Source organism: Mesorhizobium sp. B2-8-3, assembly GCF_006440815.1.
Lineage (GTDB): Bacteria > Pseudomonadota > Alphaproteobacteria > Rhizobiales > Rhizobiaceae > Mesorhizobium.
This window is the reverse complement of record NZ_VFTW01000001.1, coordinates 55,305-110,821: the sequence shown is the minus strand read 5'-3', so window position 1 is coordinate 110,821 and position 55,517 is coordinate 55,305. Positions and strand designations below refer to the sequence as shown.

Genomic DNA, 55,517 nt, shown 5'->3' with positions numbered 1-55,517 from the left:
ACGACGACGCGCACATCCAGCCTGCCGAGAGCCGCGCGGACATTGCCAAGTCGCGGCGCCAGCCAAAGCGAGGCGAAGGACGGATCGGCCGCGACGGTGAACGTATCGGCGCGGCGCTCGAAACGCAGCCGCCGCAGCCCGGACGCCAGTGCGTCGAAGCCGCGGTCGATGTCGGGCAGCGCCGCTTCGGCGATGCGCGTGAGCGCGATGCCGTTGCCCTCGCGTCTGACCAGCTTGACGCCAAGCCGATCCTCCAACTGCCGCAACTGATGGCCGACGGCGCCCGGCGTGACACCGAGCTCGTCGGCGGCGCGCGTGAGACTGCCGGTGCGCGCGGCGGCGGCCAGCGCCCGCAAAGCCGACAAAGGGAGGTCGCGAAGGAACGTCATGGATTGAGTTTACCTCAAAACCTGCGAAAACAAACTCGTTTGCTATGTGGGCTACCGCCGACCTAGCGTTGAAGCTAGCTCAACTTAGGATGCCAAGTCATGCTCGATATGCAAACGCAGTCCATTCCCGTTAATCAGGCTTTTGCGCCGCCCTGCTCGTTCCGATCGATGCGCAACGAGGGAGCACGCATCGCGGTCGAATTCGACGACGGTAGCGCCGGCCGGCTGTCGATGCGCTGGCTGAGGCTTGCCTGCGAATGCGAGATATGCGGCGACACCGCTTCCGGAAAGCGCTGGCTGACGCCCGCCGACGTTCCCGCCGATATCCGGGCAACGTCGGTCGAAATCTCGTCCGACGGGACGATGGACGTGGTCTGGCAGGACGGCCATACCTCCCGTTTCGCGGCTGGCTTTCTGGCTGTCTATGCCGGACGGGTCGGCGATTTCGGCGGGCCACGCTTCCATCCGGAACTGTGGAACAGCGATCTATCGAGGCGGCTCGGTCGCTTTGCCTTCGATGCGGTGGTCGAGGACGACGAGGCGCTTTTCCGCTCGCTGCGCGCCTTACGCGACCACGGCATCGCCATGCTGACCGGCGTTCCGGCCGAGCCCGAGGCGACGCTGCGTGTCGCCGGCCGCTACGGGCCCGTGCGCGAGACCAGCTACGGCAAGGTTTTCGACCTCGTCTCACGACCTGACGCGCGGGTAGCCGGAGAGACGGCGCGGGCGCAGATCCCGCACACGGACGAGCCGTTCCGCTATTCGCCGCCGGGCTTCATCTTCTTCCATGCCATCAGGACCGGCGCCGGCAGCGGCGGCACATCGCTGATGGTCGACGGTTTTCAGGTCGCCGAACAGATGCGCACGAACACGCCTCATTTGTTCGACCTGCTGACCCGGCATGGAGTGACATTCCATCGCGAGCACGCCGGCGACGTGTTCTTCAGCGCCGAGGCGCATGTCATCAGCCTAGACGCGACCGGCGCCGTCACCGGCATGCGCTTCAACGATCGCTGCCTGGCACCACAGGCCGGCGCCGTCGACGAGATCGATGGGCTGATCGAGGCGCTTGCCGAGCTGACGCGGCTGATCTGCGATCCGGCGAACCAGTTCCGGCATCAGCTGCAGCCAGGCGAGGTGCTGGTCTTCGACAATCAGCGGGTCCTGCACGGGCGCACCGAATTCGATCCGACATTGGCGGTCCGCCACCTCAGAAGCAGCAACCTCGACCGTGACGGCGTCCACAGCGCGTTCCGCACGCTGGCCCGTCGCTTCGCGCCGCAAGAGGCACAGGCGGTGCTTTACCAGGGGGCAATTTTCTGACGATAGCCAGGGGGACGGCGTCGACCTCGAAGGTTCGGTTCCTCGCCCCCGCCAGAGGCGGGGGAGAGGTGTCCGCGAAGCGGACGGAGAGGGGGTTTCGTAAGGCGGAAGCCCTTCTCTTCAAAGCGCCTTCGCCGCCCGGACCGGCGCCCCCTCTCCGTCTCGGCTTCGCCGAGCCACCTCTCCCCATTTCATGGGGGCGAGGAACCTAAAACCGCGGGCTTCAATTGAACCACAGCGCAAAGGTCAAAAAACCGGCACCGCCGAATTCGCGCTGGATCTGGTCGAAATCGTCACCGGCGAGGATCCTCCCGCTTTCGAGATAAGGCGCGATGCCGGGGCCGGTGATCGAGAGCACGAGGTCGAAAGGTTTCGGCTCGTCGAAGAAGCGCTTCATGTTGATGCCCCTGCCGGTGACGCGGAAATGCGGCAGCAGCACGCGGCCTTCGAGAAGGTCCTCGGCCATGGTCAGCGCGGCGAGCCAGGCGGTCACCTGCTGCTCGCCGACCTCGAGGCCGGTCAGCGGATTGACGCCTTTCTGCTGCGGTCCAGGCAGCCATTCGCGGTCATTGTCGGTCTCGGCCAGGATCGCTTTCCAGTCCTCGCGCGACAGCCGGATCATCTCCAGCAAATGGCGGCGCGCGGCCCGCCGGCGCTCCGGCTCGACCACCGGCCAGTTGACGAGGTGCACCAGCGAGACGAAGTCGGCGAAGCGCCATTCCGAGGCAAAGATGTTGCCGCTCATGCCGCCATCCGGCGGTACCAGCGCATCCTGCAAGGGCAGTTTCGCGCGCGGGAACAGCATGTGGAAGGAGCCGTCGAACATGCCCTTGAAGTCATGCGCCAGCCAGAAATCGGCCTGCGCCATCAGGAACTCGGCATAGCCTTGCAGCCAGAAGGCGTCGGCGCGGTCGAAGCGGAAGGTGAGCGAGGGTGCTGCATCGCTGGTGTCGATGCTGCCACGGGCAAGCGCGGCCATGATGGCGGCGATGCTTTCGTCGGGCGCGAGCTTGCCATCTTCGTTGAGGTCGATGCCGACGCGGGTGAGGTCGACGACCATGCCGATATCGGCATCGGCCGGCACCGAGCCCAGCGTTGCAGCGGATTTTTCCAGCCGGTCACGGAAGGCGACAAGGATGGCGCGGAATTCTTCATAGGCCAGCGGTTGCGGGTTGGGATTGTCCGGCACGGGCAATTGCATCAGCGGCAGCATGAAGGATTTCGGGCTCTCGAAACCGTGGCGATGCAGGCCGGTGGCGAGGAGTTCCAGGGCGGTGAAGAATTCGCCGGCGCCCGCGGCATAGGCCGCTGCCGGGTCCCTGGCCGCTGTCGCCTCCAGCGTCGACAGCGCCGCGTTGCGGTCGGCAACGCTCTTCGCCTCAAACATGGACTTGGCCGCGTCCGGCATCTCCGCCCACGCGAAGGATGCCGGCAGGAATGCAAACAAGGCTGCTGCAAGGATCGCTCTACGCATCGTCATTGCCCTCCACTCATACCGCGAGCATACACGTATTTGGCTCGAGGCGTTCTCCGGTCCTCCAGATCAGCGGGTCCGTTTTCGCAATGGCGCCCGGCTTCAACCGGCCCGTCAGACAGTCTACACAGGGCGAAACTGGACCTGCCCGTGTCGAATTATCCGCTTTCCTACAAACTGTCGTGGCTGCCGCGCCTGCTGCGACCGTCGCTTGCCGGCGACCGGGACGGTTTCGCGGCGCCGGCGGCGACGCTGATCGATCCGCAGCCAACGCGGAAGGTGCGGCTGGCGTTCGTCGGCGACATTTCGGCAGTCGCCAATCGCGATGCGCCGGAATGCGATCCGGCGATCGCCGCGCTGCTTTCATCTGCCGACCTCGTGGTCGGCAATTGCGAAAGCCCGATCGTCGAACGCCCACGCGCCGCGATCGGCACGTGGCTCGGCACGCATCATGCGATGCGCGAGCGCTTCCTGGCCGATGCGCTTGCAACCGCCGGCATCGCGCGCGACAGGCTCGTGCTGTCCCTGGCTAACAATCATGTGCTCGACCAGGGGATTGCCGGTTTCGAGGAAACGCTCGCGGCGCTGAACCGGCTCGGGATCCGGACCATCGGCACGGTTGCGGGCGGACCGGTCCAGCGTCATGCGGCCGGATCGCTGACGATCGGCTTTGCGGCCTTCACGCTGTGGCGCAACACGGATGCCGCGCCGTTCGAGGAACGCATCTCGATGCGCAGCGATCCCGCCGAATGGCCGCGCAACGCTTCCGGCATCGACTTGCTTTGCGCGGTGCCGCACTGGGACTGGGAGTTCCGGCATTTTCCACGGCCGGCGACGCGGGCGTTGGCGAGGCGACTGGCGGATCGCGGCGCCCAGCTGATCGCCGGGCATCACGCGCATGTTTTGCAGCCCATCGAGCGCATCGGCGACAGCTTCGTCGCCTATGGGCTCGGCGATTTTCTCGGCACTGCCTTTGCCAGACTGCCATGGCCGGCACGCGTCGGCTCGATATTCGTTGTCGATGTCAGCGCCGATCCGGCCACGCGCGGCGCCATCGTCGCCTACAAGATGCACTTCTTCATGCGACTGCGGGCAGGCAGCCATGAGCGGCTGGTGTCGGTGGAGGGGCTCGACGGGGCGCTCAAGCCGCGGGTAACGGCCCGGCTGACGACGATTTTCGCAGCCTCGCGGAACTAGAGCAGTTCTTCGTTTCACGGAAACGACGAACTGCCCTAGCTATTTGTTTTGATGCAATTCCGGACGGAAAAACCGTTTCACACTTTTCCTGGAATTGCTCTGGCCGCCGATCGCCGCGAGCGCAGGCGACTTTCACGCAAAAGCCGCTATCATGGCCGCATATCAGCGGCGGCCGGGGGGGTGGCCATGGAAGCAGTGGATTTCATGCCGAGCGAAGCGGTGATCGCAGGCATCAGGCGCGGCATCGAGGACTATGAGGCGAAACGGGCGTCGGCCCAAAAACAAGTCCGCTGGCGGGTCCCCGTGTTCGTCGGCCTGGCCGTCGTCTTCGTCGCGCTCATTGCCTGGCTGTTCAACGCCGCCGCCGATCCTCACGAACAGTGGCTCTCCACGCCGCATGTCTTTCTCTATCTTGGCGGCATGGCCGCGGCGGTGGTGCTCTATTTCCAGGCGCTGCGGCCGGCGACCCGGCTGCAGCAATCCTTCCGCGACACGCTGCTGCCGATGATCTTCGGCTTCGTGCGCGACGTGCGCTACCAGCACGGAACGCGGCCGAACTCCTTCGACAGGATGCCGCGCGAAACCGTCGGCGCTTTCAACCGCCAGAGCTTCGACGACGTCATTTCCGGGCGCTATGAGGATTTTCCCTTCGAGCTCTACGAGGCCAAGCTCTGGGAAGGCTCCGGCAAAAGCGAGACGATCGCCTTCAAGGGCGTCATCGTCGCCTTCGAGACCATCGAGCCGTTCCCGGGAACGCTGGTTGCCGCGCGCAAGGCCGGCAAGGTGGCGCATTTCTTCCGCGGCATGTTCGCCAGCAAGATGCAGGAGCTGTCCTCCGGCGTCGAAGACCTCGACGCCGCCTATGAATTCCGCACCGACAATGTCGAGGCGGCGCGGCCGCTGGTCACCGGCCGGATGGCGCGGGCGCTGACCTGGCTGCGCGAGACATGGCCCTACGACCAGGCGCGGGTGGCGCTCGGCGGCAGCGACGGCTTTCTGTTGATGCCGCGGTCGAAGAACTTCTTCGAGCTTCCGGATATCTCGCAGCCGATCGACTACAGCATTCATGTCGCGCCGATGATCACCGATCTCGGCGCCATGCTGGCGACGGCGGCGCTGGTGCGCAAGATCGGCGCGAAGGACGAAGCGGCCGGATAGGGTTCAGCAATCGAAGCCGTATGCAGAACGCATGTAATCCGCCTCTTCCTTCGACATCTTCTTGAGCATCACGCAGACGGTGAAGCTGCCGACCTGGCGGCCGTTCCTGGTGTAGCCCCAGTCGGAGATGTCGTCCCTGGTGAATTCGATGTTCTGGCCGAGGACGACGTTGCGGACGATTTCCGGCTCGTTCGCCAATATCCCGACGAAGCCGTTGGCCGTCCGCTTGAAGGGAATGACCCAGAAATGCTCCGTCGCATTGCCGTCGACGATCATCACCTTCAGCTTGAACCTGTCGGTTCCCGGCGGCTGAGCGTCGGCCAAGGCCAGGAAATCATCCAGGCTGGATCGCGCCTTTGCGATCGCCGCCGCCATCTCGGCGTCGTCCGAGGCGATCATCATGGCCTTGTCGTCGCCTTCCGCCCAGGCATGCAAAGGAGCGAGCGCCAGCAGCAGGCATAGCGCGATACGAACGGCAATTGTCATGACACCCCCCAACCCCAGTCAGGCCACTATCTTCCTGTAATATGTCGGCATTATCAATCGAACTGCGGTTCGCCGCCAAGCTATTGAAGCCATGGGCGGACGCCTGCCATTGCGGCAATCATCCGTGGTTTTTGCGAAGTGGCCCACGCAGATCGTCAGCCGGGTATGATAAGCGGGACCCGGCTGCCGAAGAAATCGAATACGTTGAACGGAACTGCGCGGAGAGGGCAGGATATGCGACCGAGATTTGCGGCAGCGGCGTTCGCTGCGATCGTGCTTTGCGCAGGGCCTGCCCGTGCCGACGACCCGAAGGCATTCAAGCTGACCATCGACGGCGTGAGCGTCGATATCGATCCGGGCGAGGATGTCGACGTGACCTTGCCCGGCGGCAGGACCAGCAAGGTGCGGATCGATCACAATGATTTCGCGACCTTCTCCGGCGGCGCATTCTCCTTCGTCCATTCGAGCAGCAATTCGGTCACCAAGACCGATCTCGGCGACGGCATCGCCCAGTATCTCATGGCTTCGGCGCTCGGCACCCTCGTCGTGGTGCAGAAATACGACAGGATGAACCCGGTTTCCCTCAACCAGCTGATGCTGCAGGAGATGACCAAGGAAACGGTCCAGGCGGGTGGGCAGCTGACGCAGCAGCCGACGAGCCGCAAGCTTGCCGACGGCAAGGAGTTGACGGGCCTCAAGGCCACCGTCAAGACGCGCACAGACAGTGCGGATTTCGAGATCGTCGGCTTCGGCACCGCCGATCGGGGACTGCTCTTCATCACGCGCATCGGCGATCAGGACAATGCGACCGAACAACCGCTGATCGACAAGTTCTGGGAGACCCTGAAGATCAAGCTGTAAGGTGTGCCGATATTCAGGTGAGGCCGGCCTGCCCTGAATCTCAACACGCCTTGGACTGGCTTATAGACCCGTCAGGCCGGCCAGCCAGTTCGCCGAGCGCTTCGCCGCGTCCACCGTTGCGCCAGCGGCGCGGCTGAGATCGGTCTTGACCACGGCATAGCCGGCCTTGGTGCGGTAAAGCACGGCGCGGCCGCCATCGACCGACCTATCGAAGGCGACGGGCTTTGCCGATTCCGTTTCGCTGGCGGTCACCGTTGCGCCGACCGGGGCGCTCGGGCGATGGTCGAGCTCGGGCGGCAGCGGGGCGATGGTTTCGACGACGCGGTTCCTGGGCTTCAGATCCGGCCTGGAGGCTTTCGCGGCAAGCTCGGAGGAAGAGGCCGAGCCCTTGACGCGGCAGATGCCTGAAACCAGCGGATAGTTGAAATTGCGCTGGTGCAGCATCTGGCTCTTCATCGCCGCCTCGCAGTCGGCGATCGTCGTCCATTTGGCCGGCGTCTCGCCGATATATTCGCACAGCTTGGCGTCGCAGTCGCAGCCGACGATGGTCATGGCGACAAGGGCGGTCTTGATCACGGTCTTGTCCCTTCGAAATTGCCTCCCCAACCGCTTGCATCAATCCGCGCCGAACAAGGCGGGATTTGGCCGCCATTGTGAAATGTGGATGACGGGACGTTTCCGAAGGTTGCTCAGTCGGCGACTGTGGCCGAAATGCCTCAGTCGTCGGCGTAGACATGTTCCAATTCGGCACCGGCCTTGGCCAGAGCGGGCAGGACCAAATGCAGCTTGCGCACGGCGACGGTCAGCGCCGTGCGGCGCGTGTCGGGCGATACAGGTATCGGCTGGCTGAACAGGATGCGCGAGCCGTCGGGGGCGGTGATTTCCGCGCCCGAGGTCGCCGTGATCATGATCTCGTCCTTGCCGCCGATCTCGACGAAGGAGATTCCCTTGTCGATCAGGCGCGGGACCATCCCGGTAAAGGCTTGCGAGCGGCTGGTGACGAAGATGGTGCCGTCGCCGCCGAGATCGCGCTCGAGAAGCGTATCCGGCTCGTTGCGCGCCGCCTCGCCGACCGGGCCCTTGGCCCAGACATGGACGTCGGGCGGGCTTGGATCGCCGGCGGCGGCCAACGCCGATTTGCCGAGATCGGCGCACCATTGCTTGACCGTGTCGGCCAGGCCGAAGGCGAGCTTGCGTTCGCTGGTGCGGATGGAGTCGTCGCCGGTTGCCGGTTCGACGGCAAACAGGCCAGCGCGCTTTTCGGCATAAGGAAACGCGTACCAGGGCGCCCTGTCGAGAAAGCCGGCGTAATCGGCGGCGACCCTGGCCTGGTAGATGTCGGCCGCGACGCGCTTGCCGGCGGTCGCCTCGGTCGCTCGGCCAACCGTGTTCTCGTAGGCCCACTGGATGGCGTGGTCGACCGTCAGGCCGGTGCCGATGAGCGTCGGCGCGACGTAATCGAGGATGTCGATGCCGCGAGCCGACGTCACACGGATAATCGTTGCATAGTCCTGCCAGTAATGGCCGACATAGGCCCAATAGGGAAAGCCGCTCGGCTGATCCTTTTCGACAAAGGTGGCGTAGTCGTGCGCGGCATGGACGGTCGCCCATTTCAGGTAAGCCAGCCGGGTCGACGGCGCGGGCGACTGATAGCCCGGCTCCGCACAAAGCGCAAAACAGGTTACCGGCGCCGGCGATCTCCGCCGGCAGCACTCGCCCGCTGGCGAGGCATCGCGCCAAACTGCCTGGAAAGCCATTCCCAAAAAGACAGTTGGCGCTGGGATTTCTCCCAGCGCCTCCCTGTCAGATCAGGAACCGGTTAAGGCAGCAACTCCTGTAAAGTCGTCGCGCCAGGCCAGCCTTGATTTTGACGGTCCTGCCAGTCGCCACCCGAGGGCAGCTCCCGTTCCAGACCACGCCGATCTCCACCCTTGCGGGCTTCGCCCAGCGTGCCATCGAAGGTTTTTACCGGCCTTCATGGCAGCATCGGTCCGCCGTCGGCGTTGGCACGCTTTCCGCGGCACCCGTAGGTCTCGGCATCCGTCCCTCCAACAGGCAAGCCTGCTCTCGTTCTGGGCCGTACGGGCCTCAGGAAATCCGCCTTGCGCTTTTGCCTTTCGGCTGGGGCGTTCAGTGGCCGCCTGAGATGGGTTGAATGTACGCCGGGTAAGGGGTCTGGGGAATGCCGGCGTGCCTGTGGATAGCGGGATTATCGGGGACCAATGGCAAAAGCTTCGGAATCTGCCGGCCGAACCCCTTAGACAGCCTGCCCCGCTTTTTTAGCGACCTTGGGTGTTCGAGCCTTGCTCCGCCGCCCGGTCCGCGTTTCAATGTCGGCAAAAGAGTTTGGGCCGGCAAAAGACTTTGGGCGCCAGCGCGGACTCCGCCGCGCATTTTGCGCGGCGTGCCTCGGGGGAGGTCGGCTTGAAGGTCGGGGTAGTACTCAATCCGATTGCCGGAGGCGGCAGGCTCAAGCGGCATTGGGCGGAGGCGGCGGCGTCGCTCAAGACGAATTTCGGCGGTTTCGACCTGCGCGAGACGCAAGCCTGCGGCGACGCCGAGCGGCTGGCGATCGACCTCGCCGCCGGCGGATGCGACCTGGTGATCGCGGCCGGCGGCGACGGCACCGCCAGCGAGGTGGCCGACGGGCTGCTGCAGGCACGGCAGGAGAGCGGCCGCGAAAGCGCGCTTGGGCTTCTGCCCTGTGGCACCGGCATCGACTTCGCGCGCGGGCTTGGCCTGCCGCGCGGCATAGGCGCCTCGGTCAAGCAAATCGCCGATGCCGAGGGCCGCAAGATCGACGCCGGCCGCATCTGCTACATCGACGACCACGGCGCGCTGGCCAGCCGCCACTTCATCAATATCGCCAGCCTTGGCCTGTCCGGCGCGACGGATCGCGCCATCAATGCCGACAAGCGCAAGGGCAGAGTGTCGGCCAAGGCGCTGTTCTTCTGGCGCACGGTGCTGGAGTTCGTCCGCTACCGCTTCCAGGACGTCCGGATCACCATCGACGACGGCGAGCCGGTCGAGGCGCGCATGGCGCTGGTGGCGGTGGCCAACGGCAAATTCTTCGGCGGCGGCATGATGATCGCGCCGGACGCCGAGCTCGCCGACGGCCAGTTCGACATCGTTATCTTGCGGGCCGCCGGCAAGCTCGGCTTGATCCGCGACCTTCGCCTGCTCTATGGCGGCCGCCATCGCAACCATCCGGCAATCACCATCCTGCGTGGCCGCAAGGTGCTGGTCGAGCCGCTCGGCGATGTCGAGAAGAACGGCGCGCTGGTCGACATAGACGGCGAGTCCCCGGGCCGGATTCCGGCGACCTTCGAGATCCTGCCCGGCGCGCTGACGCTGCGAGGTTGAATCAACTGGCTGAGAGCTTGATTCCGCTGGCACGGCCAGATGTTTGAAATAGCTGGCTAAATTTTTGCCGGATTACAGTTCGAGCTTGGCAGGGAAGCCCGGTGCGCGCAGCTCCGTCCCCATCGCATCCTCCAGAAGCTTGACGATCTGGGTCGACCAGGCATCGCCGCCATAGGCGCGCTTGCCCTCCTCGAAGATCGCGTTGACGTGCGATGCCAGATCGAGCGGCGCGCCGAAATCCCTGCCCATGGCCAGCGCGAAGCCGAGGTCCTTCAGCGCCAGGTCCATGGTGAAGCCGATGTCGTAGGAGCCGTTGAGCACCAGCTGGCTCTCGGTCTCGTGGACGAAGCTGTTGCCGGAAGAGGCGACGATGGCGTGGTAGGCCTGGGCGAGGTCGAGCCCGCCCTGTTTGGCGAGCATCAGCGCCTCGCCGGCGGCGACGAGATGGATGAAGGCGAGCATGTTGGTGATGACCTTGATCACCGCCGCGGAGCCGATCGGACCCATCAGGAAAGACTTTGCGCACATCGCCTCGATGGCTAATCGATGGCGTTCGTAGAGCGCGGCATCGCCGCCGACCAGCGCGGTGATCCTGCCCGCCGCCGCCAGATGCACGCCGCCGGTCACCGGGCATTCCAGCGTCTCGATGCCCTTCGCCGAGGCGATTGCGGCAAGCCGCAGGATCTCGTCGCGGCCGTTGGTCGACATCTCGATCCAGGTGCCGCCCGCCGGCAGGCCTTGAAGCAATCCGTCCGGGCCGGCGAGCACCGCTTCGCTGACCTTCGGCGAAGGCAGGCAGGTGATCGCGTTGCCGGCGCGGGCGGCGGCCTCCGCCGGGCTCGCCGCCGCCGTGGCGCCGAGCGCGACCAGACGCTCGACCGCCGCCGGGTCGCGGTCGAAGACGGTGACGGCAAAGCCGTTGCGCAGCAGGCTGGCGGCAAGGTTGCCGCCGAGATGGCCAAGCCCGATGAAGGCGTAGGCCAGGGTCACGGCATCAACGGGGTCTGCATCATCTGCAGATGCAGGTCCTTGCCGTTATAGGGATGCGCGTCGCAGACTTCCTCGTTGAGCTCGACACCGAGGCCGGGCTCTTTCGAGGGGATGACGTTGCCGTCCTGCCATTCGATCTTCTTCTTGAGCAGTTTTTCGTGGAAACCGTCCCACTGCTTCAGCGATTCCAGGATCAGGAAATTGGGCAGCGTCACCGCAAGCTGGATGTTGGCGGCGCCGACGATCGGACCGCAATAGCAGTGCGGCGCCACCTGGATGTGGTAGGCCTCGGCCATGGCGGCGATCTTCTTGGTTTCGAGGATGCCGCCGGAGCGGCCGAGATCCGGCTGCAGGATGGTGGCGGCGCGGTTCTCGATGACGCGGGCGAATTCGAACTTCGTCGTCAGCCGCTCGCCGGTGGCGACCGGGATCGACGTGCCGCGGGCGACCTGCGCCATCACCTCCGGCATGTCCGGCGGCACCGGCTCCTCGAACCAGAGCGGATCGTAGGGCTCGATGGCGCGCGCCATGCGCAGCGCGCCGGATGCGGTGAACTGGCCATGCGTGCCGAACAGGATGTCGGCCCTGGTGCCGACCGCCTCGCGGATCGCCTTGATCATGCGCGCCGAAAGGTCGATGTCGATCAGGCGCGGCTGGTGGCCGTCATAGGCGGTGTAAGGGCCAGCCGGATCGAGCTTCACGGCGTTGAAGCCCTGCTCGACATATTCGAGCGCGCAAGCGGCGGCCATGTCGGGGTCGTTGTAGACGTTCTTGCCGCGCGCATCTTCCGAATGGACGCTGCCGGTGTGCGGATAGAGATAGGTGTAGGAGCGCAGCGTCTCATGCACCTGGCCGCCGAGCAGCTTGTAGACCGGCTTGCCGGCTTCCTTGCCGACGATGTCCCAGCAGGCCATTTCGAGCGCCGAGAAGCAGCCCATGCCGGAGACGTCGGGGCGCTGGGTGAAGCCGGAGGAATAGGCGCGGCGGAAGAAATTCTCGATGTCGTGCGGATCGCGGCCGACGAGATAGCGTTCGGCCATGTCCTCGATCATCCTGGCGGTGACATGCGCGGAGAAGGTGGCGTTGTAGGCTTCGCCATAGCCGGCCACGCCGCCGTCGGTGGTGAGCTTGACGAAGATGAAATACTTGCCGCCGATGCCGGGCGGCGGGTTGCCGACAACCCAGGTCTTCACGTCGGTGATTTTCATTTGTGGTCCTCCAGAACCAGATCGGCGCCTTTCCATCCGGTCAGGATCGAGGCGGCATTGGTGTTGCCCGTGATGTTGTCGGGGAAAATCGAAGCGTCGATGACCCGCAAGGCGTCCAGCCCGTGCACTTTCAGCCGGGGATCGACCACGGCGCGCGATGCGTCCGGCCCCATGCGGCAGGTCGAGACGGGGTGATAGACGGTGCCCGAGCGTTTCCTGAAATCCTGGATCAAGTCGGCGTCCGACCTTATCGAGGGGCCGGGCAGCACCTCTTCCTCGATGATCTCTGCCATCGCCGGCATCGCGGCGATCTTGCGCACGAACTTCACCGCCGCCAGCATCTCGTCGACATCGGCATTGGTCGAATAGGCGTTGGCTGTGATCTTGGGAAAGTCGCGCGGGTTGTTCGAACGGATCATGATCTCGCCGCGGCTCGACGGCCGGCAGTTGGACAGGCCGATCGAGAAGCCTGGCCAGGGGTCGGGCGTCAGGATCGGACGCTCGCCGCTCTTCGGGATCACCGTCGAGAAGGCCTGGAAATAGAGCTGCATGTTCGGCCGCGCCATCGACGGGTCGGTGCGGAAGAAGCCGCCGGCATTGTTCATCGACAGCGACAGCGGGCCTGAGCGTGTCAGTATGTATTGCATGCCGACCAGCAGCTTGCCCCACCATGGGCGCAGGATCTGGTTGAGCGTCGGGACCTTGCCCTTGAAAGTATAGTTGATGCCGACATGGTCCTGCAGGTTGGCGCCGATATTGTCGTTGGCGTGAATGATCGGGATGTCGAGATTGCCGAGCAGCGCCGACGGGCCGATGCCGGAAAGCTGCAGCAGCTGTGGCGAGTTGATCGAGCCACCGCAGAGGATCACCTCGCGGCCGGCGCGGACAGTTTTCGTTTCGCCGTTCTGCTCGTATTCGACGCCGACGGCGCGCTTGCCCTCGAACAGGATTTTCGTCGCCAGCGCCTTTGTCTCGACGCGGACGTTGCCGCGCTTCATCGCGGGCCGCAGGAAAGCTCGGGCCGCCGACATGCGGCGGCCGTTCTTCGTCGTGATCTGGTAGACGCCAACGCCTTCCTGGGAGGCGCCGTTGAAGTCCGGATTGAACGGCAGTCCGGCCTGTTGGGCGGCGGCAAGATAGCGCTTGGTCAGCGGATGCACCGCGTTCGTGCAGTCGGTGACGCGCAGCGGACCGCCGACGCCGCGCCACCGGTCGGCGCCGGCCGCATTGTCTTCCATCGCCTTGAAGGAGGGCAGGAGGTCGTCATAGCCCCAGCCGGGATTGCCGGCGGCGGCCCAGGCGTCGAAATCCTCGCGCGCGCCGCGGATAAAGACCATGGCGTTGATGGAGCTCGAGCCGCCGAGCAGCTTGCCGCGCGGCCAGTGGTCGGCATTGCCGGCGAGACCGGGATCCGGCTCGGCCTTGTAGTTCCAGTTGACGGCCGGATCGAAGAAGGTCTTGCCGTAGCCGAGCGGCATCTGGACGTAGAACCGCTGATCGGTTCCGCCGGCCTCCAGCACCAGCACCGAGAAGCGGCCCGACGCCGACAGCCTGTCGGCAACGACCGAACCGGCCGAACCGGAGCCGACGACGATGAAATCATAAGTCTGCATGATGGTGTGGGCGGCTCCGCAATGTCAGGCTTACCCTAGACATTGCCGGCTCGCGGCGTCGCCGTGGCTTCCGGCATGGCTTGTGAAAAAAGCGACCGGCGAAGCGGCGTGCATTTCGCTTTCACCAAAGCTTGCGACATGGCGGTCGCATTGCTACGCAACAGCAACCGACCTCCAAGGATTTCGCCATGGTGCATTACGCGGACGGAAAACCTCTCGGCGATCTCACTTTGAGGACGCTTGCCATGCCCTCCGACGCCAATGCGGCCGGCGACATCTTCGGCGGCTGGGTTATGGCGCAGATGGACCTTGCCTGCGGCATCCGCGCCGCCGAGCGCGCCAAGGGGCGCGTGGTCACCGCCGCGGTCAAGGAGATGTCCTTCGCCAAGCCGATGAAGATCGGCGACACGCTTTGCATCTACACCCATGTCGAGCGCGTCGGCCGCACCTCGATGGTGCTCAAGGTCGAGGCCTGGGCGCAGCGCTACCTTTCCGACCTGATGGAAAAGGTCACCCATGCCGATTTCGTCATGGTCGCGCTCGACGGCGAAGGCAAGCCAAAGCCGGTTCCGGCCGAGATCTGACGGGATACCCGATTCTCCCCAGGCTTGCCGTTTTGTAACAACGCCCGCGTGGGAGATGCGCTTCGCGACATCCAATGGTTGCCTTCGCGCCCCACTTTGAGGTGGCGAGGGGACAACAATGCGTCAACATATGCTGAACGGCTGGCTCGTGGCAGCCCTTATTGCCCTGGTCTGCCTGCTCGGCGTAACGGCCTATATGGAGGTCAGGAAAGACCTTCCACGCGTCGCCTGCATGCGGGATCGCACCGTGGCGGGCAAGAGGGCCGCGCAATCGGAAAGCTGCTCGACGGCGTGTTGCGGCAGCACCAATCCAAACGCCTGATGCGTGGCCGGCTAAAGACAGCCCTTCTTGTCGAGGCGGTTGCGCGGAGACGCCAGCGAGGCTAGCGGCGAGACCGCAGCGGATTTGATCGAAGCGAAACGCGAGACAGGGCCGGCGCCGAGCCGCACGGTTCATCCAATGGTTCAGAAACCATTGAACTACAAGGGTTTCAAGCCTGCTGGCTGTCGAATTTCGCGCGCGCTTCGCGGACCCGATTGGTGTTCTTGCGCGCCCATTCGCCGAGCGCGCCGACCGGCACGAGCAGCTCGTGGCCGAGCGGGGTCAGCTCGTAATCGACACGTGGCGGAATGGTCGGAAACACTTTTCGCGTCACGAACCCGTCGCGTTCCAGACCGCGCAAGGTGGTGGTCAGCATCTTTTGCGAAATGCCTCCGACGGCGGCGCGCAACTCGTTGAAGCGCATCGCCCCGTCGCCCAGCTTGCCGACCACGAGCACGGTCCATTTGTCGCCGACCCGTTGCAGGATCTCCGACACGGCGCGGCAGTCCTCGGTGATGTGCGGGTGCCTCAGTAACAAAAACGTGCCTCCTTGCGCGCCGATTTGTCAGTATCACATATAGCGCCGGTATCCAAACGATACCAAAAATTCCCGCAAGGAGAGCCCCTTATGTCCAAACCCAAAATCGCCATTGTCGTCGGTTCGACGCGCGCCGCCCGCTTCGCCGACGTTCCGACGCAATGGATCGCCAAGATCGCCAAGTCGCACGCCGATATCGACGTCGAGATCGTCGACCTGCGCGACTGGCCGCTGCCTTTCTTCGACGAGGTCGCTTCCTCCGCCTGGGCGCCGTCGCAGAACGAAGTGGCGCAGCGCTGGCAGAAGAAGGTCGCCGAGTTCGACGGCTTCATCTTCACCGCCGCCGAATACAACCATGCTCCGACCGGTGTCTTGAAGAACGCCATCGATTATGCTGCCAATGAATGGAACAAGAAGCCGGCCGGTTTTGTCGGCTATGGCTCGGTCGGCGGTGCGCGCGCGGTCGAACAGCTCCGCCTGATCGCCGTCGAGCTGCAGATGGCGCCGGTCAAGTCGGCCGTCCATATCGCCTGGGGCGATTTCCTTGCGGTCCGCCAGGGCGAGAAGAAGCTCGAGGACATCGAGCACCTGAACCAGGCCGCCGCCGCGCTGGTCAACGACGTCGCCTGGTGGGCGAAGGTGCTGAAGGCCGCCCGCGCCGCCGACGCGATCGCCGGCGAAGCCCAGGCCGCTTAAAGAGCCTGCGTGGACTATCCTCCCGAGGGGCGGCGCTTGCGCCGCCCTTTTTTTGGTTTGCGGAAGTCGGGAGGCCTCGACGATGGCCTATGCCGATACGTTCCTGGTCATCATGGTGGCTTTCGTCATCGCCACGGCGCTGGTGCCGTTCCTGCCCAACGTGACGCCGAAGGCGCCGCCGCCGGATGCCCATTGAGCGCAACCGGCAGAGGCCGGTGCGGACGCTGCCCTGCCATACGAAGAGTAGGCTCATCCTTACAGCCAGCCGCCCGAAAATCCGGCCCGTCGCAGGCCCGTGGCAATTGCCGGCACGCTTCGCATCAGCCGCCACAGGAAATCGGACCTGTAATTCTCGATCATCAACACTATCGGCCCCTGATTGATGCCGACATGGTCCGGCGACACCCAGCCGCAAGGCCGGCCTTCAATGGCGGCGATCGTTGGATTGAAGCTCGCGGTGAAGCCGTAGGGATTGCCGTCGTGCAGGTCGATTTCGTGGAAGTAGCGCAGCGCCGGCAGCACGATCTCCGGCGCAAACGGCAAGGACGTGATCGCCGCCCATGCCGACAGCGTGCCGTCATCGGGACCGAAAGGCGCGCCGCGCGCCAGGTAGTTGAAGAAGCGGCGTCCACCGGCCTGCTTCTGTTGCGGGCCCGGGCCGTCGCTGGCCGTGAGGCCCCAGCAATTCTCCCCGTAGCCGGTGAAGCCCTTGGGATTGCGGATGGCATAGTCGCGCTGGAGAAAGGTCGCCTGCCGGCTGTTCTCGAAATAGTCGCTGCCGACATTGCGCATGAAGGCATCGCGAATGCCGCGAAAATCGATCCAGATATGCGAGAACTGATGGATGAAGAGCGGACCGGCATAGACCAGGTCCCGGCCATAGATCTTCTTCCATCTATAGCTCGACAACCAGGCGGCGTAGCTCTCGGGCGACAATGGGAAAGTCGGCGAGCCGAGGCCCAGCATGTAGAGGATCAGCGCCTCGTCATAGCCTTCCCAGCGGTAACGCAGGAAGCCTTTTTCGGGCCGCCAGCCATGGGTGACGGTGGCGCCGCCATTCTGGGCCCAGCGCCAGTCGGTGCGGCGGTAGAGCGCATCGGCGAGCCGGCGGATCTCCAGTTCGAACTCGTCGTCGGCGTCGAAATAGGCGCCGGCCGTCAGGACACCGGCAAGCAGAAGCGCGGTATCGATGGTGGACAATTCGCAGTTCCAGACGCGGCGTCCGGTCCGCATGTCGAGGAAATGATAATAGAAGCCCTTGTAGCCGGTGGCGTCGGGCTCCGGCCCATGCGGCGCATTCCAGAAGAAGCGGAGCGTGGCGAGCGTCCGCTCGACCGCGGCGGCGCGCGTCATGAAACCGCGCTCGACTCCGACAGGATAGGACGACAAAGCGAGGCCGACGGCCGCTATGCTGGCGGGCGATGCCGCGGTGTTGCGGTCGGCGACCAGGCCGTTGACCGGATTGGCCTCCTTCAGAAAATAGTCGAAGGACAGACGTTGGATGTCTGAAAGAAGCTCGTCGTTCAGCGCGTGTTCGCTCGATGCATCCATGGTTGCCGATATAGACGCTTTCGCAGCGCTTCAAAGCTTTCTGACCGTCAATCCTAAGTGAGGAAGCGAAGCTTGGCTGCCGCGCCAACCGCCCCGACGCCCGATCGAACCTTTCCGGCCACTCAGCGCGCCACCGGGCGATGGCCGCCGGGCAGGCGGGTGGCGATCAGCTTGTCGATGCGGCGGCCGTCGAGGTCGACCACCTCGAAGCGCCAGCCTTGCGCGTCGACGCACTCGCCGGTCGTCGGCAGATGGTGGAGATGCGACAGCACATAGCCGGCGACGGTTTCGTAGTCGCGGTTTTCGGGCAGGTCGATGCCCAGCACCTCGGCCATCTCGTCGGCCTGCATGTAGCCGGCCAGCAGCCACGAGCCGTCATCGCGCTTGACGGCGTTCTCTTCCTCGCCCGCCTCGAGGTCGGAGCGGAACACGCCTGTGATGGCTTCGAGGATGTCGGCCGGCGTGACGATGCCTTCGAAATGGCCGTATTCGTCATGAACGAGCGCCATCGGCACGTCCGATTCCCTAAGCTTCTGCAGCACGTCGAGCGCGTCGGCCTGGTCATGCACGATGGGGGCGGCGCGCACATGCTGGCGCGGATCCAGCACCCTGCCGGCGAGAAGGGCGGCCAGCACGTCGCGCGTCTGGATGACGCCGACCATGGCGTCGACATTGCCGTCGCCGACGGGCAGGCGCGAGTGCTGGGTATCCATCAGAAGCTTTTTGACGGCGGTCTCGTCGGACTGCAGGTTCAGCCAGTCGACCTCGGTGCGCGGCGTCATGACGGCGCGCACGGCGCGGTCGCCGAGGCGCATGACGCCGGCGATCATGCGGCGCTCGTCGGATTCGATGGTGCCGTGATGCTCGGCCTCGGCGACCAGCATCTTGATCTCCTCGTCGGTGACCTTCTCTTCCGCCTCGCCAGCCTGGCCGAGCAGCCACAGAACGGCGCGGCCGGAAATGTCGAGCAGGAAGACGAGCGGCGCCGAGATGGTGGCAATGATGGTCATTGCGGGCGCCGCGCGGACGGCGACGCGCTCGGGATCGCGCAGCGCGATCTGCTTCGGCACAAGCTCGCCGACGATCAGCGAGGCATAGGTGATGATTGCGACGACGATGCCGACGCCGACAGGGTCGGCGATGTTTTCGCGGATGCCGGTCGTGGCCAGATATTGCGCCAGCCTTTCGCCGAGGGTCGCGCCCGAGAACGCGCCCGAAAGAACGCCGACGAGCGTGATGCCGATCTGCACCGAGGACAGGAATTTGCCAGGGTTCGAGCCCAGCGCCAGCGCGCGGCCGGCGCCCTTGACGTTGCGGTCGATCATCGCCTTGAGGCGGGCGGGCCGCGACGAGACGATGGCGAGCTCCGACATTGCCAGAAGGCCGTTCACGCAGATGAGGACGGCAACGACGGCGATTTCAACATAAAGCATGGGCGGTCAATAGCATTGCTGCAGCGCATTCGAAAATAGCTTGTCGGTATTTTTGGAACATGACAGGCGCGCTGTTCAAGCCGCATCCCAGATCGGCGCCGAGAAATGCCCGACAAGCGCGTCGATGACGACGCGCACCTTAGGCGTCAGCGCGCGCGTGACGGGTGCGCCGTCATTGCGGCGTCTTCAGCACGCCGATCACGGCCATGCCGTCGGTAAAATAGGGATCGCCGCCGCCGTTGCGTCCTGCCTTGGTGGCGCCGATCCCCGGTATCTCGCTGGTGGATGCCAGCAGATCGGCAGCCTTCAGGTCGCCGATCAGGAAGTCGCGCTCCGCGTCGATGTCGGGGCCGATATGGTGGGTGACGGCGCCCGTATCGTGGCTGAGGCCGACGCCGCGATCGAAGCTCGCGGCGCCCAGCCAGAGCGGACGGCCGTCGTCGCCGACCGTATCCGTCTGCCAGAAGCGGACGTGGTGGCGCCGGTCGGCGCTGCCTCCGATCGGCTTTTCGAAGGCGAGGTCCTGGGCACGGCCCTCGAACAAAAGGCGGCTCATCGGCGCATCGGGGTAGGGGCGGGAAAACAAGACGCTTTCGCCGATGTCGATCGCGGTCCGCAGCGTCACGGCATCGGCCGTATCCCAGCCGGCGACGGCGAAGGCGTGGACGACTTCCTTCTCGGTGCCGACCAGGCCGACATTGATCGGGTCGCCGGGAATGCCTTGCGGCGTGTGCGTCACCATCTCGAAGGGCCGCGTGCGGAAGCCGCGCTCCCGCCAGGTCCAAAATTCCGGCGCGGCGAGATAGGCGAGCGCCAGATAGAAGGCACAAAACGCCACCAGCCAGATCGCCGCCCGCCGTCTTAAGCTTCGTTGGCTCATGAATGCCGCCCGACCCGTATGGCATCTGTTGCGCTACAATCATGGGAAATCAATGGCCAGCGATCTGGAGACCATTTATCATTAGTTATCGCTAAAGGGGGGTGCGAATGGGGCGGACAAAGACAAGCCACGGGAAAATGGCGCTGACCGCGGAGCTTGTCGCGAGGGTCGAGCGCATGGAGCCCGATCCCGGTCCCGAGCCCGGAACTGGCGAACACAGCGATGCCGAATTTGACGATCTGGCCGAACAGCTGCTTGCGCAATATCGGCCTGAGACGCTCTGGGTCTTTGCCTATGGCTCGCTGATCTGGAATCCGGAGTTCATCTATGAAGAGCAGCGTCCAGCCACCGCGCCAGGGTGGCATCGCTCATTCTGCCTGACGCTGACACGTTGGCGCGGAACGCGAGAGATGCCGGCGCTGATGCTGGCGCTCGACCGGGGAGGCAGTTGCAACGGCATCGCCTACCGGCTGCCGTCGGAGGACCATTTTGGGCAAATCGTCCAACTGCTTCGTCGCGAAATAGACGCGAACCCGCCGACCAATGTGCCCTGCTGGATCAAGCTCCGGACCAAGGACGGACCGTTGCGTGCCCTGGCCTTTGTCGCCGCACCCCAAGGAAGGGCCTATGCCGGCAAGCTGGCGCTGGAGCAGGTTGCGCACACGCTGGCGCGCGCCGCCGGGCATTGGGGCTCCTCGGCGCAATATCTTTTCCGAACGGTCGCCAAACTGGAGGAAAGCGGGATTCGCGACAGAAACCTTTGGCGTATCCAGGATCTGGTCGCCCGGCAGATCATCGCTGCCACCGAAGCCCGAGGCTGATCTAGCGGCAGGCGCGGTAGCCGCTTTTGCGGTTCTTGATGTCGAAATGGAAGTGGTTGCGGTGGTCGTAATTGTAGCCGGGGCCGAGCACCGTGGTGAAATATTGGCAACCGTCGGCGCGCACATTGTTGAGGAAGCCGCGCGTGCGGAAGGCGAACAGGCCGGGCTTGCGGACATCGATGTCGTCGCCATTGTTGAGCTCGATGCTCATCACGTCGAGCGCGTTGCCCTTGCCGTGCTCGGACAGGACGCCTTCGCCGGCGATGTTGCGGCAGGAATAGCTGGAGCCCTGGTGGATCGCCCTGACGCCGGAGAAATAGCGCCAGCGGGCGGCCGGCTGCAGCTCGTTCTTCGTCCAGGCGGCAAAGGTGGCGGCCATGTTGCAGGTCAGCGTTGCGGCCGGCTTCATGGCGACACTGCCGATGGCCGAAACTTTTACCGGGAAATCGATGCCGCACTGGCCTTCATGGATCGGCTGGATGTCCTGATAGACGACGCCCATCCGCTTCAACTCGTTGCGGCAGTCGATCTCGCTGGCCGGCAACTGCTCGCCGGGCGACATCGGCTCGTCCATGCGCGGATAGGCGGCCTCGGTCATGTAGGGATTGGACGGAACGAGGCGCTGCATTCCGGAATATTGCGGCGCGTCGGGCTGCGGCACGGCTGCCGTCTGGCTGCCGACATCGACGGCCGGCTGCAGCGCAAAGACGTCGCCCGTCGTACAGGCCGATATCGTCGCGATGGCAACGCCCGCGGCCAGCCCTGCGATCGTGACGCGCGCACGCTTGTTCCGTTGCGCCAAGCCAAGCATGGCGCCAAGTCTTCGAGCCATTGAAAGGCGTCCTTGTCCCCGAATGGCACAAGATTAATCGCCAAGAGTAAAGGAAAGATCAGCGGCCCCATTCACGCATGGGGCGGAATTGCGGCGCTGTTCTTGCCGGACGTGACCCGAGACTTTCGATATCGCGCTTACTGGCAAAAAGTGCCGCCGTGGCGGCGCGGTTCCAGGTCGAGGTGGAAATGCAGCGCATGGTCGGCGTCGGCGCCCGGCCCGAGCACCGTCTTGAATGGCCCGCAGGCAGCCTTGCGCACCGCGTTGAGGAACTTCGCGTCCTTCTCCGGCGGCGCCGGCCCGACCTCGATCGTCCTCCCGTCCGACAAGGTGAAGCTGGCGATGTCGAGCGCGTTGCCGAAGGCGTGTTCCGACAGTTTGCGCGTGCCGTGGCGCGGCCGGCAGACAAAGGCCGAAGTCTGGTTGATCGACTTCAGGTCGGCCCCGAGTTCGGCCTTCGCCGTGGGCTGGACGACATCGGCCATGAAGCGCGCGGCCGCCTCCGCCATCTGGCAGTTGAGCTCGGTGCCGGGGCTGATACCGATGGATTTGCCAAGCGTTTTCAAAATTATCGGATAGGGAATCGAGCAGCCGATTTCCGCGTCGTGCTCGGCCTTGTGCTCCTCGAATTCGATGCCAAGCGCCTTCAGCCTTTCCCGGCATGCGGTTTCCTCCGCCGGCATCTTGTCGGCCGGCATCTCGGCGGAACGCGGATCGGGAGGCATCTTTTCCTCGCCCGGCGGTTCGGGTTTTTCCGATGGTTGCGGCCCAGTTTCCGGCGGCTCGGGCTCCAGTTCGGTGGGCTTCTGCGGGGGCGTGGGCACGACATCCGGCGTCTGCGGTTCGGATTGCGTCCGCGGCCCGGATTGAGCGCCCTTCGAACGTGGCGGGCGGGCATCCCATTTCGGATGCGACTTGTCCTGGTTGAGAAAGTCGTCATTGCTGTCGAGGCGGCTTTTGTCTCGCCCGGACCTATCGGCGCCGTTCTCCATATCCCGCGGACGCGACCCCGGAACCGGTGTCGCCGCAGGCGTTTGCGGCGCCGGAGCGGCGCTTTGGCCGGCCGGCGGCAGGTGCCTCTTATGCCGATGATGATGCTTGGCGGCGGCCGGCGCAACCAGCAGGATCGCAGCCGCCACAGGCAGCGCCAGTCTGCAAAATCGTGAAAGGCTCAGCGTTGCCATCGCCCGGAAACGGCGGTCGCGTCGCGAAGTTGCCTGCGCGACCCGCCTTGCCGATCACAATCGGTTACCGGCGCGTTACGCGCCGATGGCTTCAAGGCCTTCCTCCAGCCAGTCGGCAAGCATCGGCAGGCCAAGCAGATACTTGGCCGTGCGCTTCCTGGGACGCTCCCTGGCCGCGGCCACCGCGTCCGCCCATTCGGATGCGTCATAGTCGCCGCGTCCGACCCAGGCGAGCGCGATCAGCTCGGCCGCTTCGTCGATATTGAGATCGTTGATCAGCTCGCGGAATTCCTCCTCGGTGAGGTCTTCCGAAGCTTCCTCGACAAGGCCGTCATGGTGATGGCTGGCATGGGTGTCGCCGTCGAATTCGACCTCGTGCTCGGCGCCGTCGTCATAGTCCTCGTTTACGGCGGCGCTCAGCGCCTTGGCCTTGAGGATGAACAGGCGCACCGTGTCCGGATCGATCGAAAGGTCCCACTCCTTCTCGAGGCGCTGCTGCACGATCCTTCTCCACGTGATGCGCTTGGCCCCGATGATAGCGGAATTAAAGCGCGCGTCACGTCCGGCGGTAACGGCTTCTGTCCGGCCGTCCAAAATAGTTCGGCAGCTACCCGCATTTCGGGATGAAACCGCGCCAAGGCGGCGTTAATCTGGCATTGTCACGCTCATGGAGGCTTCGATGCGCAGACGTTTGCTTGTTCAGGTCATGGCTATTGCGGCGCTGCCGCTGTTCGTTGCGCCGGCTTTTGCAGCTGGTGAAGGCGGCAGCAGCGGTGGCCAGACGACCACCACCTGCAAGAAGGGCGAGGTTTGGGACAAGAAAAAGAAGAAGTGCGTCGTGCCGCAATATGGCATGCTGGATGATGACAGCATCTATGAGGCCGGCCACGATCTGGCGATGGCCGGGCGCTATGACGAGGCGATCTCAGTGCTGACGCTTGCCGCCAACAAGCAGGATCCGCGCATCCTCAACTATCTCGGTTATTCGCATCGCCATTCCGGCCGCGTCACGGTCGGCCTTGGCTATTACGAGGAAGCGCTTCGCATCGACCCGAACTATACGCTGGTGCGCGAATATCTCGGCGAAGCGCATCTGCAGATCGGCGATCTCGCCGGCGCCCAGCAGCAGCTCCAGGAAATCGAAAAGCGGACCGGCAAGGGCTCGCGCGAATACGGCATGCTGTCCGAGCAGATCGATCATTTCCTGAGGAGCTGAGCAGGGCCCGACGTCTCTCGAACCGGCTGTGATTGCTCACAGCCGGTTTTTGTTGCTCGCCGTCAGCCGCGGGCCCGCGAAAGCGGTGATCATTTTGCCGAACTTCAATTTTTGGGCGTGAAAATCGCGCGAAGATCGCTATATTCAGGGAAATTGTGGTGAAACGGTTCCGTTAGCCCGAGGCTGCCGGACCGTTTTCTTTTTGTACCCATTTGACAAGGCTGCTCCCGAAAAGCGGGGGTGGCGGCAGGAAAGGTCAGGCATATGATCAAGGTCCCGATGACAGGCGAGGGGTTCGCGTCATTGAAGGAAGAACTTCGCTGGCGTCAGCAGGAGGAACGTCCCCGTATCATCGAGGCGATCTCCGAAGCGCGCTCGCATGGCGACCTGTCGGAAAATGCCGAATATCACGCGGCGAAGGAGTCGCAGAGCCACAATGAGGGCCGCATCAACGAGCTCGAGGATCTGATTGCGCGGGCCGAGGTTATCGACGTCTCCAAGCTTTCCGGCGACAAGGTGAAGTTCGGCGCGACCGTCGTGCTCGTCGACGAGGACACCGAGGAAAAGAAGACCTACCAGATCGTCGGCGACCAGGAAGCGGACGTGAAGTCCGGCCGCATCTCGATCTCCTCGCCGATCGCGCGAGCGCTCATCGGCAAGGAAGTCGGCGACGCCATCGAGGTCAATGCTCCGGGTGGCGCCAGAGGCTACGAGATCGTCCAGGTGCAGTTTATCTAGCAGCTCAGGCTGGCGCCTTCGATCGGAGCGCCAGCAGCCGTTCCGCTTCCGCTATCACCTCAGCCGCCGTGATCTTGCCGCTGGCCGGCGCCATCAAGGTCGACGCAAACTTCCCGCGCGGGCCGGTGAGACCCGGTTCCGTCGCCAGGAAGATGGCGACCGTCGGCAGGCCGAAGGCGCTGGCGAGGTGGGTGAGGCCGGTGTCGGCGCCGATGACCAGCGTCGAACGGCCGAGGAGCGCGGCGATGTCCGCGAGCGGCGATTTGGCAACCAGCACCGTCCCTGGCACGGCACCTGAAACGGCTTCCGCCACTTTCTTTTCCGCCTCGTTCGACCAAGTGACCACCGGCGTGAACTGCCGGTCGGCCAGTTGGTGCGCGGTTTCGATCCAGTCCTCGACCGGCCATTTCTTGTCCTCGCGGCTGGTGCCGTGCAGCAGGAGGGCGATTCTGCCTTCAATGCCGGCCGGATTGCCCGCCGGCGGCACGATGCCGGAGTCGAGCGTCGACAGGTCAGGCTGGTAGCCAAACGCCAGCCCGAACAGCCGCCTGGTGCGCTCGATGGCATGCAGGTCGCGCGGCACGGCATATTTGCGCTGATAAAACAGCGTCGCCGATGGCTCGCGGGCGCTGGCGCGGTCGAAGCCGGCGATCGGCGCGCCGGCCTGTATGGCGACCAGGGCCGACTTCAACAAGCCTTGGGCGTCAATGACGAGATCGTAGCGGGAGGTGCGCAGCGCTTTGCGCAGTCCGGCCATCTCGCGCCATGTGGCGCCGTCGAGAAGCCGCTTGCGCCAGCGCCGGACCGCCACCTTGTGGATCACTCCAATGGCCGGGTGCAGCGCAACGATCCCGGCAAACGCCTCCTCCACGCACCAGTCGAAATTTATGTCGGGGCGGTTGCGCACCGCGTCCTCGACGGCGGGAAAGGTGTGAATGACATCGCCCATCGACGATGTCTTGACGATCAGCACTTTCATGCGGCCGCCGGAACCTCGAGCAAGCGGTCGGCCGCGGCTGTAATGCGGGCGACATCGAGCGTCTTCAGGCAGTTGAGATGGCCGAGCGGGCAGACCTTCTTGTGGCAGGGCGAGCAGGACAGATGCAGCCAGATCAGTTCGGAGCGGTCGCTGAGCGGCGGCGTGTTTTGCGGCGAGGTCGAACCGTAAACGGCCACGATCGGGGTGCCGACGGCGGCCGCGACATGCATCAGCCCGCTGTCGTTCGACACCGCAAGCTTCGCCGCGGCGATCAGGTCGATGGCGTCCTCCAGCCGCGTCTTGCCGGCAAGGTCGACGGCGCCCGGGGCAAGTGCTGCGATCTCACCGGTGACGTCGGCATCGTTCTTCGAGCCGAGCAGGACGACGCCCAGTCCCCTGGCCATCATGTCCCGGGCAAGCCCGGCATAATGATCGCTCGGCCAGCGCTTTGCCGGGCCGAATTCGGCGCCGGGCATGAGCGCCACGAATTTTTGGCCCGCCAGCCCGAAGCGCGCCAGCAAATCCGCCTGGTTGGCCTCGTCGACGGTAAGCCTCGGCGCGCGAAAGGTGCCGCCGCGCGCGAGGCCGAAATAGGCGCGCGCCGTGCGCCGTTTCAGCGCTTCGGGCAGCGGCACGACATCTGTCAGCAGGCCATAGCGCATCTCGCGCAAATTGCCGACACGATGTGGGATGCGGGCAAAGAACGGGATCAGCGCCGATTTCCAGCTTCCCGGCAGCACATAGGCCATGTCGTAGCGGCCGCGCAGCAGGCGGCCGAAGCGCCGCCGGCTGCGGAATTCGAGCGCTCCCGGCATCAGCGGAAAGTCGATCTGGCTGCGTATCTCGGGCATGCGCTTGACCAGTGGTGCCGCCCAGGCCGGCGCCAGCACGTCGATGGCGGCGTGCGGATGCTTTTCCTTCAGCGCCGCAAACAGGCACTGCGCCATGACCATGTCGCCCACCCAGCGTGGGCCGATCACGAGGATCGTTGGGCCTTCAGCCATTCGACATAGTCCCTGACGCCGGTTTCGACTGTACGGAATTGGCCATTGTAGCCGGCCGCGCGCAAGCGGGACATATCAGCCTGCGTGAAACTCTGGTAGCTGCCCTTGAGGTGATCGGGAAAGGGGATGAACTCGATCTCCCCCTTGCCCAGTGTGTCGATGACCGTCTCGGCGATGGCGCGGAACGGCTGGGCGCGGCCGGTGCCGCAATTGAAGATGCCGCTGGCGCCGCGTTTCCACAGCCACAGATTGACCTCCGCCACGTCGCCGACATGGATGAAGTCGCGGCTCTGCTCGCCGGGGCCGAAATCGCCATAAGCGCCGAACAGCTTCGGGTTTTCGCCGCGTTCGACCTGGTTGAACAGATGGAAAGCGACCGAGGCCATGGCGCCCTTATGCGCCTCGCGCGGTCCATAGACGTTGAAATAGCGCAGGCCGGCGACCTGCGAATGATCGGTGTCGAAGACGTTACGGCGGACATAGTCATCGAACAGTTTCTTGGAATAGGCGTAGACGTTGAGCGGCCGCTCTAATTCGGGCTCCTCGCGAAATTCGCTGCCGCCGCCATAGACCGACGCCGAGGAGGCATAGAGGAAGGGCACGCGCAAGGCCAGGCAGGCATGCAGGAGCCGCTTCGAATAGGCGTAGTTCACCTCCATCATGAACTTGCCGTTCCATTCGGTGGTGGTCGAGCAGGCGCCTTGATGGAAGACGGCCTCGATGCGGCCGAGCGCGCCATCCTCGATCCGGGCGAGAAAATCGTCCTTGTCGAGATAGTCGGCGATGCGCAGGTCGGCGAGGTTGGCGATCTTGTGGCCGTCGGTGAGGTCGTCGACGACGACGATGTCGTCATGCTCCTCGGCGTTGAGAGCGGCGACGATGTTGGAGCCGATCATGCCGGCGCCGCCCGTGACAATGATCATGCTTTTCAGCCTTGCTCCGTTGCCGATTCCGGCCCTTATAGGGGAGGTGGACGGGAGTGTCGATAAAGCAGGCGCTCCGGTGCATCACAGTGAAGCCGCAAAGCTCCCGCTTCAGTAGGCATTCGCTACCCGCAGTACCATGAGGGACCAAGAATGCCGTCGACCGAACTGCTCATCGCGTTCTTCGCCACCACGGCGATCTTCGCCTATATACCCGGCCCCGCCATGCTTTATGCGGCGGCGCAGACCATGGCGCGCGGGCGCTGGTCGGGGCTGACGGCGGCGCTGGGCATCCATCTCGGCGGCTATTTCCATGTCTTCGCTGCCGCCACTGGCCTGTCCGTGCTGTTCCACGCCGTGCCGCCGCTCTACATGGCGGTCAAGCTCATCGGCGCGCTCTATCTGATCTGGCTCGGCGTTTGTCTCTTCCGCAAGCGCGCGGATGGCGAGACGGCGCTGCCCGCGATCGAGCGGAAATCGGCCCGCCGGGCCTTTTTCGAGAGCATCACCGTCGAGGTGCTCAATCCCAAGACGGCGATCTTCTTCATGGCGTTCCTGCCGCAGTTCATCGACGCTTCGGCGGCGTTGCCGGTCTGGCTGCAGTTCGTGGTGCTGGGAACCATCGTCAATCTGATGTTTTCCTCGGCCGACATCGCCTGCGTGTTCCTGGCCGGCGCGATGATCGCCCGGCTGCGGCGCTCGGGCCGAGCGCAGCGGCTGATGCAGCGTGCGGGTGGCGCCGTGCTGGTCGGCCTCGGCGTCCACGTCGCCCTGCAGAAGAGCTGATTGCCCAGCCGGCTTCGGCTGCGGTCCGCACCAGGCCTGCCGTTGCGCTCGCCCGAATTGCGGTATATCGGCATCGCCTTGAGTAGCCCACGCCACAATTCCGGCGCTGAAACCTAATCAAGTCCGGCCGTCTTCAGGCAGACCTCGAGTGAGATGATCAAGCACAATCCGCCTTCTCCGGAACCTTTGCATCGCACCATCGCCCGGTTCGGCGACGTCACCGTGCTGGTGGTGGGCGATTTCATCCTCGACCGCTTCGTCAGCGGCGTGATCGAGCGCATCTCGCCGGAAGCCCCCATCCCCGTGCTGCATGGAAAGGGCGAGACGTTGAACATGGGCGGCGCCGGCAATGTCGTCTCCAACATCGTTTCGCTGGGTGCTGCCGCCATACCCGTGTCGGTGATCGGCGCCGACCAGGCGGGTAACAATCTGATGCGGATGCTCAGCGAGATCGGCGTCGACGCGGACGGGCTCCTGCAGCGCCAGGATCGCATGACCTCGTCGAAAAGCCGTTTCAGCGCGCTCAACCAGCAGGTGCTGCGTTTCGACGAGGAAGAGATCAAGCCGCTCACTTCCGCCGAGCGGGCGAAGCTCATCGATCATTTCCAGGCCGCGCTTGGCCGCGCCGACATCGTCATCCTCTCCGACTACGGCAAGGGCATCCTGCTCGACGGCGTCGCCGGTGAGTTGATCGCGATCTGCCGCGATGCCGGCAAGCCGGTGCTGGTCGATCCGAAGGGGCGCGATTACGCGCGCTATGCAGGTGCTACGGCAGTGACGCCGAACCGCAAGGAGCTTGGCGAGGCTGTCGGGCGCAAGGTGTTCGGCGACGACGAGATCGTAGCCGCTGCGCGCGACCTGATCGCCGCGCATGACTTCGAGTTCATCGTCGCCACGCGCAGCGAGAAGGGCATGAGCGTGGTCTCCGCCGAGGACGCCCGGCATATCTCCACCCAGGCGCGCGAAGTCTTTGATGTTTCGGGCGCCGGCGATACGGTCATCGCCAGTTTCGCGCTTTCGCTCGCCGCCGGCGCCGACCGGGTGCATGCCGCCGTCATTGCAAATGCGGCCGGCGGCGTCGTGGTAGGCAAACGCGGCACGGCGCGGCTAAACGTCGAGGAACTGTCCGGCGCGTTGTTCCGCTCGCATGGGCCGACGTCTCATACCGATGCCATTCTTGACGCCAATGCGGCGGCCAGGATGGTGGCAGCATGGAAGGAAGAGGGGCTGACCGTCGGCTTCACCAATGGCTGTTTCGATATCCTGCATGCCGGCCATGTCAGCCTGCTGCATGCCGCGCGCAGCCAGTGCGACCGGCTGGTGCTCGGCCTCAACAGCGACGCCTCGGTGCACCGGCTGAAAGGGCCGGGGCGCCCGGTCAACAACCAGCATGATCGCGCCTGCGTGCTGGCCGCGCTCGCGTCGGTCGATGCCGTCGTCGTCTTCGAGGAAGACACGCCGCTGAAGCTGATCGAGGCGCTTCTGCCGGACATCCTGGTCAAAGGCGCGGATTACACGGTCGAGACCGTGGTCGGCGCCGATGTGGTGCAGAAGGCGGGCGGGCGCGTGGTGCTGGTCGATCTCGTCGCCGGCAAGAGCACGACGAACACCATCGGCAAGCTGCGTGCCGCAAACTGAGGATCTCATGTCTGACTTGAACGATTATCTTGTCCGCTCCGCGGCGGCGATCTCAGCGATGGTTGAACGCGACCTCACCGCGGAAATGGAGCGCGCCGTCGCGACCGTCGTCAAGGCGCTGTCGCAAGGCAAGGCGCTGCTGATCTGCGGCAATGGCGGCTCGGCGAGCGACGCCATCCACATCGCCGGCGAGCTGGTCGGCCGCTTCCTGAAGGAACGCAAGGCCTATAACGTCATCGCGCTGCCGGCCAACGCCGCAGTGCTGACGGCCTGGGGCAACGACTACGGCTTCGACACCGTCTTCTCGCGCCAGGTCGAGGCGCATGGATCGGAAGGCGCGGTGCTGCTGGCCATCTCGACCAGCGGCAACTCGCCAAGCATTCTTGCCGCCGCCGAGCAGGCGCGTGTGATGGAGATGACGGTGATCAGCCTGACCGGCGACACCGGCGGCAAGCTCAGGCCGCTGACCGACATCCTGCTCAACGTGCCGTCGACCTCGACGCCGATCATCCAGCAGGGGCATTTGTGCCTCTATCATCATCTGTGCGAGGCGGTCGAAGCGCGTCTCAGCAATGGCTGAGGGCGAGTCCGCCTTTCCGCTCGTCGAGCCCGGCCTATGGGTGGAGCGGATTGGTAGCAAGGTCTTTGCGGCCGGCCGACCGGCGCTGTTTCTCGACCGTGACGGCACCATCAATGTCGATACTGGCTATCCCGACAATCCGGCCGATGTAGAGCTGCGCGACGATATCATACTTGCCATCGAGGCCGCGAACCGGCGCGGGATTCCGGTCGTTGTCGTCACCAACCAGTCCGGCATCGCACGCGGCTATTTCGGCTGGGATGCGTTCGCCAGGGTCAACGAGCGCGTGCTCGGCCTCATGGCTGAACAAAACGCGTTTGTCGACATGGTTCTTGCCTGCGCCTACCACGACGCCGGCAAGGATCCGCTAGCGGTTGCCGACCATCCGATGCGCAAGCCCAATCCGGGCATGCTGCTGGAGGCGGGCCGGCGGCTCGGCCTCGATCTCAAGCGATCGCTGATCGTCGGCGACAAGCCGGCCGATATGGAAGCCGGCCAGCGCGCCGGCCTTGCGCGTGGCTGGCTGGTCGACGGCGAAGGCTCGACGATGGACGGGCTCCCGGTTTTGCCGTTGCGCGGCGCTCATGACCTTGAGGCGCTGCTTACCGCGATACGGTCGCTCTGATCGCGGTTTGATTCAAAGCCCCGAGCTAAACTGCTTGTTTTTGCAGGTGAATTTCCGGAAGCCGGCACATTAAGTCGGAAAAGCCACCAGGCCCTCATCCTTGACGCGACGGATGGTCAAGGCGGTGCGCACGGTGTCCACATTGGGCGCCGAAGCCAGCTCCTCGATGACGAAGGTCTGGAAGGTGCCGAGGTCGCTTGCCACGCAATGCAGCAGGAAGTCGGATTCGCCCGACACCATCCAGGCGTCGCGCACGATCGGCCAGCCGCGCGTGCGCTCGGCGAAGGCTTTCAGTTCGGCATCGGCCTGATGATGCAGGCCGATCAGGCAGAAGGCCACGACATCCATGCCCAGTGCCGGGGCGTTGAGAAGCGCGCGGTAGCCGCGGATGATGCCGGCCTCCTCCAGCCGCCTGACCCGGCGCAGGCAAGGCGGCGCCGAGATGCCGACCCGGCTCGACAATTCGACATTGGTCATGCGGCCGTCGCCCTGCAGTTCGCGCAGGATCTTCCAGTCGATGGCGTCGAGATCGGCTTTCAGCGGCATGAAGGGCTTTCGCGCAAGAATCTTTCGCAATTTTGTAATTTGGTTTCGCGCCGGAGGCCATAGCTTTGCGATGATTTTCACCCTGTTTTGAGGCATGCGGTGATCCCAGGGCCGCGCACACCTCTGGCGCCATGCATCGGTGACGGTCGGCGATATGGCCCGATATGCAGAGGACGAAGCTTTCCGGGGACGAAGGCCAACCTGCCTTGCTGGTCCCACGGGCAACACTTACATTACGCGCGACAACCACGGCTGCGCGCCGCAGGGGACTTTCATGAACACCAAACATGCGCCCGTTCTTATCATCGGTTCCGGCCCGGCCGGCTACACGGCGGCGGTCTACGCCGCGCGCGCCATGCTGAAGCCGATGCTGGTCGCCGGCCTGCAGCAGGGCGGCCAATTGATGATCACTACCGACGTCGAGAACTATCCCGGCTTCGCCGATCCGATCCAGGGCCCCTGGCTGATGGAGCAGATGCTCAAGCAGGCCGAGCATGTCGGCACCGACATCATCAACGACATCATCACCGAGGTCGACCTCAATGTGCGGCCGTTTCGCGCCACAGGCGACTCCGGCACAATCTACACGGCGGACGCCTTGATCATCGCCACCGGGGCGCAGGCGAAGTGGCTGGGCATTCCGTCGGAGCAGACCTTCATGGGCTTCGGCGTTTCGGCCTGCGCCACCTGCGACGGCTTCTTCTATCGCGGCAAGGACGTCGCGGTGGTGGGCGGCGGCAATTCCGCGGTCGAGGAGGCGCTCTATCTGTCGAACCTCGCCAAGAGCGTCACCGTCATCCACCGGCGCAGCGATTTCCGCGCCGAGCGCATCCTGCGCGAGCGGCTGCTCAAGAAGGACAATGTCCGCGTCATCTGGGACACGGTCGTCGACGAGATCACCGGACGGCCGGGCAAGGCGCCGCTGCCGCCCTCGGTCGAGGGCCTGACGCTGCGCAACGTGGTGACCGGCCAGGAATCGAAGCTGCCGGTCGACGGCGTGTTCGTCGCCATCGGCCATGCGCCGGCGGTGGAACTCTTCGCCGGCAAGCTGAAGCAGAAGCCGAACGGCTATCTGTGGACGGCGCCCGATTCCACCCGCACCGATGTGCCCGGCGTCTTCGCAGCCGGCGACGTCACCGACGACGTGTACCGCCAGGCGGTGACGGCGGCCGGGCTTGGCTGCATGGCGGCGCTCGAGGCGGAAAAATATCTGGCGGGCATCGAGGTTCACCGCGAAGCGGCGGAATGACAGATCGGCTGAAAGAAGCCGTTTAAAAGCCTGATTTTTCATTCAGACGCCGAAGGCAACGCGAGGGGAATCATGGCGCTGGACTGGGACAAATTACGCGTATTTCACGCAGCGGCGGAGGCTGGGTCGTTCACCCATGCCGCGGAGACGCTGCATCTGTCGCAATCGGCTATTTCGCGGCAGGTCAGCGCGCTGGAGCATGATGTCGGCGTCGCGCTGTTCCACCGCCATGCGCGCGGCCTGGTGCTGACCGAGCAGGGCGAGATGCTGTTCCGCACGGCGCATGACGTGCTGATGAAGCTGGAAACGATCAAGACGCGGCTGACCGAGACCAAGGACCGGCCGTCGGGCGTGCTCAGGGTAACGACCACGGTGGGCCTGGGCGCCGGCTGGCTGACCGAACGGGTGCAGGAATTCATCGAGCTCTATCCCGAGATCAGCCTGCAGCTGATCCTCGCCAATGAGGAGCTCGACCTCACCATGCGCCAGGCCGATTGCGCGATCCGGCTGCGCCAGCCGCAGCAGCCCGACCTCATCCAGCGCCGGCTGTTCACGGTGCATTTCCACCTTTACGCGGCGCCGTCCTATATCGCCAAGTTCAGCAGGCCGGCCTCGATCGCCGAGCTCAGGAACCACCGCATCGTCACCTTCGGCGTGCCGGTGCCATCGCATCTGTCGGAGCTGAACTGGCTGGAGACCGTCGGCGATTTCGAGGGCGCGCAGCGGGTGCCGACGCTGCAGATCAACGACATCCTGTCGATCAAGCGGGCCGTGCAGGGCGGCGCCGGCATCGCCATGCTGCCGGACTATGTGATCAACAAGGACTCGAACCTGGTGCAGTTGCTGCCGGAGACCGAGGTGCCGTCCTTCGATACCTATTTCGCCTATCCCGACGCGATGAAGAACCAGGCGAAGCTGCACGTTTTTCGCGATTTCATCATCGCCAAGGCCCGCAGCTGGTCTTACTAAAAACGACCGGCCGAGAAACTACTGCCCGCGCCACGGCGTCAGCCGTGGCAGCCAGCCGGGGACGGCGCGGCGGTAGGTTTCGTATTCCGCGCCATAGCGGTTGGCGAGCGTCGGCTCTTCATAGACCTTGACGAAGGAGACCATCGCCGCGGCGGCGATCAGGCCGTAGACCAGCACCGCCCAGCTCGAAAAGATCAGCGCCTGGCCAAGGATGATCACCAGCACCGCCACGTACATTGGGTTGCGCACATGGCGGTAGATGCCGCCGACGACCAGTTTCTCGGTCGGAGCCACGGGAGCGGGCGTGCCCAAGCCCTCGAGGGCAAAACGGGCAAAGGCATGAAGCAAGATGGCGGCGGCTCCGACCACGAGAAGCGAGCCCGCAGACACGAAGCCCGGCAGGGCCGACAGAGGTTTGCGATAGTGGTCGGTCAAGAGCCATGGCGCCAGGCCGGCGACGACGCCGGGCGCGACGACAAGGAACAGCGCGCTGCCGGCGATTGCCGAAAAAGTTCGCATCGTCGGTCTCCTGCCGTAAAAATAAACTCGGCTTGCCGAAATCGACATCATTTCGCGGATTCGCATATTTCCGAGCAAAATCAGCTCGATTTTGCATTTAAGCAGTCGCTTTAGGGCCGGAAACGCACCGGAATCGGCGATTTTTCTGGTCCTATGGGTTCCAAGAATAGGTTGGACCACAGCCTGCGTCTTTTTGCATGCGTGTGTTGCAAAATAGATGCTTGTTTCTTGGGCATGATGAGCACATATATAGTGTCATCTCCAGGGCGCGTTCTCCTCCCATTAGCGCCCTCGAGTGTTCCCCTCTGGAGGTTAGCCCTAATCGGCACTTCCAATCAACTCAGCCGGATCTTTATTGATCCGGCTTTTTTGTTGCCCGCGTGCCTTCGAGCCGGGAAAAAAACGACTGGATCCACCACGTAACAGTGACATGTAACATCGGGTAACATGTCGCGGACGAACTCTATGGTTTAAGTAGAGGATAGGACGCGGTTGGTCGGTTCGGGAGATGGGGGCATCACTCGGAAGACCGGGCTCAGGCAAGCACCGCGTCCGAACCATTTTTCCGGATGCGGCGGACCAGCCGTTGCCTCCCAGGAAAACGGTCCGCAATAGGAACGGCGTCCGGATCATCCGGACGCCGTTTTCATATCTTCAACAGAAGTCTGCGACCTGCTCAGGCGGCTTTGCCGTTGGCGTTCATCGCCTCGTCGGCGAGCCGGCCGGTGAGCTCGGCCATGTGGTCGAAAGCGGCCTTGTAGCTGGCGACGCCGGCGGTCGCCGAGCGCAGCTCGATGATCAGGTCACCGATTTCGGCCTGCGGCATGGTCGCCTCGACGACGTCCCAGCCGGGCCAGTCGGGCCTTGCATCATAGCCGAGGATCTGGCCGCGCCGCTGCGGGATCAGCGCGATGATCTTCGAGGTCGCGTCCGAAGGCGTGACGATCTCGACCTTCATCACCGGCTCCAGCAGGACCGGCGAACAGGCGGTCATGCCTTCCTTCATCGCGAGCTTCGCCGCCATCTGGAAGGCCATGTCGGAGGAGTCCACGGCATGGTAGGAGCCGTCCGACAGGTTGACGGCGACGTCGACAACCGGGAAGCCGAGCGGGCCTGTCTTCAGGTAGTCGCGGATGCCGGTCTCCACCGACTGAATGTAGGTTTTCGGCACCACGCCACCGGTGATGGTGTCGGAGAACTGGAAGCCGGACCCGCGCGGCAGCGGCTTGATCTCGATCACCACGTCGCCGAACTGGCCGTGGCCGCCGGACTGCTTCTTGTGGCGGCCGCGCTGCTGCGCTCCTTTGCGGATCGTCTCCCGGTAAGGCACCGCCGGGGCATGACCCTCGATCGGGATCTGGTTCTTGCCCTCGAGGCGCTCGCGAACCACGCGCAGATGCATTTCGCCGTGGCCCGACAGGACGGTTTCGGCGGAATCCTGGTTGTGGCGCAGGCTGAGCGATGGATCCTCCTCGGCAAGCCGCTGGATCGCCGCGGACATCTTGACCTCGTCCTTGCGCTCCTTGGGGCGAAGCGCGAAGGCGAAGACAGGCTGCGGCGGTTCCAGCGTGACCAATGGCCGGATGCCGCCCTTGGCCGAACTCAGCGTCTGGGCGGTCTTGACGTCGTCGAGCTTGCCGAGCGCGACCGTGTCGCCCGCCTTGGCGGACGTCAGCTTCGTCTGGTCCTTGCCGAGCATCTTGTAGATGCCGGAAACCTTCGCCGTGTCGCCGTTGGAAAGGAAGAGCTCGGCCGCGTCGGCCAATTGGCCGGAAAGCACGCGCGACACCGAAAGCTTGCCGCCATGCGCAGTGTGGATGGTCTTCATCACCTGCACCACCGTCTGGCCGTCCGGCGCGCCAAGGCGCTTCCTGGTTGCCTCGACATCGGGCGCGTCGTGGCGAATGGCCTTCAACAGGCGCAGCACGCCATTGCCCTTCTCGGCCGTGCCGATCAGCACCGGCGTCACCGCGCCGGCGCGCAGGTCGGCCGAGAGATCATCGAAGATCGCATCCTTCGGCGGCTCGATCTCCTCCAGCAACTGCTCCATCAGGTGATCGTCATGGTCGGCAAGCGTCTCCAGCATGGAGAACCGCGCCTCCAGCTCGCGCGCCTTGTCGTCGTTCGCGATGTCGGCGACCTGGCTCTCGGCATATTCGCGGTAGATGTAGGCGCGTTCCAACGCCAGATCGATCGAGCCGATGACGACACCGTCCTTGCGCACCGGAATCTGGCGCAGCAGCAGCGGCACAGAACTTGCCGGCTGCAGCATCTTCAGCGTGTCGCGCACGCCCATGATCGCCTTGTCGACCTTGTTGAGGAACAGGATGCGCGGAATGGCGAGATCGTCGAGCTTGCGCATGATGAGCTGGAGTGCCGGGATCTTCTTCTCGTCGGCCTCGGCGACGACGACAGCGAGGTCGCAAGCGGCAAGCACGGGTTCGGCCTCGAAGGCGAATTCGATGGAGCCGGGGCAGTCGACGAAGGTGATCTGCTCGCCCATGAAATCGGTGGTGGCGAAGGTCGCCTCGACGCTCATGGCGTGAGCGCGGGCCTCGGGCGAATGATCGGAAACAGTGTTGCCCGACGAAACTGGTGACTGGCGGGGAATGGCGCCCGTGCGGGCGAGTATGGCTTCGAGAAGTGTCGTCTTACCGCTTGCGAAGGGACCGATTATGGCGATGCATTTCGGTCCCGTGCGTCGTCCTCCGGCGCGAGTACCCATGGCTGACCTCCACTCAGGCGTTTCCCAAGAGAGCGATCAGCAAAAGTGGAAACCGGTTTTGCGTCCGATCGCACCCTATGCAGAGCGGCGGCCGGCCTGTTCGGCCGTCGCGGGCGGGGTTTATCCACCCCTTCCCAAAGCCATCGTCACACGGGTTCGCCGGGAGGGCAAGAAAAATAGGATGTTCGCCGGCTTGGAGTCGTCAGGCCACCATTTCCTATGTCAGGCCGTGAGGGCGAGCGGTTCGCGGGCGGCTGCACACAACGCGCTTGCCTTGTCGCGCGGCGCGGGCTTGCCGAAGAAATAGCCCTGGAAACGGCTGCAGCCGGCGGTCCTGGCGAGGGCGAATTCCTCCGCAGTTTCGACGCCTTCCGCGACGATGGCGATGTCCTGGATGCGGGCGATCTGGGCAAGCGCGGAAACGAAGATCTGCGCCACCTGGTCATGGGCGAGGCTGCGGATGTAGGAGCGGTCGATCTTGACGCTGTCGATGGGCAGCGACTTCAGATAGTTGAAACCGCAATGGCCGGTGCCGAAGTCGTCCAGCGCAATGTGGAAGCCGAGGCCGCGCAGCGCCTCCAGGCGCCTCAGAACCTCGGGCGTCGCGGCCGTCGCCACCGTCTCGGTGATCTCGATGATGAACTGCGATGCGGACCGGCCGGTTTCGCGCAGGATCCGGTTGCACATCGTCACGATCTCGTCGCGCTTCAACTGCTCGCCCGAGACGTTGATCGAGATACGCCGTCCGGGAAAATGCCCGACATCGGCACAGGCGCGCTTGAAGACCCACTCGCCGATCATGTCGATCAGCGTCGAGCGCTCGGCGATCGGGATGAATTCCGCCGGCGAGATCAAACCGCGCACCGGGTGACGCCAGCGGATCAAGCCTTCCAGCGCGTCGACCGAGCCGTCGGGATTGACGATCGGCTGATAGTGCAGCTCCAGCTCGCCGAGATAGACCGCGGCGCGCAGTTCGCGTTCCACCAGGCGGCGATAACGCTTGTCCGACAGCATCTCCTCATCGAAAACGGTGATGCGGCCGCGACCGGCTGCCTTGCTTTCGTAGAGCGCGAGATCGGCCAGCAGCATCAATTCAGCGCCGTTCGAAGCATGCAACGGCGCGAGCGCGACGCCCACCGAGATCGACAGGGGAATGATCTTGCCTTCATGCCTCTTGCCGGCACGCATCGCGTCCAGCAGCCGGCGCGCGTCCTTGTTGATAATGGCGACGTCGCCATGCGGAACCATGATGCCGAACTCGTCGCCGCCGAGCCGGCCGATGACGCCGTCCTCGAAGATGCGCTGGGCTTCCGCGACCAGGTGCGCCAGCGCCAGATCGCCGAACTGATGGCCGAACGTGTCGTTGAGCTGCTTGAAATGATCGAGGTCGATCAAAAGCAGGCTTGCCTGGCGACGGTTGCGCAAGCCACCCAACCAGTCGCCCAGCGCTTCGATGAAATAGCGCCGGGTCATGGCCCCGGTCATGGCATCGACGGTGAGAAAGCGATGCTTCTCGGCCTCGGCATCCGCCGCCGATTGCAGGCGCTGGACGACGCTCGCGCGCATATACATCAACACCAGAAGCGCCATTAAGGTCGATGCCACCGATACCACCAGCGCGCCTGCGCGGGAGGCGTTCTCCGTCAGCGCGAAAGCCGCAAGCCAGGTGGCGGCGATGCTCATCACGAGCAAAGCCTGGATGCCGCGATAGATACGGCCGCTGTGATCCTTGATTGTCGCCAAGATACTCATGTCCGCGCCCCCACAGCACGCGACATGGCTAGGGCTTCAGCCGTTAACAAACACTGAGTTCGGCGACCGTTCCGCGGCATTAATCAGCGCCGGATTGAGCGGTGGCGTTTTATGGTTAAAAAGCAACGATTTATGACAGTTTGTTGACCGGCTAACGAGCCTCTATCGCGGGGCCTCGACGCGGTCGTCAGGCGGCTGAAAAAGGCCGGTTGCGTCAACAGCGCATCGGGGTGAAACTGCTTCGCAAGACGAGGCTGGAGCGGTTCACCGTCTCGCGGAAACGGCGAAACGCTCCATCTCCTTGTTTTTATGCCATTCCGGACGGAAGGTTACGGCGAAGGCGCCGAACTTAACCGCTCACACTTTTCCTGGAATTGCTCCAGCGAAGCAATATTCGAGAAGGATTGGACGATGAAGATCATTGCGTGCGGCTCAGTGCCGACAGTCATCGCGCCGGACAAATACTTTACCGGGCGGGTGCTGCAGACGCCAATCGTCGAGAAGGAGGCGCCGGCAAGGCTCAGGGCGACGCTGGTCAGCTTCGAGCCCGGCGCACGCACGCATTGGCACACGCACCCGCTCGGACAGACGCTCTATGTCACCTCCGGCGCCGGGCTTGCGCAGACCTGGGGCGGACCGATCGAAGAGATCAGGGCAGGGGATGTCATTTCCTTCGCGCCGGGCGAAAAGCACTGGCACGGCGCCGGGGCGAAAACCGCCATGGCCCATATCGCCATGCAGGAGGCGCTGGACGGCGTCCATGCCGACTGGCTGGAAGCGGTCACGCCGGAGCAATATGGCGGCTAAGGCCAACAAAAAACCCGGCCGAAGCCGGGTTCTCCAATGTGACAACGTGGCGTCGATCAGGTCAGCGACGCGGTAAAGCGCTGGATGCGCGTGCAGGCTTCTTCCAGCAGCGCGTCCGAGGTGGCGTAGGAGATGCGGAAGTTCGGCCCCAGCCCAAAGGCCGAGCCGAACACCACCGCGACGCCTTCGGCCTCCAACAGTTCGGAGCAGAAGGCTTCGTCGGTGTCGATGACCTTGCCCGTCTTGGTCTTCTTGCCGATCAGCTGGGCGCAGGACGGGTAGACATAGAAGGCGCCTTCCGGCGACGGGCAGGAGATGCCGCGCGCCTGATTGAGCATAGAGACGACTAGGTCGCGCCGGCCCTGGAAGATCGCCTTGTTCTTGGCAATGAAATCCTGCGGCCCGTTGAGCGCCTCGACGGAAGCCCATTGCGCGATGGTGCAGGCGCCCGACGTCTGCTGGCCCTGGATCATGTCCATGGCCTTGACGAGGGGCACCGGGCCGGCGGCATAGCCGATGCGCCAGCCGGTCATGGCATAGGCTTTCGACACGCCGTTCATGGTCAGCGTGCGCTCATAGAGGTTCGGCTCGACCTCGGCGATGGTCTTGAAGACGAAGTCGCCATAGGTCAGGTGCTCATACATGTCGTCGGTCAGCGTCCAGACATGCGGATGCTTGAGCAGCACGTCGGCCAGCGCCCTGAGCTCGGCCTCCGTGTAGGCGGCGCCCGAAGGGTTCGACGGCGAATTCATCAACAGCCATTTGGTCTTCGGCGTGATCGCCTTTTCCAGCACTTGCGGTGTGAGCTTGAAGCCGTTGTCGATCGAGGTGTCGGCGAACACCGACGTGCCGCCGCAGATCGCCACCATTTCGGGATAGCTCACCCAGTAGGGGCGCGGGATGACGACTTCGTCGCCGGGGTTCAGCGTCGCCATGAAGGCGTTGAACAGGATCTGCTTGCCGCCGGTGCCGACGATGGTCTGCTCCGGCCGGTAGTCGAGGTTGTTCTCGCGCTTGAACTTCCTGGCGATCGCCTCGCGCAGCGGCACGATGCCGGAAACCGGCGGATATTTGGTCTCGCCGCGGCGGATCGCCTCGATCGCCGCGTTCTTGATGTTGTCGGGCGTATCGAAATCCGGCTCGCCGGCGCCGAGGCCGATCACGTCACGGCCGGCATTTTTCAGCTCGCGCGCTTTCTGCGTCACCGCGATGGTCGCGGAAGGCTTAACGCGGGAAAGGGCGTCGGCGAGAAAGGCCATGACAAAATGTCTCCTAGGAAAGCGGCCAGGAGCGGCCGCGGCGCCTCTCATGTCGCATCGTGGCGCGGAGCGCAAGCATTGTGCGATGAGCCAGAGGTCAAGGAGGCGTGAGCGGCAACGCTAAATTCATCAACGGCCGGTAAACCCTTGGCTGGCAGGATCGCAGATCGGATTGCGCCTGTTCGCGGAGCGAGAAACCTTGTCGCGCAGCATCGGGCTTGCCCACCTCATCCGTCATGATGACGGCACCTCGACCGGTGTCTGGGGCATCTATACGCTGCAGAGCGCGTTCCAGCCGATCTTCGCTTTCAAGGAGGGCAAGCTTTCGGTCGCCGCTTTCGAGGGGCTGATCCGGCCGTTCCGCGACGGCGAGCCGCAGTCGCCGGGGACATTTTTCGGTACCTGCCCGGCGGCCGACCGGCTGCATATCGAGGCGCTGACGCGCACTCTGCATCTGCTGAACGCCGGCGCCTGCCTGCCACAAGAGGCGTCCATCTTCGTCAATTTCGATCCGTCGGTCTTCACGGATCGCAGCATCGCCGACAAGGCCCTGCGCGACATGCGGCTGGTGCTGCACGAAGCCGGCATCGATCCGCGCCGTATCGTCTGCGAGGTCACCGAGCAGAAATCGGCCTCGCAGGAAACACTCTACGATTTTGTCGAGGCGTTGAGGGCCAACGGCTTCCGCATCGCGGTGGACGACTATGGCGCCGATGAATCCGACATCAACCGGATCAAGGAACTCAAACCAGACATCGTCAAGTTCGATGCGCATTGGATCACCCATCTGATGGAGTCCGGCGCGGGCTTTGCCTTGCTGACGGCGATGGTGCAGAGCTTCGAGAACCAGGGCATCCGCACCGTCTTCGAAGGCATCGAGGAAGGCTGGCAGCTGGAGCTTGCCGAGAGGTCTGGCGCCTCCATGGTGCAGGGCTATGTGCTTGCCCGACCGGAACTTGCTCCCACCAGCTTTGGCGTTTTCAGCAAGGGCACGCAGCAGCCTTCGACCGGAGACAGCAAGGCATCGGCCGCCGCAAGCCCGGCGGCGCCAACGCCGCACGGACGGCCGGCAAGGGTGTTCGGGCGCAAGGTCACGCCATGAGCGGACAACCAGACAGGCGGCGCAACGTCGCCGAGGCGATCTTCGCCGACGAGATCGGCCTCCAGTTCGGCGTTTATGGCGAGTTCCGGCTGTGGAGCGCCTATCAGCCGATTTTCGCGCCGGAGGGCAAGGTGCTCAGAGCCGTCGCCGTCGAGGGGCTGATCGAGCCGCGCCGCGTCGCGCAGCCGGTAGCCTCTTCGGTCTTCTTCGGCGGCGTTCCCGCGCCCGACCTTCTGTTTGTCGAAACGATGTGCCGGATGCTGCATCTCGGCAATTATCGCAACATCGGCGTCGAGGGATTGACGCTGTTCTTCAACTATAATCCGACCATCAACGACCATCTCGGACGGGCGCTCGCCGAGATCCGGCTGATGACCAGGCATCTCGACGATCTGGAGCTTGAGCCCAGCCTGCTGGTCTGCGAGATCACGGAGCAGGCAGCCGACGACCAGGTTCTTGCCAGCCTGGTGCGCGAAATGCGGCGCGATGGCATCCGCATCGCCATCGACGATTTCGGCACGGGGCATTCGACCGAGGCGCGCATCGATCTGCTTGCGCCTGACATCGTCAAGATCGACGGCGCCTGGTTTGGCGAGCTCTGCCGCCATGCCGCCGCTGAACGCTTCTTCCGGCCGTTGGTGGCGACGCTGCACGAGCGCGGCGCCAAAGTGCTGGTCGAGGGCATCGAGAACGCACAGCATTTGCGCGTCGCGCTCGAGGGCGGGGTCGACCTTTTGCAGGGTTTCCATCTCGCCCGTCCGGCGCTCGCCGGCACGATCTTCAAGGAGGAACCGCTTTCCGTCGACGCCCTGCTCGGCGCCGGCAACAAGGTCGTGCCCCTGCATCAGCATCGCTGATGCCGACCAAGGAAAACGTATCAGCATCGCTGATGCGGGAAAGGACGCATCAGCGCCGCTGATGTTTCGTCTCAAAAACAAATCACTGGATGGGACCTAGCCGCGCGCGTTAGAGCGTTCCCAGGAGACTCGAGAGGGCAAGAGGCATGATCCTTTACGACATGGCCGACAGCGGCAATTGCTACAAGCCGCGGCTGTTGATGGCGAAGCTCGGCATCCCCTTCACCCGGGTCGAGTTGAGCTCGCATACCGGCGAGACGCGCAAGCCCGACTATGTCGCCAAGAATCCGAATGCGATGGTGCCGATGCTCGAGCTCGACGACGGCAGGCGCATCGCCGAGAGCAATGCCATCCTGCTTTACCTCGCCGAAGGCACGCGCTTCCTGCCGGCCGACAAATATGAGCGGGCGTTGGCTTACCAATGGCTGTTCTTCGAGCAATACAGCCATGAGCCCTATATCGCGGTGCGCAAGGCGCTTTTGACTTTCCCGGAGCGGGCGAAGGACGCGACGGCGGAACGATTGGCGCAGACGCTGGAACGCGGCAACAAGGCGCTCGGCGTGATGAACAGCCACCTGCAGCAAAACGCGTTCTTTGCCGGCAGCGCCTACAGCGTCGCCGACATCGCTTTATATGCCTATACCCACACCGCCGAGATGGGCGGCTTCCAGCTCGACGCCTATCCGGCGGTCGCCGCCTGGCTGAAGCGTGTCGAGGCGGACAAGGGGCATGTGCCGATCGAGTGGAAGGAATGATCTAGCGTCTGCTAGCCGCTTTCGCTGGAGCACAAGCGCGAGGGCTATTTGATAAGTCGATCATATTCGGCATGGGTGCCGATCCAGATCCAGTCAAAACCATCACTGCTTTCAAGAGCCAAGGCCCGGTAATTGTCGTCTATTCTCGCCGACCAAAGCTCTCCCACCTTCTTGAAATGGAGGGATGGATGTCGCGGATTGGTCTTCATCAAAATGAAATTCTTGTCGGCCACGCGGCGAGCGGCCTTTGGCAAAGAATTGAATTTTTTCCAGAAGCTAGCGGTGGCTCTGTGCCTCACAGGTCACGCAGTTTGCCGGCGGCTATTTCGGCACGTGCGTCTGCCACCAGCTTATCCAGCCGGCCCGATTTTGCGTCGGCCTCGATCTTCCGGTCCCATAAATCAGCCTGCAGCGCTTCGAACCATGCGGCGAACGCTTTAAGCTCATCTGGGCTGAGCTCCGCGACGGATTTTTCGATCTGTTCGAGTTTGGTCATGCATCAAAGGTAGCATTGATGGGCCAAAAGTGCCACCCGCGGGCTGCTGAGCCCGGACAACAACCCACCCAAAAATCCGGACAACAAAAAAGGCGGGCAATGCCCGCCTTCCTCTGCCGGTAGCCTGATCGGGAGCGTCTGGTCCGGACTGGCAGCTATCTGCTGTTCCAGCTTGTCGGTCTTTTCGCTCCGGCGCGCTTCTCGCGCGACCGTCAGTACATCCGTGACTTGCCGCGCGCCCCGAACCTTCGTCCGGCGCGCGCCTTTGCTTAGCCGCATTTCTGCAACGCCAAGCGATTCCGCTTGGCTGCAAAATGCTTAAGCCAAATCAGGCTGCCTTGCTCAGAGACCCAGCAGCGGACTTGCCGGTGCGGCGGTCCTGCTCGATCTCGAAGTTGATTTTCTGGCCTTCGGCGAGGCTGGTCATGCCAGCGCGCTCGACAGCGGAGATGTGGACGAAAACGTCCGCGCCGCCATTGTCAGGCTGGATGAAGCCGTAGCCCTTGGTGGCGTTGAACCACTTGACCGTACCAGTTGCCATGTAAAATGCCCTTCCACATTTGCTTTCGTTTGACCAGACCCGAAGTCCGGCCGGTGGTATCGAAATTTTGGAGACGTCAGCAAACGCGAGGGATCGCGAGGCCCGATCGATCGGCCAAATTCAATGGCCCGCATATAGGACAGTTTGCGAAGGAATACAAGACGGGTTGCAGGCGCGCTGCTCGCGGTTGCACGGAAGTTTTGACAGCGGCCGCGCGTTGTGGAGGGATGAGATGCTTGCCGTTCCATGGAGAGGAACCATGAAGACCGTTTTGCTTGCCGCCTGCTTCCTGCTGCTGGCCGCCGAGGCGCAGGCGGTGTCGCGCTACGATCCGACGCGCATGAGCTGCGACCGGGTGCAGGCGACGATCGCCAGACAGGGCGCCGTCATCCTGCGCTACCAGTCGACGCGCGTGCCGGGGCTGCCGCTTTACGACCGCTACGTGCGCGACGAGCGCTTCTGCAACGCGGGCGAAGTGAGGGCGCGCGCCTATGTGCCGAGCGCCGACACCAGGTCCTGCATGGTCTATGTCTGCAAGCGTCCGGATTTCGACCGGCGCTTCCGCCGCCGGTTCCTGCAAGACTAGAGCGGTTCGGCGTTTCACGGAAACGACGAACCGCTCTATCTTCTGACGCAATTCCGGACGGAAGGCCACGGCGAAGCCGCCGAGCCCAACCGCTATGCATTTTTCCTGGAATTGCTTTTGTGTTCTCAGAACCCGAACGAGGCCTGCATGGCCGGCGGCGGGCCGACGCGCACGCCTTCCATGGCCAGCATCTTTTCCTTGGTGGCCGAGCCGCCCGGCGCGGAGAAGCCGCCGATCTTACCGCCGGCCGCCAGGATGCGGTGGCACGGAATGACCAGCGGCACCGGGTTGGCGCCAAGCGCCGCGCCAGTTTCGCGCGGAAGGCCGGCATGGCCGGCGCGCTTTGCCAACTCACCATAGGTGGTGGTCTCGCCGAAGCGGAGCTTGCGCGCCGCGTCATAAATGGCGAGGCGGAAATCGTCGACGCCGTCGAGATCGACCGGCACGCCGGAGAAGTCGATGTCCTCGCCGGCCGCATAGGCCTTGATCGAGGCGATCAGATCGACCACCCAGGACGGCTGGTCTGTCGAGGCAGAGACGCCGGGGTGGCGAAGCAGCCGGCGCTCGACAGCTTCGCGGCTGCGTTGCGGCAGGCAAAGCCGGATCAGGCCCTTCTCGCTCCAGGCGATGCCCATGAAGCCGATCACTGTTTCTAACACTGCGTGGCCGGCCGTGATCTGGGATGTGGGTTTCATGACGTATTCCTTCCGCAAAACAGCGAAAAACGAGTACATATCCAGAACAATATGGCACTTCCGCCCTGTTGTCGCCACCCGAAAACCGCCGGGTGGCCCCGATTGCCGGGTGTGAATCGCTGGTGTAAGGACTCCTTAACAACCGACAAACCGGATCCGCACGGCTTGCCCGCTAAAATCATATTCACCGCGATCGGCGTGCTCGTTGCCGCTGCTGGTCTGAGCGGTTGCACCTCGACCTCGCAGATGAAGGCCACGCCCGCGCTTGCGGAAGCCTCGACGCCTGCCGTCGCGGACGACACGCCGACCGTCGCGCTGCCTGAAACGGTGGCCGTGCTGCCAGAACCTTCCGGCCTCGCGCAGGTGCAGACCGCGGCGCTGACCGGCGATGCCGTTGCGGCGGCAACGACGCCAGGCTCGCCCGCGACACAAAGCGCGCTCGCGACGCAAAGCGCGCTGTTGCCGCCATCTGACCAAGCCGGTGCGCCCCAGTCCGGAGTAGCCTTGGCGCAGCCGGCGGCTTTCGCCGGTTCGACGCCGCTCGTCGGCCAGTTTCCGCCGCCGCCGGTGCTGACCGCCGGTGGCTCGCCGACCGGCCCGGGATCCATCAGCCGAGCGGCGGTCTATACGACCGCGGGCGTCGCCATGCCGGTCACCGGCCAGTCGGCGAAAGTCGCTCCGATGCCCGGCGTCCAGCAGGTCGCCTATGTGGCGCCGGAAAATCCGGCGCTGCTAGCGGCACCCGGCCAACCCGAGCAGCACGCCAGCGGCCCGCGCAGCGAGATCGAACGGCTGATCGAGAAATATTCGGCGATCTATGAGGTGCCCATCGACCTGGTACGCCATGTCGTCAATCGTGAAAGCACCTTCAACCCGAAAGCCTATAATCACGGCCATTGGGGACTGATGCAGATCAAGCACGCGACGGCGCGCGGCATGGGCTATGACGGACCGGCGACCGGCCTATTCGACGCCGAGACCAATCTCAAATACGCGGTGAAATATCTGCGCGGCGCCTGGCTGGTTTCGGGCGGCAACGCCAAGCGGGCCGACATGCTCTACCAGACCGGCTATTATTACGACGCCAAGCGCAAGGGCCTGCTCGAGGCGACGGGCCTTGGCGTCGACCGCAAGCGCCGCCGCCTGCAACCCGACGCCTGAGCCGACGGGTCAGGTCGCGCGCGGCGTTCGAGACAGCGCCATGCATGAAAACACGACGCCCCGCCCGCCGGCTGCCAACGACATCCGCCTGCGCAAGCTGTTCGACGATACGCTCGCCGCGCCGCACTGGCCGGAAGGTTTCGTCATGCGCGCGTTCGAGCAGCGGGATGCGCAGGCTTTGCACGCGCTGCTGGAAGAGGTGTTCGACGACGGCGCCGACGGGCCGTTCGACGAATGGTGGCCGCGCATTGCCGGCGATGCGGAGTTCGATCCCGCTCTCTGTTTCCTGGCGATCGACGGCAAGGGCCTGCTGGCGGGCGCGGCGCTTTGCTGGACGTCCGGTTTCGTCAAGGACCTCGCCGTCCATCCGGAATCGAGACGGCAGGGCCTCGGCGAGGCGCTGATGCGGCAGGTGTTCCTGACGTTTCGCGAGCGCGGGGCGACGCATGTCGATCTCAAGACCAATAGTGTGAAGAACACCACGGCCTTCCGGCTCTACGAACGGCTCGGCATGATCCCGGTCGGCTGGGAAGGCTGACGCGCAAAGCGCGGCGGGCCGGATTGGAGGCTCCCGGCGCGGCGTTGCAACCACCTGAGCGCGAGCATTGTGAACGGCTTCACATAGGCTGACGTTAGGGCATGCTAGTTCGTCGTCGTGCCGGGCGGCCGATCGGCGGATCGACGCGGGCAAGGCGTCGGAGGAGGCTGTGCCGGCATGCGTCAGCCACTCCCAGGCGGGCTCCGGGGCGGGGGTTTCGGAGCCCGTCCGCTTTGCGTGAAGCGAGGTGGACGGAACGGGTCATCGACGCGGTCGACCCAACCGAGATCGGCTTCACCAACCCGCCGGCCCGATCGGCACGTACAAGCGCGGGAACCCTAAGCGGCGTCGCGCATTCAACGCAGGGGCCTTGATGAGCCGCGACCCGCGCGTCGCCGGTCGCGCAGGGAGGTCCGCAATCCCGTGAAACTTGCTTTAGCATTCCTGGCCGCCGGCATCATGCTTGGCGCTGTTCAAGCGCGAGCCGTGGAGCTGTCGATCGTGTCGGGCGATACCGGCAACGGCATCAAGGTGCTGCGCGAGATACTCGATCGTTACGAGAAGAAGAGCGGCAACAAAGTCGACATCGTCGTCATTCCGCCTTCGACCACCGACCAGTTCGGCCAATACCGGCTCTGGCTCGCCGCCGGCAGCAGCGATATCGACATCTACCAGACCGACGTGATCTGGGCGCCGCAGCTTGCCAGCCAGCTGCTCGACCTGACCGAGGCGACCAGGGATGTGGTCGGTGAGCATTTCCCGTCGATCATCAAGTCGCAGACGGTCAACGGCAGGCTGGTCGCCCTGCCGATCTTCACCGATGCGCCGGCGCTCTACTACCGCAAGGATCTGCTCGACAAATATGGCGCCAAGATGCCGACCACCTGGAAGGAGCTCGCCGATACCGCGAAGCTTGTGATGAACAAGGAGCGGGCGGCCGGCAACAAGGACATCTGGGGCTTCGTCTTCCAGGGCAATGCCTATGAGGGGCTGACCTGCGACGCGCTCGAATGGGTGATGTCGAATGGCGGCGGCGGGATCATCGAGCCGGACGGCACGATTTCCATCGACAACCCCAAGGCTGCGGCCGCGCTCGACATGGTCAAGGGCTGGATCGGCACCATCGCGCCGCCGGGCGTGCTCGCCTATCAGGAGGAGGAAGCGCGCGGCGTCTGGCAGACCGGCAATGCCGTCTTCATGCGCAACTGGCCCTATGCCTATGCGCTCGGCAACAGCGAAAATTCGCCGATCAAGGGCAAGTTCGACGTGGCGCCGTTGCCGGCCGGCGAAGGCGGCCGGCCGGTCGCCACGCTCGGCGGCTGGAACCTTGCCGTCTCCAGATATTCGAAACATCCTGCCGCTGCGATCGACCTGGTCAAGTTCATCGCGTCGCGCGAGATGCAGAAATACCGGACGCTCAAAACATCCAACCTGCCGACCATCGCAGCACTCTATGACGACCCCGACATCGCCCAGCAGCAGCCGATCGTGCCGCGCTGGAAACCGATCTTCCTCAACGCGCAGCCGCGTCCCTCGGCGACCGCCAGGATCAAATACAACGAGGCATCCAGCCAGTTCTGGACTGCCGTGCACGACACGATCTCCGGCCAAGGCACCGCCGCCGACAATCTGGCCGATCTCGCGGCGAGGCTGGCCAGGCTGAAAGGCAAGGGCTGGTGAGCGCGGCAAGGCGATCGCCGCTGATGCGCCAACGCGTGCGCACGGCCTGGCTGTTTCTCGCCCCGATGCTTTTGGTGCTTGGCCTCGTCGCCGGCTGGCCGTTCCTGCGCACGGTCTATTACAGCTTCACCGATGCTTCGCTGGCCGACTTGGACGCGCGCCGATGGATCGGCTTCGACAATTACTTTTCGGTGCTGCGTCTGCCGAGCGGCCGCCTGCTCTATGACGGGCTGCTTGTCGATCCGGTCTGGTGGCGCGCGGTGTGGAACACGGTGCGCTTCGCCGTGGTGTCGGTGGCCTGCGAGACGGTGCTGGGCATGATCGTGGCGCTTGCGCTCAACGCCGAATTCCCGGGACGTGGGATCGTGCGGGCGGCGATCCTCATTCCCTGGGCGATCCCGACCATCGTCTCGGCCAAGATGTGGCAGTGGATGCTCAACGACCAGTTCGGCATCATCAATGCCGCGCTTCTCGATCTCGGCCTGATCCACGCCAAGATCGCCTGGACCGCCAGCGCCGACACCGCGATGATCGCCGTGCTGATCGTCGACATCTGGAAGACAACGCCGTTCATGGCGCTGCTGATCCTGGCGGCACTGCAGATGCTGCCGCGCGAGATCCTCGAGGTGGCCAGGCTCGACGGCGCCAGCCCCTGGCAGATCTTCTGGCGGGTGACCTTGCCGCTGATCCGGCCGGCGGTGATGGTGGCGGTGATCTTCCGCGCGCTCGACGCGCTGCGCATCTTCGACCTCATCTATGTGCTGACACCGAACAATGTGCAGACCAAGTCGATGTCGACCTTCGCGCGCGAGAACCTGTTCGAGTTCGACAAGTTCGCCTATGGCTCGGCCGCCTCGACGCTGCTTTTCCTGATCATCGGCCTGCTCACCATCGCCTATATCCGGATCGGCCGGCTGAGCCTGGACGGAGGCCGCTGACATGAGGTTGCTGAAGCGCGCCGGCTTCTACCTGCTGCTTCTGGCGATCGTCTTCGTCGCGGTGTTTCCGTTCTACTACGCAATCGTCACCAGCCTGAAATCGGGAACAGAGCTGTTCCAGGCAGGCCTGTGGCCGCAATCGTTCAGCCTTGCCAATTACCGCAATGTGCTGACCGAAGGGCCCTTCCTGCGCAATCTTGTCAATTCGCTGATCGTCTCCGGCGCGGTCGTGGCGGTCTCGCTGCTGCTCGGCGTCACCGCGGCCTATGCGCTGGCGCGCATTCGTTTCCGCGGGCGCTCGGCGCTGATGCTGGCTATCCTGTCGGTGTCGATGTTTCCGCAAGTCGCCGCATTGGCCGGGCTGTTCGAGATCATCCGGGCGCTGCATCTCTACAATTCGCTACTGGCGCTTATCCTGTCCTACATGATCTTCACCTTGCCGTTCACGGTCTGGGTGCTCACCACTTTCGTGCGCGACCTGCCGGTCGAGGTCGAGGAGGCGGCGATCCTCGACGGCGCCGGGCCGTGGACAATCCTCACGCGCATCTTCCTGCCGCTGATGTGGCCGGCGCTCGCCACCACCGGCCTGCTCGCCTTCATCAGCGCCTGGAACGAGTTCCTGTTCGCGCTCACCTTCACCTCCACCAACACGCAACGCACCGTGCCGGTGGCGATCGCGCTGCTCTCCGGCAACTCGCAGTTCGAGATCCCGTGGGGCAACATCATGGCCGCTTCGGTGATCGTCACAGTGCCGCTGGTGGCGCTGGTGCTGGTCTTCCAGCGCCGCATCGTGTCCGGCCTCACCGCCGGTGGGGTGAAGGGCTGACGCGGCGCGGTCTCAGGCCGCCTGGCGGGCGAAACAGCCGACGCAGGACCGAGGACGGCGGGCCGGTGGGCGCTTCTTTCCACGCAACCGCGGGGCCGATGCCGCGTTGGGGATGGCGGAGGGGCTGTTTCGGATCGGAGATTTGAGATGAAAACGCTGCTGCCCCTGGTCGCCGTCGCGCTTCTTGCCGGCGCGCCCGCCGCGTTCGCCCAGTCGGACAATTCAGATGCGGTCGGGCCGATGGTGACCGAGAACAAGGTCGACACACAAACCTTCGTCACAACGGTGCCGAATGCCAACACGTTCGAGATCGAGTCGAGCAAACTGGCGCAAGAGAAGTCGGCGTCGGCCGACGTCAAGGCTTTCGCCGCGCAGATGATCAAGGACCACACCAAGGCCGGCGAGGAGTTTAAAGCCGCACTCAGCCAGGGTCAGACTACGGCTTCGATCAAGCCTGCCGCGCCGGGACTGCAGCCCAAGGAGCAGCAGATGCTCGACGAATTGAAGGCTGCGAGCGGCAAGGACTTCGAAACCAAATACATCACGATGCAGACCGACGCGCATAAGGATGCGGTGGCGCTGTTTTCCACCTATGCCAATTCCGGCGACGACCCGGCGATGAAGGAATTCGCCAAGAAGATGCTGCCGGTGCTGAAAATGCACGAGAAGCATGCGAAGGAACTGGCGGTCGCGCATCAGTGAGGGGCGTGCGTCGGCCTGCCTACGATTGCATTCGATATATCGGCGTTTTACCAGGCGTTAATTGTGCCTTGGCGCCTAGCTTTGCTGATCGTCGGCGCTGCCCCTCATTGCCCTGCCGGGCATTTCTCCCCGTACACGGGGAGAAAGAAGACTGCGCCGGCGCTTTCGCCAATCATCAACGTTGCAGATGGGTGCCGGCATCGCGGCCGGTCCCTTCTCCCCGTTCAACGGGGAGAAGATGCTGGCAGGCAGATGAGGGGCGGCGCCGGCCTCGATTGGAAGCACTGGAGAAGGGGAGAACGCCGCTGGCATTCCCTCTCTGCCACGATAAGCTCCCGCCAACAAAGGGAGGACCACCATGGACAAGGAAGTCATCGAAGTGCCCGTGATGTCGGCAAAGGTGCGCGCGCTCGGCCTGCCGTGTTCGACAGCGGTGCGGGCCAACGGCTTCGTGTTCATCTCGGCGACGCCGCCGGTCGACATGGCCACCGGCGAGATGGTGCGCGGCGACATCGAGGTCCAGACCGAGGCGTCGCTGAAGGCGCTGAAACACTGCCTGGAAGCGGCCGGCACCTCGCTTGACAAGGTGGTGATGGTGCGCATCTACGCCGCCAACTCCGGCTTCTACAACGCCATCAATCGAGTCTACGCGAAGTACTTCAGCGTCAACCCGCCGGCACGGAGTTTCGTGCCGGTGGCATCTTGGCCGATGGAGTTCGATATCGAGATCGAGTGCGTGGCGGTGGGGTGAGCCGAGCGAAGTCATTGGTATGCAAAGCGGACTGCTGAAGCCTCTCAACAACAGCCTATCATTCCAAATTTGTTACCTGAGAGAATGACCCATCTGCGCGCTCGAGTTCTGGTCTTTCATACTTTTGAGACAGTTCCGCGCGACTCTTAAGAAAGCGACCCAGATGGGAAACGTGCCGAACGAAACCACAACTGACTGGAAATTTTTGTCAAATTCTCGTTTTTTGTGGACGTCGCCAGTAAAAGCGACAACCTAACTTGCAAGTTCCGAAATTACCGCTACCACTTCTTTGCCAAATATATTTTGGAGGGCGAATGTTCGAGATCGGTGAGCACGACAGCAATCTGCTTCAGAAAGCTGTCAAGGATGGTAACGCGGTCTTGTTACTCGGTGCTGGAACATCCGCCACATCGCGCAATGCGCAGGGGCAAAACGTCAAGTTGGGTAGAGCGCTTGCCGCTGAACTCGCCGGAATGGCAGGGCTTCCGTACGCGAACGAAGATTTGCCCGATGTCATCCAAGCCGTAGGCCCGCGAATAAGCGAAGTGCAGCTTCACCAGTTATTCACTAAAGAATTTACGCGCATCGTTCCCGCTGCTGAGCTTAACGAACTTCTTCAGTACAGCTGGCGCCGTCTCTATACATGGAACATCGACGACGCGATCGAAAATGTACGGTCTACCGTGCAGCTGCGGCGCTACTATAATGGATTAAGGGACCGGGTTGCCGTCGATGAGGGCATCGAATATCTGCATGTCATCCATTTACATGGTGAGGCCTCCAAGCCCGAACATGGCTTCATATTTGGTCCTTCTGAATACAATCGACGGCTCAATGAAAACAAGCACGATTGGTACAGACAAGCTGCAACTGACTATGCAGCACATGTGCCAATCTTTATTGGCAGTACCCTAAAGGAACCTATTCTTTCGGCAGAGCTTGATCGCGCACGTCCAAATACGGACGCATCCTTGGGCGTCGCTTTCCTAATAACACCAGATCATTTTACTGAACTGCAAAAAGCGGCCTATCTGGCACGTAACATTGTGATCGTTCAAGGAACCCTTGAAGATTTTATTGGCTGGCTCGGGAGAACTGTCGGCTCTAGCTTAAACCCCTTGGAGATCAGCAAGGGAAAAAATTCCTTCACTAACGCCATTGCCTCCAAAATAACTGCCACGCGATCGGAGATCAGCACGGCCAATTCCATTCTGGTTCAAACTTGGGAAGACGCCAAAAAAAAGGCTGATGAGCTTCAAGGGCTAAAACTGCAACAAGCCGCTCGAGCTTTCCTTGAAGGAGAGCCGCCAACCTGGAAAGTTGCCGCAAGCGATATACCGGTTTGGCTTAGTGCGACGAATGATCTTTACAGGGCACTTTTGGCGGCGATTAAGGCCGAAGACCGGATGTTCCTTGTTTACGGACAATCGGGCAGTGGAAAGACGACAGCGCTTCTTCAGTCGCTCCTAAGGTATCTTCGCGAGCATGATGGCACGGCCATCTATGAGTTGAAGAGCGATGTGAAATCTCTTCGTTCCTCACTTGAGCTAATTGCTCGGCTCCATCCTGACGATCACGCTATCGTCTACGTCGGAGACGCCTTCATTTATGGGGATGCTCTTGGAGAGGATGCCCTTGCCCTCCCGCGAGGGAAAATTACCCTCGTCACAAGCGCCCGATCAAATGAATGGCGGCAGCATATTGAACGGCGCGTAGGCGATTTTACTACTTCTTTCGAGTTTCAACGGTTTGTAAAAAAAGACTATTCGGCCTTGATCGAGCGACTGTTGCAGTACGTTCCATCGCCAAAGTTCCTTAGGATGAAGCCAAGTGAGCGTGAGCAGAAGCTTGCGGCCTCACAGGAGCAACTCCTTATCGCCCTTAAGGAGACGACAACTTCTGAGAAATTCACGAAAGTTATAACTGACGAGTATGAAGAGCTTCCCGACGATGACACCAAAGCGCTGCTTCTGATCGTTGGTCTCGCAACAATCGCCCGTACCGGCATTTCTAAGTCGGCTGCACGTGAGGCATACAATCGGCTGCGAAAAGATTTGTCATTCGAGGGGGCATTGCGCCAACTCGAAGGCATTGTGAGCGCCAACGATACGGGGCGCCTCGTCGCGCGGCACGAATTGTATGTAAGGCACATCGTAGAGAACGTAGCCAGTTTCTCAGTTGTCGTGGATGCGGCGGTTGAAATCCTTCGGACCTATACAAAGTATGCTTTGCCAATCGTAAGAAATGTCAACCGGCCTGACGGACTTCTGTTTAAGTTCATTCTCAATCACAATTTCATCGGTGAATTGGCTCGTCGACGGAACGAAGTTGAAGAGGGCCTCCGAACATTTCAAAGTTTTGAGATCGATTTTCAGCTCGATGGTCACTTCTGGCTACAATATGGGCAGTACCTTGCTATGTTCGGTGAACTCGAACCGGCATTGCGTGCTTTGGAGAAGTCAATTGCAGCATATCCCGAGAACGTCTTTGCAGTGCACGCTTTGGCCGACCTTCAGCTTCGAGTAGCACACAATCGTACCGCCTATGACGCAACGACTGTCGCCCTGATTGGTGATGCTGTGGAGACGCTGGAGGGTCTTCATGCTGCGCAAAATCTTGAGACTGATTTTTACCCTATCGTCACGCTGGCGAATAGCCACATATCTGCGCT

The 55,517-nt window shown here is 63.5% G+C and carries 57 protein-coding genes (2 of these 57 cut by a window edge); 30 read left to right on the top strand and 27 right to left on the bottom strand.

The genetic code is table 11. The features are described from left to right. Nucleotides 1-389, bottom strand: the start of a protein-coding gene (locus FJ418_RS00570) for a LysR substrate-binding domain-containing protein (RefSeq protein WP_140863019.1). Its footprint begins 547 nt before the window's first position; the window shows 389 of its 936 coding nt (coding positions 1-389); its start codon is at nt 387-389; its stop codon lies beyond the left edge, outside the window. 99 nt (nt 390-488) lie between these two features. Here FJ418_RS00570 and FJ418_RS00565 point away from each other — a divergent pair, with 99 nt between their 5' ends. Then, the gene (locus tag FJ418_RS00565; RefSeq protein WP_140863017.1) at nt 489-1,712 is read left to right on the top strand and encodes a TauD/TfdA family dioxygenase; all 1,224 of its coding nucleotides are present in this window, start codon (nt 489-491) and stop codon (nt 1,710-1,712) included. A gap of 223 nt (nt 1,713-1,935) precedes the next feature. Here FJ418_RS00565 and FJ418_RS00560 read toward each other — a convergent pair whose 3' ends face one another. After that, nucleotides 1,936-3,192 (bottom strand): hypothetical protein, encoded by a 1,257-nt coding sequence (locus FJ418_RS00560; protein WP_140863015.1) that lies wholly within the window; start codon nt 3,190-3,192, stop codon nt 1,936-1,938. A gap of 144 nt (nt 3,193-3,336) precedes the next feature. On the opposite strand from FJ418_RS00560, the gene FJ418_RS00555 reads away from it, so the two are divergent. Beyond that, nucleotides 3,337-4,383, top strand: a complete 1,047-nt coding sequence (locus FJ418_RS00555) for a CapA family protein (protein ID WP_140863013.1) — start codon at nt 3,337-3,339, stop codon at nt 4,381-4,383. 186 nt (nt 4,384-4,569) lie between these two features. Further along, complete coding sequence (locus FJ418_RS00550) at nt 4,570-5,541, top strand: DUF3137 domain-containing protein (RefSeq protein WP_140863011.1); 972 nt, start codon at nt 4,570-4,572, stop codon at nt 5,539-5,541. A 3-nt stretch (nt 5,542-5,544) separates the two neighbouring features. Here FJ418_RS00550 and FJ418_RS00545 read toward each other — a convergent pair whose 3' ends face one another. Further along, nucleotides 5,545-6,027: a DUF2314 domain-containing protein gene (locus FJ418_RS00545; RefSeq protein ID WP_140863009.1), complete on the bottom strand. Its 483-nt coding sequence runs from the start codon at nt 6,025-6,027 to the stop codon at nt 5,545-5,547. Nucleotides 6,028-6,261: 234 nt separating this feature from the next. On the opposite strand from FJ418_RS00545, the gene FJ418_RS00540 reads away from it, so the two are divergent. Next, on the top strand, nt 6,262-6,888 hold the full coding sequence (locus FJ418_RS00540) for a hypothetical protein (protein WP_140863006.1): 627 nt from the start codon (nt 6,262-6,264) through the stop codon (nt 6,886-6,888). Between the two features lie 60 nt (nt 6,889-6,948). Here the strand turns inward: FJ418_RS00540 and FJ418_RS00535 are convergent, their stop codons facing one another. Together FJ418_RS00535 and FJ418_RS00530 are read right to left on the bottom strand one after the other, a co-directional pair. Next, nucleotides 6,949-7,464, bottom strand: a complete 516-nt coding sequence (locus FJ418_RS00535; RefSeq protein ID WP_140647535.1) for a hypothetical protein — start codon at nt 7,462-7,464, stop codon at nt 6,949-6,951. Between the two features lie 140 nt (nt 7,465-7,604). Beyond that, a complete protein-coding gene (locus FJ418_RS00530; RefSeq protein ID WP_140863004.1) occupies nt 7,605-8,645 on the bottom strand; it encodes a hypothetical protein in 1,041 nt (346 codons plus the stop codon). Nucleotides 8,646-9,312: 667 nt separating this feature from the next. Here FJ418_RS00530 and FJ418_RS00525 point away from each other — a divergent pair. After that, nucleotides 9,313-10,251 (top strand): diacylglycerol kinase family protein, encoded by a 939-nt coding sequence (locus tag FJ418_RS00525; RefSeq protein WP_140863001.1) that lies wholly within the window; start codon nt 9,313-9,315, stop codon nt 10,249-10,251. A 72-nt stretch (nt 10,252-10,323) separates the two neighbouring features. Here the strand turns inward: FJ418_RS00525 and FJ418_RS00520 are convergent, their stop codons facing one another. Genes FJ418_RS00520 through FJ418_RS00510 form a run of 3 tightly spaced genes read right to left on the bottom strand, consistent with a single transcriptional unit; the run spans nt 10,324 to nt 14,062 of the window. After that, entirely contained in the window at nt 10,324-11,241 is a 918-nt protein-coding gene (locus tag FJ418_RS00520) for an NAD(P)-dependent oxidoreductase (RefSeq protein WP_140862998.1), read from the bottom strand. Next, nucleotides 11,238-12,449 (bottom strand): mandelate racemase/muconate lactonizing enzyme family protein, encoded by a 1,212-nt coding sequence (locus FJ418_RS00515; RefSeq protein ID WP_140859093.1) that lies wholly within the window; start codon nt 12,447-12,449, stop codon nt 11,238-11,240. Before FJ418_RS00515 ends, FJ418_RS00520 begins: the two co-directional genes overlap by 4 nt. After that, complete coding sequence (locus FJ418_RS00510) at nt 12,446-14,062, bottom strand: GMC family oxidoreductase N-terminal domain-containing protein (protein ID WP_140862996.1); 1,617 nt, start codon at nt 14,060-14,062, stop codon at nt 12,446-12,448. The genes FJ418_RS00515 and FJ418_RS00510 overlap by 4 nt, the downstream gene beginning before the upstream one ends. A 188-nt stretch (nt 14,063-14,250) precedes the next feature. Between FJ418_RS00510 and FJ418_RS00505 the strand changes: the two genes are divergently transcribed. Both FJ418_RS00505 and FJ418_RS00500 read left to right on the top strand, forming a co-directional pair. Beyond that, entirely contained in the window at nt 14,251-14,646 is a 396-nt protein-coding gene (locus FJ418_RS00505) for an acyl-CoA thioesterase (RefSeq protein WP_140647529.1), read from the top strand. Nucleotides 14,647-14,764: 118 nt separating this feature from the next. Next, the gene (locus FJ418_RS00500; RefSeq protein ID WP_140703856.1) at nt 14,765-14,968 is read left to right on the top strand and encodes a hypothetical protein; all 204 of its coding nucleotides are present in this window, start codon (nt 14,765-14,767) and stop codon (nt 14,966-14,968) included. Nucleotides 14,969-15,137: 169 nt separating this feature from the next. Here the strand turns inward: FJ418_RS00500 and FJ418_RS00495 are convergent, their stop codons facing one another. Then, nucleotides 15,138-15,506 (bottom strand): helix-turn-helix domain-containing protein, encoded by a 369-nt coding sequence (locus FJ418_RS00495; protein ID WP_140647527.1) that lies wholly within the window; start codon nt 15,504-15,506, stop codon nt 15,138-15,140. Between the two features lie 90 nt (nt 15,507-15,596). Between FJ418_RS00495 and FJ418_RS00490 the strand changes: the two genes are divergently transcribed. Next, entirely contained in the window at nt 15,597-16,202 is a 606-nt protein-coding gene (locus tag FJ418_RS00490) for an NADPH-dependent FMN reductase (RefSeq protein WP_140647526.1), read from the top strand. A gap of 255 nt (nt 16,203-16,457) precedes the next feature. On the opposite strand, the gene FJ418_RS00485 is transcribed toward FJ418_RS00490, so the two are convergent. The 3 genes from FJ418_RS00485 to FJ418_RS00475 form a co-directional block, all read right to left on the bottom strand. After that, complete coding sequence (locus tag FJ418_RS00485) at nt 16,458-17,753, bottom strand: glucoamylase family protein (protein ID WP_140862993.1); 1,296 nt, start codon at nt 17,751-17,753, stop codon at nt 16,458-16,460. 122 nt (nt 17,754-17,875) lie between these two features. Further along, nucleotides 17,876-19,186 (bottom strand): hemolysin family protein, encoded by a 1,311-nt coding sequence (locus FJ418_RS00480; RefSeq protein ID WP_140782332.1) that lies wholly within the window; start codon nt 19,184-19,186, stop codon nt 17,876-17,878. Between the two features lie 172 nt (nt 19,187-19,358). Further along, nucleotides 19,359-20,066: an LssY C-terminal domain-containing protein gene (locus FJ418_RS00475; RefSeq protein WP_140640796.1), complete on the bottom strand. Its 708-nt coding sequence runs from the start codon at nt 20,064-20,066 to the stop codon at nt 19,359-19,361. Nucleotides 20,067-20,242: 176 nt separating this feature from the next. On the opposite strand from FJ418_RS00475, the gene FJ418_RS00470 reads away from it, so the two are divergent. Next, nucleotides 20,243-20,887 (top strand): gamma-glutamylcyclotransferase, encoded by a 645-nt coding sequence (locus FJ418_RS00470; protein WP_246682858.1) that lies wholly within the window; start codon nt 20,243-20,245, stop codon nt 20,885-20,887. Nucleotide 20,888: 1 nt separating this feature from the next. Here the strand turns inward: FJ418_RS00470 and FJ418_RS00465 are convergent, their stop codons facing one another. The 3 genes from FJ418_RS00465 to FJ418_RS00455 all read right to left on the bottom strand — a co-directional run bounded on the left by FJ418_RS00465 (nt 20,889) and on the right by FJ418_RS00455 (nt 23,404). After that, the gene (locus FJ418_RS00465) at nt 20,889-21,719 is read right to left on the bottom strand and encodes an extensin family protein (protein WP_140862989.1); all 831 of its coding nucleotides are present in this window, start codon (nt 21,717-21,719) and stop codon (nt 20,889-20,891) included. 137 nt (nt 21,720-21,856) lie between these two features. Then, entirely contained in the window at nt 21,857-22,858 is a 1,002-nt protein-coding gene (locus tag FJ418_RS00460) for an extensin family protein (RefSeq protein ID WP_246682856.1), read from the bottom strand. Between the two features lie 120 nt (nt 22,859-22,978). Next, nucleotides 22,979-23,404, bottom strand: coding sequence for a DUF3775 domain-containing protein (locus FJ418_RS00455; RefSeq protein ID WP_140782327.1), 426 nt, complete (start codon nt 23,402-23,404; stop codon nt 22,979-22,981). Between the two features lie 178 nt (nt 23,405-23,582). Here FJ418_RS00455 and FJ418_RS00450 point away from each other — a divergent pair, with 178 nt between their 5' ends. Next, a complete protein-coding gene (locus tag FJ418_RS00450; RefSeq protein WP_140640788.1) occupies nt 23,583-24,119 on the top strand; it encodes a tetratricopeptide repeat protein in 537 nt (178 codons plus the stop codon). Between the two features lie 264 nt (nt 24,120-24,383). Next, complete coding sequence (greA, locus tag FJ418_RS00445) at nt 24,384-24,857, top strand: transcription elongation factor GreA (RefSeq protein WP_027168132.1); 474 nt, start codon at nt 24,384-24,386, stop codon at nt 24,855-24,857. 4 nt (nt 24,858-24,861) lie between these two features. Here the strand turns inward: greA and waaC are convergent, their stop codons facing one another. From waaC to rfaD, 3 genes are read right to left on the bottom strand one after another with little or no spacing between them, the layout of a single operon-like run. Next, a complete protein-coding gene (gene waaC, locus FJ418_RS00440; RefSeq protein ID WP_140862983.1) occupies nt 24,862-25,836 on the bottom strand; it encodes a lipopolysaccharide heptosyltransferase I in 975 nt (324 codons plus the stop codon). Further along, nucleotides 25,833-26,840 carry a lipopolysaccharide heptosyltransferase II gene (gene waaF / locus FJ418_RS00435; protein WP_140862981.1) on the bottom strand — a complete coding sequence of 336 codons (1,008 nt, stop codon included), beginning with the start codon at nt 26,838-26,840 and terminating at the stop codon, nt 25,833-25,835. The genes waaC and waaF overlap by 4 nt, the downstream gene beginning before the upstream one ends. Beyond that, nucleotides 26,813-27,763 carry an ADP-glyceromanno-heptose 6-epimerase gene (gene rfaD / locus FJ418_RS00430; RefSeq protein ID WP_140862979.1) on the bottom strand — a complete coding sequence of 317 codons (951 nt, stop codon included), beginning with the start codon at nt 27,761-27,763 and terminating at the stop codon, nt 26,813-26,815. Before rfaD ends, waaF begins: the two co-directional genes overlap by 28 nt. 153 nt (nt 27,764-27,916) lie before the next feature. Here rfaD and FJ418_RS00425 point away from each other — a divergent pair, with 153 nt between their 5' ends. The 4 genes from FJ418_RS00425 to FJ418_RS00410 all read left to right on the top strand — a co-directional run bounded on the left by FJ418_RS00425 (nt 27,917) and on the right by FJ418_RS00410 (nt 31,392). After that, complete coding sequence (locus FJ418_RS00425; RefSeq protein WP_140782323.1) at nt 27,917-28,549, top strand: LysE family translocator; 633 nt, start codon at nt 27,917-27,919, stop codon at nt 28,547-28,549. Between the two features lie 153 nt (nt 28,550-28,702). Then, a complete protein-coding gene (rfaE1, locus tag FJ418_RS00420) occupies nt 28,703-30,187 on the top strand; it encodes a D-glycero-beta-D-manno-heptose-7-phosphate kinase (protein ID WP_140862977.1) in 1,485 nt (494 codons plus the stop codon). 7 nt (nt 30,188-30,194) lie between these two features. After that, complete coding sequence (locus FJ418_RS00415; protein WP_140703840.1) at nt 30,195-30,767, top strand: SIS domain-containing protein; 573 nt, start codon at nt 30,195-30,197, stop codon at nt 30,765-30,767. Further along, entirely contained in the window at nt 30,760-31,392 is a 633-nt protein-coding gene (locus tag FJ418_RS00410) for an HAD family hydrolase (protein WP_140862975.1), read from the top strand. Before FJ418_RS00415 ends, FJ418_RS00410 begins: the two co-directional genes overlap by 8 nt. A gap of 69 nt (nt 31,393-31,461) precedes the next feature. On the opposite strand, the gene FJ418_RS00405 is transcribed toward FJ418_RS00410, so the two are convergent. Next, nucleotides 31,462-31,938 (bottom strand): Lrp/AsnC family transcriptional regulator, encoded by a 477-nt coding sequence (locus tag FJ418_RS00405; RefSeq protein ID WP_140782319.1) that lies wholly within the window; start codon nt 31,936-31,938, stop codon nt 31,462-31,464. Nucleotides 31,939-32,212: 274 nt separating this feature from the next. Here FJ418_RS00405 and trxB point away from each other — a divergent pair, with 274 nt between their 5' ends. Both trxB and FJ418_RS00395 read left to right on the top strand, forming a co-directional pair. After that, nucleotides 32,213-33,187, top strand: coding sequence for a thioredoxin-disulfide reductase (gene trxB, locus FJ418_RS00400; RefSeq protein WP_140862972.1), 975 nt, complete (start codon nt 32,213-32,215; stop codon nt 33,185-33,187). 72 nt (nt 33,188-33,259) lie between these two features. After that, entirely contained in the window at nt 33,260-34,156 is an 897-nt protein-coding gene (locus tag FJ418_RS00395) for a LysR family transcriptional regulator (RefSeq protein WP_140640770.1), read from the top strand. 18 nt (nt 34,157-34,174) lie between these two features. Here the strand turns inward: FJ418_RS00395 and FJ418_RS00390 are convergent, their stop codons facing one another. From FJ418_RS00390 to FJ418_RS00380, 3 genes are all read right to left on the bottom strand, one after another. After that, the gene (locus tag FJ418_RS00390) at nt 34,175-34,675 is read right to left on the bottom strand and encodes an isoprenylcysteine carboxylmethyltransferase family protein (RefSeq protein WP_140862969.1); all 501 of its coding nucleotides are present in this window, start codon (nt 34,673-34,675) and stop codon (nt 34,175-34,177) included. A gap of 676 nt (nt 34,676-35,351) precedes the next feature. Further along, entirely contained in the window at nt 35,352-37,400 is a 2,049-nt protein-coding gene (locus FJ418_RS00385) for an elongation factor G (protein ID WP_140862967.1), read from the bottom strand. 222 nt (nt 37,401-37,622) lie between these two features. Next, nucleotides 37,623-39,152 (bottom strand): bifunctional diguanylate cyclase/phosphodiesterase, encoded by a 1,530-nt coding sequence (locus FJ418_RS00380; RefSeq protein WP_140653723.1) that lies wholly within the window; start codon nt 39,150-39,152, stop codon nt 37,623-37,625. 411 nt (nt 39,153-39,563) lie between these two features. On the opposite strand from FJ418_RS00380, the gene FJ418_RS00375 reads away from it, so the two are divergent. After that, nucleotides 39,564-39,959 carry a cupin domain-containing protein gene (locus tag FJ418_RS00375; protein ID WP_140653725.1) on the top strand — a complete coding sequence of 132 codons (396 nt, stop codon included), beginning with the start codon at nt 39,564-39,566 and terminating at the stop codon, nt 39,957-39,959. 56 nt (nt 39,960-40,015) lie between these two features. On the opposite strand, the gene FJ418_RS00370 is transcribed toward FJ418_RS00375, so the two are convergent. Further along, nucleotides 40,016-41,218 (bottom strand): pyridoxal phosphate-dependent aminotransferase, encoded by a 1,203-nt coding sequence (locus FJ418_RS00370; protein WP_140640760.1) that lies wholly within the window; start codon nt 41,216-41,218, stop codon nt 40,016-40,018. A 199-nt stretch (nt 41,219-41,417) separates the two neighbouring features. Here FJ418_RS00370 and FJ418_RS00365 point away from each other — a divergent pair, with 199 nt between their 5' ends. The 3 genes from FJ418_RS00365 to FJ418_RS00355 all read left to right on the top strand — a co-directional run bounded on the left by FJ418_RS00365 (nt 41,418) and on the right by FJ418_RS00355 (nt 43,932). Beyond that, nucleotides 41,418-42,320, top strand: a complete 903-nt coding sequence (locus FJ418_RS00365; protein WP_140653729.1) for an EAL domain-containing protein — start codon at nt 41,418-41,420, stop codon at nt 42,318-42,320. Further along, nucleotides 42,317-43,177, top strand: coding sequence for an EAL domain-containing protein (locus tag FJ418_RS00360; RefSeq protein WP_140862965.1), 861 nt, complete (start codon nt 42,317-42,319; stop codon nt 43,175-43,177). The genes FJ418_RS00365 and FJ418_RS00360 overlap by 4 nt, the downstream gene beginning before the upstream one ends. A 146-nt stretch (nt 43,178-43,323) precedes the next feature. Continuing rightward, nucleotides 43,324-43,932: a glutathione S-transferase family protein gene (locus tag FJ418_RS00355; protein ID WP_140862963.1), complete on the top strand. Its 609-nt coding sequence runs from the start codon at nt 43,324-43,326 to the stop codon at nt 43,930-43,932. A gap of 44 nt (nt 43,933-43,976) precedes the next feature. Here the strand turns inward: FJ418_RS00355 and FJ418_RS00350 are convergent, their stop codons facing one another. The 3 genes from FJ418_RS00350 to FJ418_RS00340 form a co-directional block, all read right to left on the bottom strand. Continuing rightward, nucleotides 43,977-44,165, bottom strand: coding sequence for a hypothetical protein (locus FJ418_RS00350; protein WP_319023008.1), 189 nt, complete (start codon nt 44,163-44,165; stop codon nt 43,977-43,979). A gap of 62 nt (nt 44,166-44,227) precedes the next feature. Beyond that, nucleotides 44,228-44,428, bottom strand: a complete 201-nt coding sequence (locus tag FJ418_RS00345; protein ID WP_140640750.1) for a hypothetical protein — start codon at nt 44,426-44,428, stop codon at nt 44,228-44,230. 328 nt (nt 44,429-44,756) lie between these two features. Then, nucleotides 44,757-44,969 (bottom strand): cold-shock protein, encoded by a 213-nt coding sequence (locus FJ418_RS00340; RefSeq protein WP_027168154.1) that lies wholly within the window; start codon nt 44,967-44,969, stop codon nt 44,757-44,759. Between the two features lie 259 nt (nt 44,970-45,228). Between FJ418_RS00340 and FJ418_RS00335 the strand changes: the two genes are divergently transcribed. Next, nucleotides 45,229-45,555, top strand: coding sequence for a hypothetical protein (locus FJ418_RS00335; protein ID WP_140703824.1), 327 nt, complete (start codon nt 45,229-45,231; stop codon nt 45,553-45,555). Nucleotides 45,556-45,680: 125 nt separating this feature from the next. Here FJ418_RS00335 and FJ418_RS00330 read toward each other — a convergent pair whose 3' ends face one another. Continuing rightward, on the bottom strand, nt 45,681-46,250 hold the full coding sequence (locus tag FJ418_RS00330) for a methylated-DNA--[protein]-cysteine S-methyltransferase (RefSeq protein ID WP_140862958.1): 570 nt from the start codon (nt 46,248-46,250) through the stop codon (nt 45,681-45,683). Nucleotides 46,251-46,415: 165 nt separating this feature from the next. Between FJ418_RS00330 and FJ418_RS00325 the strand changes: the two genes are divergently transcribed. The 8 genes from FJ418_RS00325 to FJ418_RS00285 all read left to right on the top strand — a co-directional run. Continuing rightward, nucleotides 46,416-47,411, top strand: a complete 996-nt coding sequence (locus FJ418_RS00325) for a lytic transglycosylase domain-containing protein (RefSeq protein ID WP_140862956.1) — start codon at nt 46,416-46,418, stop codon at nt 47,409-47,411. Between the two features lie 40 nt (nt 47,412-47,451). Next, nucleotides 47,452-47,949: an N-acetyltransferase gene (locus FJ418_RS00320; protein ID WP_140863432.1), complete on the top strand. Its 498-nt coding sequence runs from the start codon at nt 47,452-47,454 to the stop codon at nt 47,947-47,949. A gap of 423 nt (nt 47,950-48,372) precedes the next feature. Continuing rightward, nucleotides 48,373-49,629 carry an ABC transporter substrate-binding protein gene (locus FJ418_RS00315; protein WP_246682853.1) on the top strand — a complete coding sequence of 419 codons (1,257 nt, stop codon included), beginning with the start codon at nt 48,373-48,375 and terminating at the stop codon, nt 49,627-49,629. 23 nt (nt 49,630-49,652) lie between these two features. Then, nucleotides 49,653-50,567 carry a sugar ABC transporter permease gene (locus FJ418_RS00310; RefSeq protein WP_140863429.1) on the top strand — a complete coding sequence of 305 codons (915 nt, stop codon included), beginning with the start codon at nt 49,653-49,655 and terminating at the stop codon, nt 50,565-50,567. A 1-nt stretch (nt 50,568) separates the two neighbouring features. Next, on the top strand, nt 50,569-51,393 hold the full coding sequence (locus FJ418_RS00305) for a carbohydrate ABC transporter permease (RefSeq protein WP_140862953.1): 825 nt from the start codon (nt 50,569-50,571) through the stop codon (nt 51,391-51,393). A 147-nt stretch (nt 51,394-51,540) separates the two neighbouring features. Continuing rightward, nucleotides 51,541-52,095 (top strand): DUF4142 domain-containing protein, encoded by a 555-nt coding sequence (locus FJ418_RS00300; protein WP_140862951.1) that lies wholly within the window; start codon nt 51,541-51,543, stop codon nt 52,093-52,095. Nucleotides 52,096-52,453: 358 nt separating this feature from the next. Further along, nucleotides 52,454-52,846 (top strand): RidA family protein, encoded by a 393-nt coding sequence (locus FJ418_RS00290; RefSeq protein WP_140862947.1) that lies wholly within the window; start codon nt 52,454-52,456, stop codon nt 52,844-52,846. A gap of 314 nt (nt 52,847-53,160) precedes the next feature. Beyond that, nucleotides 53,161-55,517 carry the 5' portion of an SIR2 family protein gene (locus FJ418_RS00285; RefSeq protein ID WP_140862946.1) on the top strand. 202 nt of this gene lie beyond the right edge of the window, so only the first 2,357 of its 2,559 coding nucleotides appear in the window; its start codon is at nt 53,161-53,163; the stop codon falls past the right edge of the window.

Coding starts and splice junctions, on each gene's coding strand:
- FJ418_RS00565 (WP_140863017.1), top strand. CDS start 489: ATGCTCGATATGCAAACGCAGTCCATTCCCGTTAATCAGGCTTTTGCG.
- FJ418_RS00560 (WP_140863015.1), bottom strand. CDS start 3,192: ATGACGATGCGTAGAGCGATCCTTGCAGCAGCCTTGTTTGCATTCCTG.
- FJ418_RS00550 (WP_140863011.1), top strand. CDS start 4,570: ATGGAAGCAGTGGATTTCATGCCGAGCGAAGCGGTGATCGCAGGCATC.
- FJ418_RS00545 (WP_140863009.1), bottom strand. CDS start 6,027: ATGACAATTGCCGTTCGTATCGCGCTATGCCTGCTGCTGGCGCTCGCT.
- FJ418_RS00540 (WP_140863006.1), top strand. CDS start 6,262: ATGCGACCGAGATTTGCGGCAGCGGCGTTCGCTGCGATCGTGCTTTGC.
- FJ418_RS00530 (WP_140863004.1), bottom strand. CDS start 8,645: ATGGCTTTCCAGGCAGTTTGGCGCGATGCCTCGCCAGCGGGCGAGTGC.
- FJ418_RS00515 (WP_140859093.1), bottom strand. CDS start 12,449: ATGAAAATCACCGACGTGAAGACCTGGGTTGTCGGCAACCCGCCGCCC.
- FJ418_RS00510 (WP_140862996.1), bottom strand. CDS start 14,062: ATGCAGACTTATGATTTCATCGTCGTCGGCTCCGGTTCGGCCGGTTCG.
- FJ418_RS00505 (WP_140647529.1), top strand. CDS start 14,251: ATGGTGCATTACGCGGACGGAAAACCTCTCGGCGATCTCACTTTGAGG.
- FJ418_RS00500 (WP_140703856.1), top strand. CDS start 14,765: ATGCGTCAACATATGCTGAACGGCTGGCTCGTGGCAGCCCTTATTGCC.
- FJ418_RS00490 (WP_140647526.1), top strand. CDS start 15,597: ATGTCCAAACCCAAAATCGCCATTGTCGTCGGTTCGACGCGCGCCGCC.
- FJ418_RS00485 (WP_140862993.1), bottom strand. CDS start 17,753: ATGGATGCATCGAGCGAACACGCGCTGAACGACGAGCTTCTTTCAGAC.
- FJ418_RS00480 (WP_140782332.1), bottom strand. CDS start 19,186: ATGCTTTATGTTGAAATCGCCGTCGTTGCCGTCCTCATCTGCGTGAAC.
- FJ418_RS00475 (WP_140640796.1), bottom strand. CDS start 20,066: ATGAGCCAACGAAGCTTAAGACGGCGGGCGGCGATCTGGCTGGTGGCG.
- FJ418_RS00470 (WP_246682858.1), top strand. CDS start 20,243: ATGGAGCCCGATCCCGGTCCCGAGCCCGGAACTGGCGAACACAGCGAT.
- FJ418_RS00465 (WP_140862989.1), bottom strand. CDS start 21,719: ATGGCTCGAAGACTTGGCGCCATGCTTGGCTTGGCGCAACGGAACAAG.
- FJ418_RS00450 (WP_140640788.1), top strand. CDS start 23,583: ATGCGCAGACGTTTGCTTGTTCAGGTCATGGCTATTGCGGCGCTGCCG.
- greA (WP_027168132.1), top strand. CDS start 24,384: ATGATCAAGGTCCCGATGACAGGCGAGGGGTTCGCGTCATTGAAGGAA.
- waaC (WP_140862983.1), bottom strand. CDS start 25,836: ATGAAAGTGCTGATCGTCAAGACATCGTCGATGGGCGATGTCATTCAC.
- waaF (WP_140862981.1), bottom strand. CDS start 26,840: ATGGCTGAAGGCCCAACGATCCTCGTGATCGGCCCACGCTGGGTGGGC.
- rfaD (WP_140862979.1), bottom strand. CDS start 27,763: ATGATCATTGTCACGGGCGGCGCCGGCATGATCGGCTCCAACATCGTC.
- FJ418_RS00425 (WP_140782323.1), top strand. CDS start 27,917: ATGCCGTCGACCGAACTGCTCATCGCGTTCTTCGCCACCACGGCGATC.
- rfaE1 (WP_140862977.1), top strand. CDS start 28,703: ATGATCAAGCACAATCCGCCTTCTCCGGAACCTTTGCATCGCACCATC.
- FJ418_RS00415 (WP_140703840.1), top strand. CDS start 30,195: ATGTCTGACTTGAACGATTATCTTGTCCGCTCCGCGGCGGCGATCTCA.
- FJ418_RS00410 (WP_140862975.1), top strand. CDS start 30,760: ATGGCTGAGGGCGAGTCCGCCTTTCCGCTCGTCGAGCCCGGCCTATGG.
- FJ418_RS00405 (WP_140782319.1), bottom strand. CDS start 31,938: ATGCCGCTGAAAGCCGATCTCGACGCCATCGACTGGAAGATCCTGCGC.
- trxB (WP_140862972.1), top strand. CDS start 32,213: ATGAACACCAAACATGCGCCCGTTCTTATCATCGGTTCCGGCCCGGCC.
- FJ418_RS00395 (WP_140640770.1), top strand. CDS start 33,260: ATGGCGCTGGACTGGGACAAATTACGCGTATTTCACGCAGCGGCGGAG.
- FJ418_RS00390 (WP_140862969.1), bottom strand. CDS start 34,675: ATGCGAACTTTTTCGGCAATCGCCGGCAGCGCGCTGTTCCTTGTCGTC.
- FJ418_RS00385 (WP_140862967.1), bottom strand. CDS start 37,400: ATGGGTACTCGCGCCGGAGGACGACGCACGGGACCGAAATGCATCGCC.
- FJ418_RS00380 (WP_140653723.1), bottom strand. CDS start 39,152: ATGAGTATCTTGGCGACAATCAAGGATCACAGCGGCCGTATCTATCGC.
- FJ418_RS00375 (WP_140653725.1), top strand. CDS start 39,564: ATGAAGATCATTGCGTGCGGCTCAGTGCCGACAGTCATCGCGCCGGAC.
- FJ418_RS00370 (WP_140640760.1), bottom strand. CDS start 41,218: ATGGCCTTTCTCGCCGACGCCCTTTCCCGCGTTAAGCCTTCCGCGACC.
- FJ418_RS00360 (WP_140862965.1), top strand. CDS start 42,317: ATGAGCGGACAACCAGACAGGCGGCGCAACGTCGCCGAGGCGATCTTC.
- FJ418_RS00355 (WP_140862963.1), top strand. CDS start 43,324: ATGATCCTTTACGACATGGCCGACAGCGGCAATTGCTACAAGCCGCGG.
- FJ418_RS00345 (WP_140640750.1), bottom strand. CDS start 44,428: ATGACCAAACTCGAACAGATCGAAAAATCCGTCGCGGAGCTCAGCCCA.
- FJ418_RS00340 (WP_027168154.1), bottom strand. CDS start 44,969: ATGGCAACTGGTACGGTCAAGTGGTTCAACGCCACCAAGGGCTACGGC.
- FJ418_RS00335 (WP_140703824.1), top strand. CDS start 45,229: ATGAAGACCGTTTTGCTTGCCGCCTGCTTCCTGCTGCTGGCCGCCGAG.
- FJ418_RS00330 (WP_140862958.1), bottom strand. CDS start 46,250: ATGAAACCCACATCCCAGATCACGGCCGGCCACGCAGTGTTAGAAACA.
- FJ418_RS00320 (WP_140863432.1), top strand. CDS start 47,452: ATGCATGAAAACACGACGCCCCGCCCGCCGGCTGCCAACGACATCCGC.
- FJ418_RS00310 (WP_140863429.1), top strand. CDS start 49,653: ATGCGCCAACGCGTGCGCACGGCCTGGCTGTTTCTCGCCCCGATGCTT.
- FJ418_RS00305 (WP_140862953.1), top strand. CDS start 50,569: ATGAGGTTGCTGAAGCGCGCCGGCTTCTACCTGCTGCTTCTGGCGATC.
- FJ418_RS00300 (WP_140862951.1), top strand. CDS start 51,541: ATGAAAACGCTGCTGCCCCTGGTCGCCGTCGCGCTTCTTGCCGGCGCG.
- FJ418_RS00290 (WP_140862947.1), top strand. CDS start 52,454: ATGGACAAGGAAGTCATCGAAGTGCCCGTGATGTCGGCAAAGGTGCGC.